Source organism: Aquipseudomonas alcaligenes (assembly GCF_003205495.1).
Classification (GTDB): domain Bacteria; phylum Pseudomonadota; class Gammaproteobacteria; order Pseudomonadales; family Pseudomonadaceae; genus Aquipseudomonas; species Aquipseudomonas alcaligenes_B.
Genome location: NZ_QJRX01000001.1, coordinates 166,761 through 224,431 on the forward strand (window position 1 = coordinate 166,761; position 57,671 = coordinate 224,431).

The window sequence follows — 57,671 nt, forward strand, 5'->3', positions numbered from 1 at the left end:
CCAGCAGGGCGAAGTGGATGCTGTTCTCCAGTTCGCGGGTGTTGCCGTACCAGGCATGGGCCTCCAGTGCCGCCTGGGCGGCCGGGCCGATCTGCGGGATGGCCAGGCCCAGGCGCTGGGCATGGATGCCGAGGAAGTACTCGGCCAGCGGCAGGATGTCGCCGGGGCGCTCGCGCAGCGCCGGCAGATCGAGGCGGCCCTCGTCGAGATAGTGGAACAGCCGCTCGTCGAAGGTGCCGGCGGCCACCGCCCGGGCCAGGTCGATGCTGCTGGCGGCGACCAGGCGCACGTCCACCGGGGTGGCCTGCTGGCTGCCGAGCCGCTGCACCTCGCGCGTCTCCAGGGCTTGCAGCAACTGGGCCTGCAGCGCCAGGGGCAGGTCGCCGATCTCGTCCAGGTAGAGGGTTCCGCCACTGGCCGAGCCGAACCAGCCGGCGCGGCTGCCGGGGCCACCGGCATAGGCCCCGGCGACATGGCCGAACAGCTCGGCCTGGCCCCAGCGCGGGCTGATGGCCGCGCAATTGACGGCGACGAACAGCCCGCCGCGTTCGCTCTCGCGGTGGATATGCCGGGCCAATAGCTCCTTGCCGGTGCCGGTTTCGCCTCGTATGAGCACGGCCAGACCGCTGCTGGCCAGGCGGTTGGCCTGGTCGCGCAGCTGGCGCGAGCGCGGGTCGACGAACACCAGCGCCTTGGCGCGGATGCTCAGCGGGCTTTTTTCGCTTTCGGTGAAGGTCAGCAGGGCGTGCTGCGGGTATTCGGGGCGACTCATGGGGCAGTCTCTGCTCGCGGTGAGCCGCGCGCAGCGCCGGCTCAGGTGGGAAAAGGGAAAACGTGGCAGCGCGGCGTGCGCATTCGCCGGCTCATGCGCGCAGGCGCTCCAGCTGTTCGATCTGCCGCTGCAGGCGGTACAGGTAGGCGAAGCCCTGCTCCCAGCGCTGGTGGCCGGACTTCACGTTGATATGCCCGGCACCCGGCAGGATGGCGGCCTGGCTGCCCCAGTCGCGGGCCATCTGCAGGGCACGCTGGGCACTGGCGGCGTGGTCGTTGTCCGAGCCCACCAGCAGGCTGGGGAAGGGCAACAGCTCGCGGGAGATCGGCACAAAACCACGCAGGGCTTCGGGGCAGTTGGCGCGCTCGACATCGGCCGGCGCCACCAGCAGGGCGCCGCGCACCTTGCGCAGCGAGGCCAGCGGCGCCTGCGCGGCCCAGCGCGCCAGGGTCACGCAGCCGAGGCTGTGCGCCACCAGGATCAGCGGGCCGCGGGCGGCCGCCACTTCGCGCTCCAGGGCGGCGACCCAGCGCTGCGGGTCGGGGTGGTCCCAGTCCGCCTGCTCGACCCGGCTGGCGCTCGGCAGGCTGCGCTGCCAGTGGCTCTGCCAATGCTCGGCGGGCGAACCCTGCCAGCCCGGCAGGATCAGGTAGTGGATGCTCTGGCTGGCCATGGACTGCCTCCTCGGGTGCATTTCGGGCCAGTCTAGGCAGGGATAATCCGCATGTTAAGGAATAAGAATTTATTTGCTTATTCCATTTAACTCATCCGAGCACGATGCAGTCCTTGCCCTGGCGCTTGGCCTGGTACATGGCCAGGTCCGCGCGGGCATAGAGGTCGTCCAGCTGGTCGCCCACGCGCAGCTCGGTGAGCCCCTGGCTGACGGTCACCCCGAAACTGCTCTCGCCCGTCGGGAACTGCAGGCGCTGCACTTCACGCTGCAGGCGCTCGGCCACCAGGCGTGCCTGCTGGCTGTCGCAGCCGGGGAACAGGGCGGCGAACTCCTCGCCGCCGATGCGCCCGAACAGGTCGTCGCGGCGCAGCACATAGGCGCCGCAATGGGCCACGCGCTGCAGCACGCGGTCGCCCATCTGGTGGCCGTGGCTGTCGTTGATCTGCTTGAAGTTGTCGATGTCGAGCAGCAGGAAGGCCAGCGGGCGGCCGTTGGCGCGGGCTTCGCCGAACAGCTCGGCGGCGCGCTCGAAGAAGTGCCGGCGGTTGCTCGCGCCGGTCAGCACGTCGCTGGTGGCCAGGCGCTGCAACTCGCTCTGCAGGGCCTTCTTCTCGGTGATGTCCTCGGCGATACCGACGATCAGCGACTGGCCGCCGAACAGGTTGGGCGGGCTGATGAAGCACTTGTCGCTGAGCCAGCGCACCTCGCCGTCACCACGGATGATGCGGTACTCGCGCTGCTCCACCGCGCCCAGCTGGTGCACCGACTGCAGGCTCTGCGCGGCGTATTCCATGTCGTCGGGGTAGATGCTGTTGAGCCACTCGCCGTAGTCGGCCAGCAGCAGCGCGGCGCTGCGGCCGAAGATCTGCTCGTAGGCCGGGCTGACGTAGATCACCCGGCGCTGCTCCCAGTCGAAGGCCCAGAGCACCGCGTTGACGCTGGCCAGCAGGCTGCTCACCAGCTGCTCGCGTTCGCGCAGACGCTCGACCTCGCCACGACTGTGCAGCAGGGCCAGGGTCAGGGTTTCCACTTCGCTGGGAGCTTGATCGTCGGTCATCCCGGACCACCTCTCGACTGCCATGGCTACAGCCTATGCGCCCGCGGCGAGGCTGGCGATGGGCGGATGCGGGGCTTGTGACGGGCGGCAGAAAATCCATCCATGCAGTCAGGAAGCGGGAACCTCGGCGCGTGCTGGTGGTATCGCCGGGGAGCCTGCGTAGAGGTGAACGCGCCCGAATCGACCATATATTCGATTAAAGAATATATAAATCGTTAAACATTCTTTTTAAGTCTAAACGATCTCCCCCTAGTATCCGCTCCACGCCCACGCCGGGCCCCATCCCAAGGAGCAGATCATGAGCGTCACGCTGAGAAGCCTCGAAGGTCAGGACGAAGCCAGCATCCTGCGTGAAATCCAGGCCGCCCTGCACAACCTGCGTTTTGGCGCGGTGGAAATCACCGTGCACAACGGCCAGGTGGTGCAGATCGAGCGCAAGGAAAAATTCCGCCTGCAACCCCAGGCCAACAAGCCCACCTGATTCCAGGACCACCCGACCGGACCACCGGAGGGCGTATCGCCACTTTCTTCCGGCCGCGAGCACACCCCTGCAGCGCCCACCCCCAATAAAGCCAAGCCCATACGCCTTCTCAGGAGCAGTTCCATGTCCATCCGCCGTTTCGCCCTGGCCAGCCTGGCCGCCGCCCTGTTCTCCAGCCAGGCCCTCGCGGCCAGCGAGATCCTCAACGTCTCCTACGACCCGACCCGCGAGCTCTATCAGGAGTTCAACGCCGCCTTCAACAAGCACTGGACCGCCCAGGGCAAGGAAGCGGTGAAGATCCAGCAGTCCCACGGTGGCTCGGGCAAGCAGGCCCGCGCGGTGATCGACGGCCTGCGCGCCGACGTGGTGACCCTGGCCCTGGCCGGCGACATCGACGAGCTGCACAAGCTGGGCAAGCTGATCCCGGAAAACTGGCAGGAGCGTCTGCCGCAATCCAGCACCCCCTACACCTCGACCATCGTGTTCCTGGTGCGCAAGGGCAACCCGGAAGGCATCAAGGACTGGGATGACCTGGTCAAGCCGGGCGTGGAAGTGATCACCCCCAACCCGAAGACCTCCGGCGGCGCGCGCTGGAACTTCCTCGCCGCCTGGGCCTACGCCCAGCAGAAGTACGGCAGCGAGGCCAAGGCCCAGGAGTTCGTCGAGAGGCTGTACAAGAACGTCCCGGTACTGGACACCGGCGCCCGTGGCTCGACCATCACCTTCGTCAACAACCAGATCGGCGACGTGCTGCTGGCCTGGGAGAACGAGGCCTTCCTGGCCCTGAAGGAACAGGGCGGCGACCAGTTCGAAATCGTCGCGCCGAGCCTGTCCATCCTCGCCGAGCCGCCGGTGGCCGTGGTCGACAAGAACGTCGACCGGAAGGGCACCCGCGAAGTCGCCACCGCCTACCTGCAGTACCTGTACAGCGAGGAAGGCCAGCGCATCGCCGCGAAGAACTTCTACCGCCCGCGTGATGCCAAGGTGGCCGCGGAGTTCGCCCAGCAGTTCCCGCAGCTGAAGCTGGTGACCATCGACCAGGACTTCGGCGGCTGGAAATCCGCCCAGCCCAAGTTCTTCAACGATGGCGGCATCTTCGACCAGATCTACCAGGCCCAGTAAGGACCACCCCGCAGGGCGGGCTCACCCGCGCGGCAGCCCGCCCCGCCCACCCCAAGTACAAGGGACATCGCAATGTCACGCCGCATTTCCCCCGTCATACCCGGCTTCGGGCTGACGCTGGGCTACACCCTGGTGTACCTCAGCCTGTTGGTGCTGATTCCCCTGGGTGCCATGTTCGTGCACGCCGCCCAACTCAGTTGGGCCGAATTCTGGGCCATCATCAGCGCACCGCGGGTGCTGGCCGCCCTCAAGCTGAGCTTCGCCACCGCCTGCGCCGCCGCCCTCATCAACGGTGTGATCGGTACCCTGCTGGCCTGGGTGCTGGTGCGCTACAGCTTCCCCGGGCGCAAGATCATCGACGCGATGATCGACCTGCCCTTCGCCCTGCCCACCGCCGTCGCCGGCATCGCCCTCACCGCGCTGTACGCCCCGGCCGGCCTGGTCGGCCAGTTCGCCACCGAGCTGGGCTTCAAGATCGCCTACACCCCGCTGGGCATCACCCTGGCGCTGACCTTCGTCACCCTGCCCTTCGTGGTGCGCACCCTGCAACCGGTGCTGGCGGACATTCCGCGCGAGGTCGAGGAGGCCGCCGCCTGCCTCGGCGCTCGGCCCTTCCAGGTGTTCCGCCACGTGCTGCTGCCGGCCCTACTGCCGGCCTGGCTGACCGGCTTCGCCCTGGCTTTCGCCCGGGGCGTCGGCGAGTACGGATCCGTCATTTTTATAGCCGGCAATATGCCGATGAAGACCGAGATCCTGCCGCTGCTGATCATGGTCAAGCTCGACCAGTACGACTACACCGGCGCTACCGCGATCGGCGTGCTGATGCTGGTGGTGTCCTTCATCCTGCTGCTGCTGATCAACCTGCTGCAGCGCCGCATCGAACGCCCGTAAGGAGGCCGCCATGAGTAGCACCGTTCTGTCGTCCTCCACCCTGGCCAACGACCGGCGCCGCGGCAGCCCGCTCGGTCGCCGCGCGCTGATCGCCGGCGCCTGGCTGGTCTTCGCCCTGTTCCTCCTGCTGCCGCTGTTCGTGGTGCTCAGCGAAGCGCTCAAGCTCGGCTTCGGCACCTTCTTTAGCGCCCTGCTGGAGCCGGACGCGATTGCCGCGCTGCAGCTGACCCTGCTCGCCGTGGGCATCGCCGTGCCGCTCAACCTGGTGTTCGGCGTGGCCGCCGCCTGGTGCGTGAGCAAGTACGAATTCCGCGGCAAGAGCCTGCTGGTGACCCTGATCGACCTGCCGTTCTCCGTGTCGCCGGTGATCGCCGGCCTGATCTACGTGCTGCTGTTCGGCGCCCAGGGCTTCTTCGGGGAGTGGCTGCAGGAGCGCGACATCCAGATCATCTTCGCCCTGCCCGGCATCGTCCTGGCGACCATCTTCGTCACCGTGCCCTTCGTCGCCCGCGAGCTGATTCCGCTGATGCAGGAACAGGGCACCCAGGAGGAGGAAGCCGCGCGCCTGCTCGGCGCCAGCGGCTGGCAGATGTTCTGGCACGTGACCCTGCCCAACATCAAATGGGGCCTGATCTACGGCGTGGTGCTGTGCGCCGCGCGGGCCATGGGCGAATTCGGTGCGGTGTCGGTGGTGTCCGGGCATATTCGCGGCTACACCAACACCCTGCCGCTGCACGTCGAGATTCTCTACAACGAATACAACCATGTCGCCGCCTTCAGCGTCGCCAGCCTGCTGCTGGCCCTGGCGCTGATCATCCTGCTGCTCAAGCAGTGGAGCGAATCCCGTCTGTCCCGCCTACGTCACAGCGACGCGGAGGAATAAGCCATGTCCATCGAAATCCGTAACGTCAGCAAGACCTTCGGCGCCTTCCGCGCGCTCAACGACATCAACCTGGATATCCACAGCGGCGAGCTGGTGGCCCTGCTCGGCCCCTCCGGCTGCGGCAAGACCAGCCTGCTACGCATCATCGCCGGCCTGGAGACGCCGGATGCCGGCAGCATCCAGTTCCACGGCGAGGACGTGTCCAACCATGACGTGCGTGATCGCAACGTCGGCTTCGTGTTCCAGCACTACGCCCTGTTCCGCCACATGACGGTGTTCGACAACGTCGCCTTCGGCCTGCGCATGAAGCCCAAGGGCGAGCGCCCGAGCGAGGCGGAAATCGCCGAACGGGTGCACGAGCTGCTCGGCATGGTCCAGCTCGACTGGCTGGCCGACCGCTACCCGGAGCAGCTGTCCGGCGGCCAGCGCCAGCGCATCGCCCTGGCCCGCGCCCTGGCGGTGAAACCCAAGGTGCTGCTGCTCGACGAACCCTTCGGTGCCCTCGACGCCAAGGTGCGCAAGGAGCTGCGCCGCTGGCTGGCGCGCCTGCACGAGGAAGTGCACCTGACCAGCGTGTTCGTCACCCACGACCAGGAAGAAGCCATGGAAGTGGCCGACCGCATCGTGGTGATGAACAAGGGCACTATCGAGCAGATCGGCTCGCCAGCCGAGGTCTACGAGCAGCCGGCCAGCGACTTCGTCTACCACTTCCTCGGCGACTCCAACCGCCTGCACCTGGGCGACGACCAGCACCTGCTGTTCCGCCCGCACGAGGTGTCGCTGTCGCGCCTGGCCATCGACGAGCACCGTGCGGCGCAGGTGCGCGACATCCGCCCGCTCGGCGCCATCACCCGGGTGACGCTCAAGGTCGAGGGCCAGGACGAGCTGATCGAGGCCGAGGTGGTCAAGGACCACGCCAGCCTGAGCGGGCTGACCCGTGGCGAGACGCTCTATTTCCGGCCCAAGGTCTGGCAGCGCCAGCCTGCCTTCTGAGGCCGGTAGCACAGGCGGAGCCGCGACGGCTCCGCGGCGCCAGAATTGCGATGCAAATCACTCTTTTGGCTCATCCTTTGCTATGACAAGCGCAGTAGGCTGTTGCCACTGCGCTGACAGCCAGCAGGCTCACGCTGACAAGAATAATAAGGAGCGACCGGGGATGAATCGTAGTCCTTTGATTCGACTGTACTTTTCCATCGTGTTTGGGGTTCTGGCGAGTTTCTCCGCCGTCGCCCAGGCCGCCGCCATGACGGCCGCCGAACAGGTCCAGGTCTATGCCAGCCGAGCCACCAGCAGCCTGCTGCTGCTGCGCGGCGAAGGCTTCCAGGAAGAGCACCAGCAGCGCCTGGACAAGGATATCGCCGATCTGGAGAGCGCCGCCCAGAATGCCATGAGCGCCAGCTCGGAAATTCCCGGATTGACCACCAAGCTTGTTACCCAGTTACGCCTGGGTGTTTCCTTTGGCCCCAACGAAGACAACATGCCCTGGGAATATCCCCAGGACCTGGCCAAGGCCCTGCGCGAACTGCTGACCGTGGCGCGGGCCGTGCCTGATGCCGACCCGGCTGGCGAACTGCCGGCCAAGGTCGAATACCTCGGCGTGCAGTACCTCAGCCGCTCCTACGTCGGCACCTTCGAGATCGCCCGCGAGCAGACCGACAACTACATCGGCCAGGACGAACGCCAGCTGGTGCCGCAGATCGACGAGGAGCTGGCCAAGCTGGACGGCAAGGCCAACGGCGCCGTGGCCAAGCTGAAGACCCGCTGGAAGTTCCTGCGCGCCGCGCTGCAGGACATGAACAGCGGCAGCAATGCCCTGGCCAGCGCCTCCGGCCGTGCCTTCGCACCGACTACCGTGGATCGCCATACCCGCAACCTGACCGACCAGTGGATGGCCCTCGGCCAGATGGCCGGCTCGCCATAAGCCACGCCAGTGCTACCCAGAAGCCGGGCCCTGCCCGGCTTTTTTCTGCCCGCCCTCAGGCCGGCGCGCCGCGGTACTCGCGCGCCGCCTGCAGCAGCCAGTCGCGAAAGGCGCGCAGGGCGGCGGACTCGGCCTTGCGCTCGGGAATCATCAGGTAATAGGCCCTGTCGCTGCTGTGCAGCGCCGCCGGGTGCGCCGGTACCAGGCGGCCGTCGGCCAGCTCGCGCTGGATCAGGAAGGGCGGGATCAGCGCCACGCCCATGCCGTGGGCGGCGGCCTGGGCCAGCATGGAAAACAGTTCGTAGCGCGGCCCGCCAAGGTCGTGCGGCACGCTCAGGCCCTGGGCGGCGAACCACTGGCGCCAGGCATAGGGCCGGGTGCTCTGCTGCAGCAATGGCAGGCCGGCCAGCTCGGCGGCGGCGAACTGGGCGCGCTCGCCCAGCAGCTCGGGGCTGCACACCGGCAGCGGCTCCTCGGCCATCAGGTAGTGCGCCTCGGTGCCGGACCACTCGCCATCGCCGAAGTAGATGGCGGCGTCGAAGCTGGTGTCGGCGAACAGGAAGGGCCGGGTGCGGTTGGTCAGGTGCACCGTCACTTCCGGGTGCAGCTGCTGGAACGCCTTGAGCCGGGGCACCAGCCACTGGGTGGCGAAAGTCGGCACCACCGCCAGCTCGATCGCCACCGCGCCCTGGCGGCCCATGGCGGCCAGGGTGTCGCGCTCCACCGCATCCAGCTGCGCCGCCACCTTGCGGCTGTAGGCCAGGCCGGCCTCAGTCAGCTTGACGCCGCGGCGCGAGCGGCGGAACAACTCGATGCCGAGGAACTCCTCCAGCCCGGCGATCTGCCGGCACACCGCGCTCTGGGTCAGCGCCAGCTCGTCGGCAGCCTTGGTGAAGCTCTGGTGGCGGGCGGCCGACTCGAAGGCCACCAGGGCCGCGGTGCTGGGGATCTTGCGACGCATCTATGCCACGACCTCACTCAGCAGGGAGAAAAATGCCCATTCAGGCTATCTCGGAGTGAGTTATTCGCACAACAGCGTGCGAAATCCTCGTTTGCTCAGGGCCGCATGCAGGCCTAGTCTCTGTCCATCGCCCGGCCCGCGCCGGACTGCCCTGCCACCGTTTCGAGGATCAATCATGGCCACCAAGGCAAGCTTCAACTGGATCGACCCGCTGCTGCTGGACCAGCAGCTGACCGAGGAAGAGCGCATGGTGCGCGACAGCGCCCAGCAGTTCGCCGCCGACAAGCTGGCCCCGCGCGTGCTGGAAGCCTTCCGCCATGAAAAGACCGACCCGGCGATCTTCCGCGAGATGGGCGAGACCGGCCTGCTCGGCGCCACCATCCCCGAGGCCTACGGCGGCAGCGGCCTGAACTACGTGTGCTACGGCCTGATCGCCCGCGAAGTGGAGCGCGTGGACTCCGGCTACCGCTCGATGATGAGCGTGCAGTCCTCGCTGGTGATGGTGCCGATCTTCGAGTTCGGCAACGAAGCCACCAAGCAGAAGTACCTGCCCAAGCTGGCCAGCGGCGAATACATCGGCTGCTTCGGCCTGACCGAGCCGAACCACGGCTCCGACCCGGGCAGCATGGTCACCCGCGCCAAGAAGGTCGAGGGTGGCTACCGCCTGACCGGCAGCAAGATGTGGATCACCAACAGCCCGATCGCCGACGTGTTCGTGGTCTGGGCCAAGGACGACGCCGGCGAGATCCGCGGCTTCGTCCTGGAGAAGGGCTGGCAGGGCCTGTCCGCGCCGGCGATCCACGGCAAGGTCGGCCTGCGCGCCTCGATCACCGGCGAGATCGTCATGGACAACGTGTTCTGCCCCGAGGAGAACGCCTTCCCCGACGTGCGCGGCCTGAAAGGCCCGTTCACCTGCCTCAACTCTGCCCGCTACGGCATCAGCTGGGGCGCCCTGGGCGCCGCCGAGTTCTGCTGGCATACCGCGCGCCAGTACTGCCTCGACCGCACCCAGTTCGGCCGCCCGCTGGCGCAGACCCAGCTGATCCAGAAGAAGCTGGCCGACATGCAGACCGAGATCACCCTGGCCCTGCAGGGCTGCCTGCGCCTGGGCCGGATGAAGGACGAGGGCACCGCGGCGGTGGAAATCACCTCGATCATGAAGCGCAACAGCTGCGGCAAGGCGCTGGATATCGCGCGCATGGCCCGCGACATGATGGGCGGCAACGGCATCAGCGACGAGTTCGGCGTGGCCCGCCACCTGGTCAACCTCGAGGTGGTCAACACCTACGAGGGCACTCACGACGTCCACGCGCTGATCCTCGGCCGCGCCCAGACCGGCCTGCAGGCGTTCTTCTAAACGCTGCGCAGGCGCTCTTTTCCCTCTCCCACCGGGAGAGGGAACTTGTCCATGAGGTTCCCATGTCCGGTGCACTTTCCCATATCCGCGTTCTCGACCTGTCCCGCGTGCTCGCCGGCCCCTGGGCCGGGCAGATCCTCGCCGACCTCGGCGCCGAGGTGATCAAGGTCGAGCGGCCGGGCACGGGCGACGACACCCGCCACTGGGGCCCGCCCTACATCAAGGACGCCGCAGGCAACGACAGCCGCGAGGCGGCCTACTTCCAGTGCGCCAACCGCAACAAGCAGTCGCTGACCCTGGACTTCACCCAGGCCGAGGGCCAGCGCCTGGTGCGCGAACTGGCGGCGCAGTGCGACGTGCTGCTGGAGAACTTCAAGGTCGGCGGCCTGGCGGCCTACGGCCTCGACTACGAAACGCTGAAAGCGGTCAACCCGCGACTGATCTACTGCTCCATCACCGGCTTCGGGCAGAACGGGCCCTATGCCAAGCGGGCAGGCTATGACTTCATGATCCAGGGGCTCGGCGGGCTGATGAGCCTGACCGGCAAGCCCGATGGCGAGGAAGGCGCCGGCCCCATGAAGGTCGGCGTCGCCCTCACCGACATCCTCACCGGACTGTACGCCACGGTCGGCGTGCTGGCCGCGCTGAACGCCCGCGAACAAACCGGGCAGGGCCAGTGCATCGACGTTGCCCTGCTCGACGTGCAGGTGGCCTGCCTGGCCAATCAGGCGATGAACTACCTGGCCACCGGCGCCGCACCCAAGCGCCTGGGCAACGCCCACCCGAACATCGTGCCCTACCAGGACTTCCCCAGCGCCGACGGCGACTTCATCCTCGCCGTGGGCAACGACGGGCAGTTCCGCAAGTTTTGCGAGGTCGCCGGCCTTCCGGCTTTGGCCGACGACCCGCGCTTTTCCACCAACAAGGCACGGGTCGCCCACCGCGCCGAGCTGATTCCCCTGCTGCGCCAGGCCACGGTGTTCAAGAGCACCGCCGAATGGGTCACGCTGCTGGAGGCGGCCGGCGTGCCCTGCGGGCCGATCAACGACCTGGCCCAGGTGTTCGCCGACCCGCAGGTGCAGGCCCGCGGCCTGCGCCTGGACCTGGCCAACGGCCTGGGCAGCACCACACCCCAGGTGGCCAGCCCGCTGCGCCTGTCCGCCACCCCGGTGGACTACCGCCTGGCACCGCCGCTGCTGGGCGAGCATTCGGACGCCATCCTGCAGCGCCTGCTCGGCCTCGACGCCGCGCAGATCACCAGCCTGCGCGCCGCCGGCGTGGTCTGAGGCGAGCGCCGCCGCTGCCCGCGATACCGGCCAAGCTTGCGCGCGGCGCGCCGGCCGGGTAGCTTGAGGCCATCCTTCAGGAGTCAGCATGTCCCGTTCCCCGTCCCAGCAGCCCACCGTCTCCCGCAGCGCTCCGCGCCTCGCGGTGCGCGCGGCTGCCGGCGACTATTGCTATGGGTACTGGTTTAGCCACGGGCGCGCCTGATTACCCCCACAGGCGCCCCAACTTCCGGGTCGCCACCACACAGAGTTCGCAGAACCCCCGGTCGGCCACCCGACCGGGGGTTTTGTTTTTCCACGAGGAGCACAGCATGAACCCGTATTACCGCACTTCCCACTGGCGATTTACCCGCTTCCTGCAACAGCACCCAGAACGCTCCCGAACACATCGCTAGGGCCGTGGCGGCAACGCCGCCCGGCCGAGGAAAGACCAGCCATGAACGCACCGCTCCCCCTCGCTTCGCTCCCCGCTTCCGCTCGCCACGCCGAGCCCCTGCCCAGCCCGGCGCACCTGCGTCAGCAATGGCCACTCAGCGCCCACCTCGCCCGGCGCGTGCAGCAGCAGCGCCAGCATATCCGCGCCTGCCTCGACGGCAGCGACCCGCGCCTGCTGGTGGTGATCGGCCCCTGCTCGCTGCACGACCCCGAGTCCGCCCTCGACTACGGCCGGCGCCTGGCCGCGCTGCAGGCCGAAGTCGACGACCAGCTGCTGCTGGTGATGCGCGCCTACGTCGAGAAGCCGCGCACCACGGTGGGCTGGAAGGGCCTGCTGTACGACCCGCACCTGGACGGCAGCGGCGACCTGGCGGCGGGCCTGGCGCTAGCGCGCGGCCTGCTGCTGCAACTGCTCGAACTCGGCCTGCCGCTGGCCAGCGAACTGCTGCAGCCGCTGGCGGCCGGCTACCTCGACGACCTGCTGGGCTGGGCGGCGATCGGCGCGCGCACCAGCGAGTCGCAGGTCCACCGCGAACTGGTCAGCGGCCTGGATCTGCCGGTGGGCTTCAAGAACGGCACCGACGGCAGCCTGGCCATCGCCTGCGACGCCATGCAGGCGGCGGCGCGCGCCCATCGCCACTTCGGCATGGACGAGCAGGGCCGCCCCGCGCTGCTGCAGACCCGCGGCAACCCGCACAGCCACCTGGTGCTGCGCGGCGGCAACGGCGGGCCGAACTACCAGAGCGATGCCGTGGCCGCGGCCCGCGCCACCCTGCAGCGGCGCGGCCTGGACGCGCGGATCATGGTCGACTGCAGCCACGCCAACAGCGGCAAGGACCCGGCCCGCCAGCCCCAGGTGCTGGAGGCGGTGCTCGACCAGCGCCTGGCCGGCGACCTCAGCCTGCGCGCCGTGATGCTGGAAAGCCACCTGCAGGACGGCTGCCAGCCGCTGCAGCAACCGCTGCGCTATGGCCAGTCGATCACCGACGCCTGCCTGGGCTGGGAAGCCAGCGCGGCGCTGCTGCGCCACGCCGCCGAACGCCTGCGCCAGGGCCGCTGAGGAGGTGCCGGGGCGCCCGCCCCGGCCATCAGCCAGCGGGCATCACCCTGATTCACCCGGCTGATAACACTTCCAGGCGATATTAAGCGGCCGCCCCCCGGGACTACTCTGACCTGCGCACCCCTGAGGTCGAGGAGCCTTGCCGATGTCCAACAACAATAATGGCTATCCCTCCAGTCTTTCCGCCTGGACCACCGTGACCATCCTGATGGTCGCCTACGTGCTGTCGTTCATCGATCGGCAGATTCTCAACCTGCTGGTGGGGCCGATCCGCCGCGACCTGGTCATCAGCGACACGCAGATGAGCCTGCTGATGGGGCTGTCCTTCGCCCTGTTCTACACGGTATGCGGCATTCCCCTCGGGCGCCTGGCCGACACCCGCAGCCGGCGCGGCCTGATCGCCCTCGGCGTGCTGTTCTGGAGCGCGGCCACCGCCGCCTGCGGCATGGCCAAGCTGTACTGGCAGTTCCTCATCTGCCGGGTCGGCGTCGGCGTCGGCGAGGCGGCGCTGTCGCCGGCGGCCTATTCGCTGATCGCCGACAGCTTCCCGCCGCAGCGCCGCGCCACCGCCATGGCGGTGTACGGCATGGGCGTATACCTGGGCTCGGGCATCGCCTTCCTGCTCGGCGGCCTGGTCATCCAGTTCGCCTCGGCCCAGGGCGACCTGCAGCTGCCGCTGCTGGGCGAGGTGCGGCCGTGGCAGCTGATCTTCCTCATCCTCGGCGGCGCCGGGGTGCTGTTCAGCCTGGTCATGCTGGCGGTGCGCGAGCCGGCCCGGCGCGGCGTGGGCGCCGGGGTGGCGGTGCCGCTGGCGGACGTCGGCCGCTACATCCGCAGCAACCGCCGCACCGTGCTGTGCCACAACCTGGGCTTCGCCGGGCTGTCGCTGGCCGGCTACGGCAGCGCCGCCTGGATCCCCACCTTCTTCATCCGTACCTACGGCTGGGATGCCGGCCAGGTCGGCATCGTCTACGGCGGCATCGTCGCCGTGTTCGGCTGCCTCGGCATCGTCTTCGGCGGGCGCCTGGCTGACTGGTTGGCCAAGCACGGCCGCGACGACGCCAACATGCGCGTCGGTCTCTACGCCGCCGTGGGCGCCCTGCCCTTCGTCGTGGCCTTCCCGCTGATGGGCGATGCCCTCTGGGCCTGCGTGCTGCTGGCGCCGGCGGTGTTCTTCCTGAGCATGCCGTTCGGCGTGGCGCCGGCGGCGATCCAGGAGATCATGCCCAACTCGATGCGCGGCCAGGCCTCGGCCATCTACCTGTTCGTCATCACCCTGATCGGCCTGGGCCTGGGCCCGACCGCCGTGGCCCTGGTGACCGACTTCGTGTTCGCCGACGACAACGCCCTGCGCTACTCCCTGCTGATCGTCACCGCCCTGGCCGTGTGCTGCTCCATCGTCCTGCTGTGGAAGGGCCTGCACCCCTACCGCGAGAGCCTGCAGCGCCTGCAGCAGTGGGCCATGAACCCGGCCTGAGGCGCGCACCAGCGCCTCCAAGTCTGCGCCGGCGACAGAGCGCTGAGCTAGATGGAACCCAGGGCGGGGCAGGCAGCTCCACTCCCGGGTTCCATTCAGGCTACGGCTGACAGCCGTGCCAAATATAAAGGCCACCCGGAGGTGGCCTTTGTCATTTCGACACGGTAATCAAGGCTAGTGCGAAAGTCCTAAAGCCTTTGCCACCTGTACCTCATAGCTGCTTTCTGGATTTGCCCGACACTGCGCGACAATTCTGGGCAGCGCCTCCTCGAACTTCCGGGGATACCCTAGAACATGCTCAGTATTGGCTGACCGGGAAAGCACGGACATGAACAGCAGAGCCGAGGTGTACTTGAAGGTCGGCACCTCCCGCAATTGGGCTTGCGGGTGTGCAGCTTGAAACCGATCGGCCTCGGCCACGACAGCGCTGCAGGGTTGCGAGAGCAGACTATCCAAGGGCGGAACTCCATCACTGGCCGAGCCGAAGGCAAAACGCTTCTCCACTCGCTGTTGTCGCGCGGTCCCATCTTGCACGGCCCACGGTTCGTAGCGCCAAGTCGAGAGACTATCGATGACCGCCTGCTGCAACTCCACCGGAGCCTGCGAAGTGGCGATATCGCTGACATGGCCATCCGCATGCACCGTAAAAGTCGCACTTACCTGAGCATCAGGCGGCAGCTTCAGGCCTGCGGGCAACTGCGGTTGCGGGGTGTATAGCGGCTTGAGCAGTGGCACGCTGAAAATCGCCGCATCCTTCTGCAGGCGAGCCACGAACTCATCGACGATGAGGCGCACATTCTCGTTGGCGCCATTGGCATGGGCGAACAACCCCATGTAGTGGCGGGTCTGGTTGGCGATGTCATAACGAGCCAACAGTTGCTCGCCACGGCTCAGCTCGAAGCTCATACGCCCATCCCAGGAGACCGGCACAGGCACAGTGAACAGCGTGAACGCACTGAGCAGGAGCTTGGGGATATGACGCGCAGTCGAGTAGTCGCCGAGAGACACCACTCTCAGGTTGTATCCGCTTGGATCGCGCCCCTCGGCAACCTGCTCGAACACACCAACCTGGCGCAGCTCATTGCGTACCCAATGGCCGGGCACCGGCCCGGCTATCTGTACATGGATCTCCGGCAGCTGAGGTTCACGCGCAAGCTGGGGCTCCGGCAGGCTGTGTGTGACCTGGCAGCCACTCAGCGCCAGTAGCATCAACAGCGACAGGAAGAGCCTCATTTCAGTCGCTCCGACAGGAAGGCCTTGTAGATCGAACTCTGCGGACCGTCCTCTTCGATCACGAGCGGATAGGCCGACTCTAGATGCTCCAGCGCCAGAGGCGTCAACTCGGGCAGTTCAGGGTGCTTGGTCCAGAGCAATGCCTGGTCGCGCTGCAGGTTACTGCTATGGAGGAAGATGCAACTGTTGCGCGAGATCATGCAGGCCGCACGGAAGTCACCGATGTAGTAGGCCTTGCCCGCCTCCAGCGGCAGAGGGATGGAGAAATCTTCCTTTGCCCAGCGCGACGAGCTGCGCCAGCGAAACAGCACGTTATGGAGTTCGTACATGCCTGGCTTGAGCGGCATGACAAACAATGTGCCTATGCCCCTGTTGGTTTCGCGCAGGTCTCGCTTGGTACGTGCATACACCTTGTTGAGCAAACGCGCCGAGGCCAGCGCATCGCCGCCACGCCGACGGATGAAGATGTTCTGCTCGTGGGCCGAGTAGGCAGCATCCGGCCAGACGCCAACCACACCCACCAGATAGCTGACCGGCTCACCAGGGCCGGCCTGCAGTTCCGGGTCGATCGATGTCTCCGACAGGCTGTAGCAGCCACTTAGCAGCAACATGAAAAGCAGCGGCACAACACGGACCAGGTACTCCATGGTCAGACAACTCCTTGCGATAAATCGGCAGCCCTGGCCTCGCAAAGAGGACCGGGCTTGATAGCAAACGGACTGAGCCAGCAGAACGGCAGACGCCCTGATTGGCTGGCCGCTGTAAGGCAGTGGCGGGCCTCAATCAGCCGGCCAAACTACTTCACGTCTGTAAGACGACGATCATCGAAGTAGAAGGGGTTCTTATCGGTCCTCACTGAGAGGAAGTAGCCGTAGTCGACTAGGTAGATATGGCGAAACACCCGCTCGTACTTGTCGCCATCCATCCGACAACTCAGCTCCCTGGCTTGACCGCTCAAACGAGCATGCAGCTCGCTGGCCGGCAAGCTTCGCTCTACCGTGCAACGGGTCACCTCGCGCTCGCCACCGTATTCGCCCGCAGCACTGTTCATATTCAACTGCACCTTGCTGTAGCTCAGCTGAGCCCCCACCGGCATGGCCTGCCAATCTCCGGCAAAGTCCAACTCCTTGAGCCAACCGGTATCAGTCATCCGGGTGAACTTGGAACTGCTCGCCAACTCGATCAGGCCCCGCCAAGTCACTTCGCTGGCTTCGTAGTCATCCCCGCGAAGGTCCACCTTCACCTGACCGCTTTGTGCATCCGCGGACAGGAACTTTTCTTCCAGCAGGGGGGATGTCTTGCCCTTGTAGGTGGAGGTGCCTTCGATTTTCAGGTAGCTCAGCTTCTTCGGCGGCGGAGCTAGCTTCAATCCGGCAATCGCTGCCAGCACTTCTGGGCGCACAGACGGCATGTCGAGGGACAAGGGGGCTTTGACCCGTGGCTCGAACGAGGCCAGTTGCCCAAGCCGCTCAGGCGCGGTACAGACCTGTGCAAAAAGCAGCGCATAGTCCCCGGTGCTTGCGGCAATAGGCCGAGCAACAGGATTGTCGAAAACTTTACCGTCGGTCACCTGATTGCCCGCATCGAGATCGTAGCCGGCCAGAAGCTTGTAGGTCTGCCCAGCGCAGTCGACAGCGTAGTGCTCGCGCTTCTGCGCATAAGGGGCGTTGTAGGGCAAGTCCAGACGGATATCCGGATAATCGAAACCACCCCAGAACGTGATGATGCTGGACTGGCTCCTGATACTGTTGGCGTCCAGCAAAATCCAGGTCTTCGATTCACCGCCGCGCACCACCCGCCAGTCCGGCTGCTGTGTATCGGCGCACGCCTGCTGGAAGCTCGCATTCTCGCGCAGTGCCTGGCCGAGTTTTCCTGTCACCGGCTGTGGACGCTGATATTCGACACCTCCTACATAGCGGCGGCCCTGAGGACCATCCAGATACATCAGGCGCACTTCATTGCTTGAGCAGGAGGCCTCGAGCTGCGCCGATTGCGGCATGCCACCCTCGGGGCTGCGGTCCTCACTGATCTCGAAGTTAAGTTTATCGCCTTCGCGAAATACGCTGCCCTCGTGCAAAGGCCCACTGAGTATCCGTTCAAGCATGGCATCAGGCTGTTGCGCGATACCGGCGCAGCCCACCATCGCCAGCGATGCTGCAATAGGCAGAGAAAAAGCAAAACCTTTCACGGTGTCCTTTGTGCCTCCATACATATGACTGCTCCCTTTAGTGTCCATGCTGATAGCAGGCTGGCTTCCGATAGAAGGCAAAAGCCAGTCAAGTCGTTTCTTTAGGAAGAAAACGTGATCGGCCCCCGTTACCAATGGGCCGACTCAGAAAACCCCGTCGCCCACACCACGCGGGACGAACAGTGGCAACGGTGCCCGCTTGGCCTCAGGCAGCTCAGCCGCAGGGGTATCGGCGCTAGCAACTCCACCAGACAATGCCGATGCGACGCCCTCGGCGGCCAGCAGACGGGTCAGGATGGACTTGCCCGTGACCGTGTAATCGCTGACACCCTCGGAGCCGGAAATGGGCGACGACGCCAGGCGCTTGCCCGCCTCGTCATACACATCGACAGCAAGAACATAGGTCAGCACCGTGCCCATAAAGGCCTCGCTCTTCCACTCCTTGACCCGCACCGCCAGAAGCTGCCGACCAGCGCCGGAGGCTTGAGTGCTCCCTGGCTTTGCAGGCTCGGCCTCACCACCCGATTGCTTGATCCTACCGATGATGGACTACTGCAGGTCATGCGCCAGCGGTTCACCACTACGGGTATTGACGTCATAGGGGATGTAGTAGCTGCCGCGAATCAGCCCAACATAATCCGCCGTCTTGCTGCCGCTGAGAATATAAGCCCGCTCATCCACGACCATCACTTCAACAAGTTTAGCCGGCGTAGAGCCTACTTGCGGATAGACCTGGGATTAATCGATTTTGCTCCCGAAAGTACAGCCGGCCAGATAGACAGAGACCAGCGCAATAAAAATAAATCTGAACAACATACAAGCCCTCGAAAATTACCGAGATAAGAGACAGACCAGTGTGAATGATCATCAATGAAAATCGCCCGCCGCTATAAAATCCCTCAGCAGGATACATGACTGCAGACTCCCTCTGACTCTAATTCCCTCCAACAATCTTAAGATCTAAAGGCAGCCCGCCCTCACGTATAGAAACATCCAGCACCCACCCCAACTCTTGATCATGGCGCACACCGAGCCCCTCCCGATCAGAATAATATGGAGGCACATGGTACCACTGCCCACTGTAAGGCCCCGTTATACTAAATTTTTCAACAAGAACGTTTCCATCGCGCGACAGCTTCTGCACTCTAATATCCGGCCTGACACCCGACTTCAACTGCAGCTCAAATAATCTCTTCTCCAACTCAACGAACTGCACCCGGGATATTTTACGAAGAGACTCACTACCCATTGCCACGCCGATTAACTTGCCACCCGGCTTGAAGATATCCCCCCAGTCTCCCACGCCCACGGCGTCAGGGGTTTCGTAACCACACTCACGCAAATAGCGAATACTTCGCCGACGGTCTGGATCATCAGCCAGTTTTACCGCCGACTTCTCGTCATAACTCTTCTTCAAGGTCGCACAGAACTCTGTCCGATAACCTGCCCACAGAGCCAAACGCTCTGGGGGAACTGGGTTGATCTGCAAGCTGGATAAAACCGGCTCGACTAGCTCCTTATCCAAGTTGGTCGGGGGGTGCCCCGGCGGCAGTTTCTCAGAGGCCCCAATATGAATAGGAAAGTCCGAGCCACTGACAGGCTCCCAGCAGAAATAGTCGACGACCCTGAGCAGATAAAGTTTGGTGTCGTTATCCGAGTAAAAGCGTGCACAGCGCCCGCCCGACCATTCCACCCAACTCGCCGTCACCAGCCGGGAAGTCGCCGAGCGTTTGCTGAGGTACTCCTGATAATCGATAAAGAATACTTCGGGAGAAAGGTAATACTCTTTGCGCCCAGGGCCGGCATGAAAGGACATTGAGTAGACGCCACCAATAGACATCTGCGACTCATTGGCGATGACGCCTGGGATTCCTACATTCACCCTATCGGTCTTGGAGTTGTAGCCATAGTCAGGCCAGTTCCGACAAGGCGCCTGTTTGAACAGCGGTGGCAATTCAAAGCTGATGCGCTGCATATCCGTGACTCGCTGCTTGGCCTTTTCACACAAGGGATAATTGACATGGCCGCTCTTACTGGCCACCCCATAAGTCATTTTGTACCCACCACAACCCGAAACGAGCGCCAACGACAGATGCAACAGAAAGAGCCACCTGGTCATTCCAGCCTCCTGGTATTGCCCTGGTTATCAATAAGCGCTGGATCTATCACTATATTTCTGATCTGCGTCTCCACGCTGCCGGGAGCAGAGGTGGGGCAGGTAACACAAGAGTAATTGCTGTGCGGACTTCCCGCACCAAACAGGCTGGTCACGGTGAACAGCGCGCCCAGCGTGCGTGCTATGGGGTCATCCGAATACTGTGCATTACCACCTAATAGCAGCGGTAGGTCCGAGACCGTATCGGTCTTGGGCAGAAGACCAAAGAACACTGTCTCATCGGGGCGATTGACTTGGAATATGTGCTGGTCTTCGCCCTCAAAACCAACGGCCTGCGCATCATCGTGGAACTTTGTAGCATCCACTGGTGCCCCTGAAAGCTGGATACTATTCATCTCAACTACAGGACTCTTGCCCTGAGAAAAATCCAGCCCCTTAATCGCCACCCAGGTCAGCAAACCGCCCTGGCTATGACCGTAGATATGCAGGCTGTCCGGCCCAGCATCTATCGCCTGCTTGAATAGTCCATTCAGGTTCCTAGCCGTGCCAGACAGAACCGCACCCTGAAGGTTCTTGTCGGTGGCCGACTCGATCAGATCCCCGATCAAACCATGCGTCGGGTTGTAAGCCAGCACAAAGCTGGCCTCACCGTCGCTACTACCACTCTGCATCAGTCCGTTGGCAACGGCCTCCATCATGCTGTTCATGATGCCATTGGTGAAGATCTTGTCTTCTTCCTGGTTGAAACTTTTGAACTGCTCTACCTGCAGGTTATCTTCATCGAGGATAGGTTTATCACCGTCCTGCAGAGGCTTGCCATCCCTGCCAACCAGCTGACCGTTCTCATCAGTTTTGAAAGTTCCGGTCACTCGAACCGGCTGCAGATCCCCAGTAACCAAAACTGGCAGTTGGCTAAACAGCCCCCCATGGTTTCCCGGCCCGGGGACTATCCCCAAGCTTGGAACGTTCATGGAGTCCATGGCATCGACCAGTAGCGCTGGGGCCCAAGCCAAAGCAGCAACCAGACTATTTTGCTCAGCCGCCGAGCGCGCCTGATCTTTCAAGGCCCCCAGATTCGTGAACGCCTCTACAGAATGGCGCCCATAGTTCTCCGCATTCGCCACCCATCCCTGCACCGTCTCCTGGGGATGAGTCACAGCCTCCAAGGACGAACTGCTGACATAGAGATTGGTATTCTCTTCGTCATCCTTGGTCACCTCGTAGGACTTGCTGACATCACGGTTCAGACCAGCTGTTGAGTCCTGGCCAGTTGCCGCATCATTGCGGACGATGATCTCACCCTGGCCCACCGTGGCGCGCACGGTCTGCTCGCGCTCCTTGCGATAGTCGTAACCACTCAGGTTCCAATTGTTCTCGCCTGAATTGTTCTCCTGGCTCGGATCCACCACTGCAGCCGTTGCGGTGGCATTGCCATCCATCGAATTGTTACCGCTCGATCCGCTATCACTGCCCCAGGTGTAGGTACCCCCCGCATTGGCATACCAGGAGTGCTCCTTATCGTGCCCCTTGATATCGCGGAAGCCCAAGGTGCCGGTATCCAGTTTGAGGTTGTCGGTGCCAGAAGCCAGCAGAGCACCATCCAACTGCGTATGCTCTTCCGTACGAATGTCGAGTCTATCGCGAGCGACAATACCAGTCTGGCGCTCTACCCAGTCGGTGGAACCCGTGGTCCTGCCAACCCCCACCGAGCCGCTGGCGCTTACACTGCCATAGATGCCCACACTGACAGTCAGGCTGGCGTCTAACTCATCACCACTTACCTTACCGGTGTTGGGAGCGGACGAGACCAGCAGGTCGCGGCCAACCTTACCCGTAACATCTTGCCCCTCCACCCAAGCACCGGCGACCGTGGTGTCCCGCCCACTCTCGAAGCGCAGTTGGTTGCCAGCATAGAGATAGGCATCCTGCTGGCGCCCGGCGTCACGGTCCAGTTGGCCTTTTCCAATGTCGACGCTGGCATAGACGGAAATAAAGTCCTGCCCACCCAGGGCCAGCCCCACTTCTCCGCCACCACTCCTCCGATTCATGTCATAGGTGGAGTCGTTCTGTGCAGCACGGATTTCCAAGTCGTTGCCAGCCTTGAGCCCTATGTCTCGCTCGGCCAGGACTTGAGTTCCTATCAGGCTAAGATTTCGATCTGCATCCAGATTAACGTCGCGACCAGCCTGCAGCTGCGCAGTCAGTAAGGTGCCTTGATGCCCCTCCAGAGTCTGTGTGCCATGACTGCCCCCCACACCAGCCCTGGCACTATTGAAGGTGGAGCCACCATTGATGCCACTCTGGCTAATGGTCTGTTCAGAACTGCTCGTTTGCTGACCATGGGCAACATCCAGAGTGATGTCGCGGCCGGTCATGTTGATATCGCGTCCGGCCTGAATCTGGCTACCTCGACCATTGATATCATTTCCAGCCTGCAGATTGACGTCACGCCCCGCCGTCAAAGTGGATGGGCGATTGCCCACAACGCCCTCAGCGGAGAGGGTTTCCTGACTGGTCGTACCAAGATGCACAGCGGTCGAAGGACCAGAAACAAACTGCGTTATTGCATCTGCCGTCTTTAGCACGCTGGAAACTTGACTGATGGCATTTTCGCCCTGACCGACACCTTTGATGGCGTCCATCGTATTGCCGAAATTATGGCTCATGTTGACAGTCAATCCGTTGCGCTGATGAGTCTCTTCTTGCTCCCGCATAGACTGCTCAGTGGCTGCGTCGAGGTTAATATCACGTACGGCACTCAGATTGATGTCTCGCCCAGCTTGCAGGTCAGAACCGGTTTGGTTGATGTCACGCCCTGCACGGACATCGAGATCAGCGCCAGCATTGAGCTGGCTAGCTGAGGCTGTCAGATCGGTCACCCGTGTTTTGTCTGCCTGCAGGTCATTGCCCACAAATGCAGTAAACCCGTTGCGGTCGCTTTCCAGCCCGATACCAGTGCGCCGCTCATGCTCCCAAACTGCATCGGAGTTCTGGCTCTTTGCGGCAGCAACCTTGACGTCGCGTCCGGCATCTAACAACACGTTACGCCCGGCACTGACACCACTACCAATAACGTTGATGTCGCGCTCGGCTTGCAGAATCGCATCGCGATCCGCCGTAACTTGGCTACCTACGCTGGTACTGCTTTGTGCCTCTCGGCCGGCTTCCTTGGCGGAAGACACCGACAACATGCCGTCCGAAAGGGAAAACCCGGTTTTCTTTCTATAGCTCTCTGTCAAGCTATAAGCCGTATCGTTGGCCGCCACCAGATTGATATCCCCGGTCTCGGTCACCAACCCCGAACGCAACTCCACATCATTGCCGGCTGAGGCGGTACTGGCCCGCAGGCGTACATCGTTGCCCGCCGCGATGACCACATCGTTGCCTGCATCCAGCTCGCTGGAGACCTGGGTGGCCGTGGTTTTCATCTTGCTCTTGCCACTGCTGGAAAGGCCGAGGAAACCGGATTTGGTTTTCTTGCTGTATGAGCCGTGCTCTTCGACGCCGGACAACACGGCGATATCGCGCGTGGCGCCGACCATCAAGTCGCCACCCGCCTTGAGCTGGCTCCCGATAATGGTGACGTCACGACCACCGTCGATATTCAGACCACCATCGCTGGATTTGCTGGTGTTCAGCGTCAGGTCGCGACCGGCCTCCACCACAGAGGCGACATTGGTGCTGTCGTAGCTTTCCTTCTGCTCGCTCTTGCTGCGACCGAAGGAGCCCTTGCTCTTCTTGAAGTAGAAGGATGCTTTTTCGTCCTTGGCAGACAGCACATTGAGATCGCGCCCAGCATCCAGATCGACGTCCTGGCCGCCCTTCACTTTGCTGGCGAGCAGGGTCAGGTCCTGGCCGGCACGAACGGACACATCACGCCCGGCTTCTAGGCTTGAGCCCACCTGGGTGATCCGGTCGGTGCTCTTGGTGACCTTCTTGCTCTTGGAGTAGAAGTGATCCTCGTTGGCTGCGGAAACGATGGATACATCGCGCACCGCCAGCAGATCCAGATCCCGTCCTGCCGAGAGCTTGCTGGCCGTGGCGGTGATGTCTCGGCCAGCGCTGGCATAGATGTCATTGCCGGCAACCACCTCGCCGCCGATCTGGCGCAGGTGCTCGTCGTTGTATTTCTTGCCCTTGGTGACCTGATGCAGCTCGGTGGCGGCTGCCAGGTTGATATCGCGGCCGGCATCGAGCTCGATGTCACCCCGGCTCTGCAGAGACGAGCCCACGTTGGAGATATCGCGCCCCGCAGACAGGCTCAGCAGGCTGCCGGCTTCGATGCGTGCTGCGCTATCGACATAGTCATTGGTCAAGACCTTGCCGGAGTGGCTGGCGACATGCCGCGATACCGTGCGCTCGTTGCTGATATCGCCGCTCTCGGCAATCAGGCTCACATCCCGGCCGGCGATGATGCCGCCCTGAGCATTGCGAATGCTGTCTGCAGCCAACAGATCGAGGCGCTTGCCAGCCTCCATCAGGCCCCCGACATTGGTGATGTTGCGCCCTTTAACCTCAAGGTTTTCACTTGCGCGCAGAGTGCCCTGATTACTCAGATCTGTACCGCTGATCAGGCTGACTTCTTTGCCCTGGATCAGCGCACCGTTGGCGGCCAAGCGGCCTTCGGCCTGGGCCAGGTAGAGCACTGGAACCAGCACTTTCTGGCCCAGAACCTCATGCTCCTCTAGCCACACGATGTCGTGGGTCAGGGCTGCAACCTGCTCGGCAGTCAGGCTGACGCCCAGCGAGAGCTTCAGAGCGCTCTTGCTGGCAACGGCGTTGTCCATCAGGTACTTGAACATGGCCTCGTCGCTGGTCAGGCCGGCGAGGAAACGCTGGCCGGTACGCGCGACTATGGCCTCGCGCATCAGACGCTGTTCGAACAGGCCGTCACCAAGGCGCCGACTGACTTTGTCCAGGTCGTAACCGAGCAGCCCCAGGAGGTAATCGGAACCCATGAAGGACTTGAGATTGGTCAGTTCCGGATTGGTCTCGATCAGGTAGCGATGAGCGCCAGGCTGGCGACCGCTACCCGGCGCAATTTCGGCGCCATCCACCGTCTGGCCCTGCGCACTACCGGCGCCACTCAGGCGGAACAGGCCATTTTCACCCTGGGGAATACTGAAGCCCGGCAGCGTCAGCGGGTTCATCTGTTTTTGTTGTAGATCTGGCGGCAGCTGAGCATTCAGCACTACGACAAAGTTCTTACCGGTACCGCTAGCAGCAGTGCTGGCAACCTTGTTCGCGCCCAGTACAACATTGCTATTGCTGGTCAGCACACTGTTGTTGAACGAGTCGCTGGCCTTGATCGAGAGGCTACCCCCGGCCTGTATCACTGCATTGGAGGCAGTGCCGGTCGGCGTTACGGTCTCAGTGGAAGACACCAAGCTGTAGCCAAGAATGCGACTGGGTACAGGTTGCTGGCGCGAGGGGTCGTAATAGGGGTTCAGCTCGTTGGTTTTCTGCTGCCCGCGCGAGACGGTAGCCTTGTACTGCATCTGACCCTTGTCCATGCGCTGGTACTCCCAGTACTCATAGACATAGCGGGAGTTGTACCTGGCATATTCGGAAAGGGCCCCGCCTGGCTCCACCATGTCCCAGAAGCGGTCGGCGCTCTCAGAGTCCACTGGGTTGCGGAACATTCGGCTACGCACCACTGTCGAGGAGGCCGCACCCTCGTTGCTGAAGCTGCTCACGTCGATGGAGATATTGCCAGCAGCTGATACCCGGCTATGGCTGTTGGAGAAGGAGCTGCCGCGCATCAGCAGGTTCGCCCCGGTGACGATGCTGGCAGCGGGCGAGTCGGAGAGTACGGTGCGCTCAAGTACCTCGTCCACGTAGTACATGATGTCGTAGTGGCTGCCCTGACAGTCGCCACTATGCTCCTTGCACTCGTATGAGATGTCGCCGGACACCAATCGCTCGGCAAGCTCGAATTTCTCTTTGCGGTTCCGCAGGGTTGCAGCCCGCAGCTGCATGTCACCCCGGCTCTCGATGGAGCCGGAGACGTTGTCCATTAATGTCGACCAGTTGTTTGAAACATCCTTCGCCACCAACAGAGAGCCGAGGCTGAATACATCGGCGTACCAGTTGGTGAAACGATCCACCCGCAGCGACATGTCTTCGCCACTGAAGATCAGACCACGATCGTTGAGCAGGTTGGTTGCGCTCAGGCGCAGGTTCTCGCCGCTGCCCAGGGTGCCGTAGTTGTTCAGGGTGGCCGCCGCAACCTTCAGGTCCTTGGCGGAAGTGAGCTTGCCGCTGTTGGCCAGGATGCCGTCGATATCGATGTCGGCCAGGCCGCCACCGCTGACGCGCCCGGCGCTGCTCAGGTTGAGGCTGGCCGCCTTGAGGGTCAGGTCGCCCAGGCTGGTCAGCTTGCCGCTACCACCATAGGCGCCGCTCAGGGTGAGACTGAGGTCGCCGTCGCTGGCGATCAGACCATTGTTGGTCCAACTGCCGCCGGTGGCGATCAGCGATTCGCCGGCCAGCAACTGACCACTGGTGGTCTGGTTGAATTGATTGACGTTGAGCAGCAGGCGCCCGGCCTGGAGGATGCCGCTGTTGGTCCAGCTCTGCGCACTGATATTCAGCTCGCCGCTGGTGGCCAGGGTGCCACCGGCAGCGATGGCCCGCGCCGAGGCCAAGGCGAGGTTGCCGCTGCCGGCATGGCGGATCTCGCCGCCGGTGTTTTTAAGGTCATCGAGCTGCAAGCGCAGTACAGCGTTGCCGACCTCAACCAGGCCGGAGCGGTTATCCAGCAGGCCGACGTCGATCAGCGACTCGCCCGCGCTGCCGAGGGCACGCAGCTTGCCCTGGCTGTTGCTCAGGCTGGCAGCCTCAATGCGCAGAGTGCTGCCGCTCTCGATCAGGCCGTAGTGGTTGTTCAAGGCGCCACTCAGGCTGAAGTCGATCTGCTGCGCGGCCACCTTGCCGCGCTGCTGGTCCGAAGTACCGCTGCCCTGGTTGCCGAAGCTGTCGGCTATTACTTCGAGTAAGCCGTTCTCTGCGTAGAAACCGCCCGTACCGTTTTCTATAGCCGCTGCAGTGATTTTGGCACCGCCAGCAGTGGCGGCGATATGCCCCCCATCATTGCGCAGATCGCCACTGGAGATTTCCAACTGCGCACCCTGAGTGGTACCGCCGCGGTTGTCGAGCAGACCATCCAGCTGCACACGTATCCAGCCCAACAGACTGCTGAGAGTTCCTTCATCGCGGTTGTCCAGGCTGCCAGCCTCTACCAACAGGTCGTCTTCCGCGCTCTGCAGGGTGCCTTGCTGGTTGTTCAGCGCGCCAGCCACCGCCAGGCTGAGCTGGCCTTTGCCTATGATGGTGCCGGTCCTGTTGTCGAAGCTGTTGGCAGCGATTGCGACATCGCCCTGCTCGCTGGAGATCAGGCCGCCCTGGCCGTTGTTCAGCTGTCCGCCGGCCTTGATCTGCAGCTTGCCGTTGGCTGCCAAGTTGCCGCCCGCGGAGTTGTCCAGATCGCCAGTCAGCAGCTCCAGCAACCCCTGGCTGAAGAGCTTGCCGCCGCGATTGTCCAGGTTGCCGCTGCTCAGCAGCAGGTTGCCGGAACTGGCCAACTGGCCGTTGGCGTTGTTCAGCAGGCCGAGCAGCTCCAGGGTGAAACTGCCCTCACTAACCAACTCACCGGCCGAGTTATTCAGGCTGTCACCACGCAACAACAGGTTGCCATCACTGCCGATTTCGCCGCCGCGGTTGTCGACCTCAGTTGCCTCGATCTGCAGGTCGCCCTGGCTGCTGACCAAACCAGCCTGGTTATCCAGCTTGCCATCCAGTGCCAGCTCGATCTTGGCCTGGCTGGAGATGACGCCGGCGGAACTGTTATCCAGGCTGGCCGCCTGAACCTTGAGATCCCCCTTGCTGACCAGCGCCCCCTGGCCGCTGTTGTTCAGCCCGCCCTGCAGCTCGACCGCCAGCGCGCCATTCTTGCTCGACAGGGTGCCGCTGGCCGAGTTGTCCAGCGTGCCACCCTCGACCTCAAGGCCCTGCCAGCCGGAGACCAGACCGCCACGGTTATCCAGGCTCTGCGCCTCGACGGCCATGGAGCCTTCGCTGACCAGGCTGCCCTGGCGGTTGTCCAGGCTGGTCACCTTGATCTCAGCCTGGCCTTTGCTGGAAACCTGGCCGCTGCGGTTATCCAGGGTGTCGGCCTGCACCGCCACGCTCTGCTTGCCGTACACCAAGCCTTCCCCGCTGTTGTCCAGTGCGTCGGCCGTGACCGTCAGCGCACCCTGCGACAGCACCCGGCCGCCGTGATTGTTCAGGCTGGCGCTATCCACCGAGCCCTGACTGCCGGCGCTCAGGGTGCCACCCTGATTGTTCAGGGTCTGTGTCACCTTGATCTGCAGCTGGCGGCTGGCGGCAAGGGTCGCATCGTGGTTGTTCAACTCACGCGCCGTGGCGCTCAGGTTGCCGCTGGTGTTGCGGCTGCCGTCGGCATTGACGCCGGCCTCGACCACGCCGCGGTTGACCAGCTTGTCCGCACTCAGCGCGATGGCGTCGCGCGCCGCCAGACTCTGCTGATTGCTCAGCTCGCCATCGACCTGCGCCGAAATGTTGTTGCCGGCGTAGACCGGGCCATTGGCTTCCAGACTCTCGGCGGCGATGCGCACGCTGCCGCTGGCGGCAGTCTGCGCCAGGCTCAGCTTGCCGCTGGCATCGATCTGGATATCGCCCGCGCTGGCCGCCATGTCGCCGGCCAACTTCACGCCCACGCCCTGTTCGGTGCCCACCAGGCGAATGGCGCCGGCATACATGCCGCCCAGCGCCGAGCTGTCGATGGCCAACTGCGGCTCGTCTGCCTTGCTGGCCGCACGCTTACTGACGGCCAGCTCGGCGAGCTCGACGTCGTTGACGCCGGTAATGATGTTGAGCTTGTTGGCGTGCAGCTCGGCGTTGAGCTTGGCGCTGCGGGTGATCAGGTCGAACTGGTCGACGTTGCTGGCATTGAGACCCTGACCCTCGATGCTGATGGCCCCGCCGTCGACCTGTAGACGGTCCAGGCGACCGCCCTCGATGATCGGCTTGCCGGTGGTGAGGGTGGCGCGTGGCGTGTTGATGAAGCCGCAGCCGTTGCAGGTGATGCCGTTAGGGTTGGCCACCACCACATGGGCCTGCTGGCCAGCCACCTCGGTGTAGCCGCGCAGTTGGCTGGGGCTGCCACCGGTGACCTCGTTGAGGATCAGCTTGGCGGCCTGGCCCTTGAGATTGGCGTTGCCGAGGATGATGCCGCCGAGCTGGGTGCTCTGAGTCTTGGCCGTGGCGTTGTTGAGGATCAGCCCCTGCTGGCCGACGTTGTAGTCGGTGAACTTGTTGTGCGACAGACCGTTGCCGTTCGGCGTGGCGATATTCACCACCGGCACGCCGTTACCCGCCTGGGTCACCCCGGTATTGCCGTTGGCCGCAGCCAGCGTAGCCTCGGCGGCAGCCACCATGATCGGGTTGAGGAACAGGATGCCGGCCAGGGCCGCGGCGATGTTCTGGAAGAATGGGCTACGGACGTCCATGTAAGAAGCTCCTGCCAACAACAAGAAAAATCAGAAGAAAAGATCGACGCGGAAGTACAGTGGGTGCTCGCGGTTCTCGATCACCGCAGGCCGCTCCAGCGAGCGCGCCAGAGTGACGCTCGCTGCCAGGTGCTGGCCGCGCGCGCTGAACTCGAAGGCATTGCCGGAGAGCCGGCCCTTGAGCTCGGGGTTGTAGCGCTCGCCATGGATGACGCCGAGGTCGTAGGCGAAGGCGACGCCGTATTGCTGCAAGTAGGGCTGCAGCGGGGCCCAAGTCACCGGGCGTGTCCAGCGCAGCTGGTTGCGCCAGTAGCCGCCGCTGTCGCCGGACAGCGACTGCTCCTTGAACCCACGCACCGAGGCCAGGCCGCCGATGCTGATGCGCTGCGGGCTATACAGCACATCCTCGCTCCACTGGCCGTTGGCCAGGCTGTCGAAACTGAACGACTCGCCCCACAACTGGAAGGGCTGCAGGTAGCTGAGGGTCAGGCTGTATTTGTTGTAGCGGGCCACCGGCTCGCCCGGCAGCGGGTCGCCTTCGCTCTGCGCATCCAGGGCACCGACGCCCTGCTGCCAGCCGATGTCGGCGTTGACAAAGGCGCTGCCGATGCGGCGGCCGTGGTTGAAGCCAAGCTGGGTCTCCGACAGACGCTGGCTGGAGACGTCGATCAGCGCGCTGTCGATGTAGTTGCGCGTGCGCAGGTGGCTGAGGCCGAAGTTGACGCTGGTCTTGCTCAGCGAGTCGCGGTGCAACAGGCGCTCGGCGCGCAGCGCATGGGTACGACTCTCGCCGTCCATCTCGAAGACGAAGCCGGAGCCTTCAGTCTGGTTGCGGTAGTAGCTCTGGCTGTAGCTGTAGCTGAAGGTCCACCAGCCGTAGGGCAGGCTGTAGTAGAGGCTCTGATTATCGGAGTGGCGGAACTCGTCGCTGACCGCATCCAGGCCGCCACGTAGGCTCAGTTGGTCGGCCAGGCCCAGCGGGCTGTCCCAGTCCAGGCCGATACCCCATTGCTGCTCGCCGGTACTGACATCGCCGTCGTTATGCCGGCTGACGGAGGCATGCCAGGGCTTGCTCGGCTCACCCTTGAGCTGTACCCGGCTGCCGCCGACCTCGGTGCCGGGCACCAGCTCCAGCTGTGCGGGGCGCGAGGGCAGGCGGTTGAGCTGGTCGACCAGTTGCTCCAGCTCGCGCAGATTCAGCGGCTCGCCGAGTTTGCCGGGGAAACTCATGGCCAGTTCGCGCTCGCTGGCGATGGCCGAACTGTCCAGCCCCTCCAGACGGCCCTCGATTACCAACACGTCCAACTCGCCGTCGCTCAGATCCTGCTGCGGCAGGTAGGCGCGCGAGGTGACGTAGCCACGGTCGACGTAGCGCTGGGTTACGGCCTTAAGCAATTCGTTGAGCTGGCCCGTACCCAAGCAACGGTTGACGAAGGGCTTGAGCAGGTCGTGCTTCTCGGTCTCGGACAGCAGGCTGGCACCCTGCAGGCGGATGCCCTTGATCTCAAAGCAGCGCTCATCCTCGGCGGGAGCCTGCGACTGCTCCTCCTGCTGGCCGGGCAGTTGCTGTAGTTCCTCTAGGCGTTTGCGCTGCTCGTCGAGCAGGCGCTGCTGGCGGTCGCGAATGAGGTCGCGCTCGCCAGGCAAGAGCTCTTGGGCAAAGGATGGGGAGCAGAAAATAGATAGGCAGACAAAAACAGAGGCGAACAGCTGCTGGCGCATCGCAACCAATCCTTGGCTATTACTGGCGTTCCGACATCAGGAGGTGCGCATTTTTTATACAACACATCATGCAGGCAAGAGGCTTTCTCAGCTCACCCAGAAAAAAGTGACCCTCATCACGTTTTTTGACCAAGAAAAAGGCCACCCGCAGGTGGCCTTTTTCTTTACCGCTGTGGAATCAGGCCGCCTGGGCCGGCTTCCAGTTGTTGCTGGTGACTTCCTCGGCCATCGACTCCATGGCCTGCTGGATGGCGCGCTTGCGGCGCTCCTCGGCACGGCGGGCGAAGTACCAGGCGAAGAAGGTGAAGATCGACACGGTCAGCAGGATCAGGCTGGCCACCGCGTTGATCTCCGGCTTCACGCCCAGGCGCACGGCGGAGAACACTTCCATCGGCAGGGTGGTCGAGCCCGGGCCGGAGACGAAGCTGGCCAGCACCAGGTCATCCAGCGACAGGGCGAAGGACATCATGCCGCCGGCCGCCAGGGACGGCGCGATCATCGGGATGGTGATCAGGAAGAACACCTTCCACGGCCTGGCGCCGAGGTCCATGGCCGCTTCCTCGATCGACAGGTCGAGCTCGCGCAGGCGCGCCGACACCACCACCGCCACGTAGGCCGAGCAGAAGGTGGTGTGGGCGATCCAGATGGTCAGGATGCCACGCTCGGCCGGCCAGCCGATCAGCTGGGCCATGGCCACGAACAGCAGCAGCAGCGACAGACCGGTGATCACTTCCGGCATCACCAGCGGCGCGGTGACCAGGCCACCGAAGAGGGTACGGCCCTTGAAGCGGGTCACCCGGGTCAGCACGAAGGCGGCCAGGGTGCCCAGCGCCACCGCGGCGACCGCCGTGTACAGGGCGATCTCCAGGGAGCGCATCACCGAACCCATCAGCTGGCTGTTGTCGAGCAGGCCGGCGTACCACTTGAGCGACCAGCCGCCCCACACCGTGACCAGCTTGGAGGCGTTGAAGGAGTAGATGACCATGATCAGCATGGGCAGGTAGATGAACAGCAGTCCGACCCACAGCATCACTGTGGAGAAGCTCCAGCGTTTCATGCGCGGCCCTCCATTTCCTTAGCCTGGTTACGGTTGAACAGGATGATCGGCACGATCAGGATCGCCAGCATCACCACCGCCAGGGCAGACGCCACCGGCCAGTCGCGGTTGTTGAAGAACTCCTGCCACAGCACCTTGCCGATCATCAGGGTCTCCGGACCGCCGAGCAGCTCGGGAATCACGAACTCGCCGACCACCGGGATGAACACCAGCATGGAGCCGGCGATGATGCCGTTCTTCGACAGCGGCACGGTGATCTTCCAGAAGTTGTTGAAGTTGCTCGAACCCAGGTCGGAAGCGGCTTCCAGCAGGCTGGGATCGTGCTTCACCAGGTTGGCGTAGAGCGGCAGGATCATGAACGGCAGGTACGAGTAGACGATGCCGATGTAGACGGCCAGGTTGGTGTTGAGGATCTGCAGCGGCTCGTCGATCACCCCGATCATCTGCAGGAAGCCGTTGAGCAGGCCGTTGTTGCTGAGGATGCCCATCCAGGCATAGACGCGGATCAGGATCGCGGTCCAGGTCGGCATCATGATCAGCAGCAGCAGCGCGGTCTGCGCTTCCTTGCTGGCACGGGCGATGGCATAGGCCATCGGATAGCCGATCAGCAGGCAGAGGACGGTGCTGACGAAGGCCATCTTCAGCGAGCCGAGGTAGGCGGCCAGGTACAGCTCGTCTTCCAGAAGGAAGAGGTAGTTGCCCAGGTTGAGCACGATCTGCAGCTGGTTGTCGGCCCAGCTGTAGATGTCGGTGTAGGGCGGAATGGCCACGTCGGCTTCGGCGAAGCTGATCTTCAGGACGATGAAGAACGGCAGCAGGAAGAACAGGAACAGCCAGAAGAAGGGCACACCGATCACGGCATGCCGCCCGGTGGGCAGGTAGCGCTTCAGTTTGCCGATTCTCATGATTGCAGTACCACGCCGCTGTCGTCTTCCCAGTACACCACCACGGCGTCGTCCCAGGTCGGGCGCTTGCCGCGGCGCTCGGCGTTGGCGATGAAGCACTGCACGATCTGCCCGGAACTCAGCTTGACGTAGTACACCGAGTGGCCGCCGAGGTAGGCGATGTCGTGCACGGTGCCGTTGCACCAGTTGTAGTTGGGGTGCTCATGGTCCGCCGGCAGGGCGGTGGCCATCAGCAGCTTCTCCGGGCGCAGGGCGTAGCTGACCGACTTGTTCTCGGCGCGGGTGGTGACGCCGTGGCCGATGTAGATCGGCTTGTCCAGCTGCGGGCAGCTGATGATGGCGTGGTCGGCCTCGTCGGTGGTGATCTGGCCATCGAACAGGTTGACGCTGCCGATGAACTCGCAGACCAGGCGGCTGGCCGGGGTCTCGTAGATGTCGATCGGGCTGCCGGTCTGGGCGATCCAGCCGAGGTGCATGATGGCGATGCGCTGGGCCATGGTCATGGCCTCTTCCTGGTCGTGGGTCACCATCACGCAGGTCACGCCGACCCGCTCGATGATCTCGACAAGCTCAAGCTGCATCTGCGAACGCAGCTTCTTGTCCAGAGCACCCATGGGTTCGTCGAGCAGCAGCAGCTTGGGGCGCTTGGCCAGGGAGCGGGCCAGGGCCACGCGCTGGCGCTGGCCACCGGACAGCTGGTGCGGCTTGCGCTTGGCGTACTGGGTCATGTGCACCAGCTTGAGCATCTCGGCCACGCGCTCGTCGATCTCGGCCTGCGGCAGCTTGTCCTGCTTGAGGCCGAAGGCGATGTTCTGCGCCACGGTCATGTGCGGGAACAGCGCGTAGGACTGGAACATCATGTTGATCGGCCGCTCGTAGGGCGGCATGTCGGTGATGTCCACGCCGTCGAGCAGGATGCGCCCGGAGGTGGGGCGCTCGAAGCCGGCGAGCATGCGCAGCAGGGTCGACTTGCCGGAGCCGGAGCCGCCGAGCAGGGCGAAGATCTCGCCCTTGTTGATGGTCAGCGAGACGTCATCGACGGCGATGGTTTCGTCGAACTTCTTGGTCACGCGGTCGATCTTGACCAGCACCTCTTTGGGTTGCTGGTTGCCCTCTAGGGCTTTCTTGTAGGCGCTGGAGGCAACAGCCATTTCAAAACTCCCGGAACATAAGGCGCCCGGCCGCAGGGGCCGGGCAATAGACTCACTTACCCGACTTGATCTTGGTCCAACTGCGGGTCATCTGGCGCTGCACTTTCGGCGGCAATTCGGCGGAGATGAACAGATTATCCAGCACCGCCTGCGGGGGGTAAACGGACTCGTCGTTGCGCACTTCCGGGTCCATCAGCTCGCCGGCCTTGGGGTTGGGGTTGGCGTAGCCGACGTAGTCGCTGACCTTGGCGATCACCGCCGGCTCGAGCAGGTAGTTGATGAAGGCGTGGGCTTCCTTGACGTTCTTCGCGTCGGCCGGGATGGCCATCATGTCGAACCACAGGTTGGCGCCTTCCTTGGGAATCGCGTAGGCGATCTGCACGCCCTTGCCGGCCTCGTCGGCGCGGTCGGCAGCCTGGATGATGTCGCCGGAGAAGCCGACCGCGACGCAGATGTCGCCATTGGCCAGGTCGCCGATGTACTTGGAGGAGTGGAAGTAGGTCACGTACGGACGCACGGCCATCAGCTTGTCTTCCGCCAGCTTGTAGTCGTCCGGGCTGGTGCTGTTGGGGTTCTTGCCCAGGTACTTGAGCACGGCCGGGATCATCTCGTCGGCCGAGTCGAGGAAGGCCACGCCGCAGGCGCTGAGCTTCTTCATGTTGTCCGGCTCGAAGACGGTGGCCCAGGAGTCGATTGTGTCGACGCCCAGCACAGCCTTGATCTTCTCGACGTTGTAGCCGATGCCGTTGGTGCCCCACAGGTAGGGGACGGAATACTGGTTGCCCGGGTCGTTGGTTTCCAGCTGCTTGAGCAGCACCGGGTCGAGGTTCTGCCAGTTGGGCAGCAGGGTACGGTCAAGCTTCTGGAAGGCACCGGCCTTGATCTGCTTGCCGAGGAAGTGGTTGGACGGCACCACCAGGTCGTAGCCGGAGCGGCCCGCCAGCAGTTTGCCTTCCAGGGTCTCGTTGGAGTCGAACACGTCGTAGACCGGCTTGATGCCGCTGGCCTGCTCGAAGTCGTCGAGGGTGGTCTCGCCGATGTAGTCGCTCCAGTTGTAGATGTGCACGGTGGGAGCTGCCTGAACGGCGCCGGCCATGCCCAGGGTCACCGCCACGGCGGTCAGGGTCTTGCGGAAGGAAGTTCGCACACGTCAGTCCTCTTTCTTGTTGATCTTGCAGGCCATCTACGCGACCTGGGGTTGCTGGTGAATCTGTCTGCCTATCCCTGACGCCCATGCCGATCGCCCAGCCGCCCGCGCACGGAGCTGTGTGGGGCTCGTGTGTAACGGTAGTCGAAGAGAGTCATGGGGCCTCCTGGCGGGGCTCCGGCGGGAGCACCCGCCGGAGGGTGTCGCTGTTGTCGGTTACTTGCCGGACTTGATGGTGGTCCAGCTGCGAGTCATGGTGCGCTGCACCTTGGCCGGCAGATCCGGGAAGGTGTAGATCTTGGCCATGGTGGCGGCGTCCGGGTAGATGCCCGGGTCGTTGCGGATGGCCTCGTCAACCAGCGGGGTGGCCGCCGCGTTGCCGTTGGGGAACTGCACGAAGTTGGTGATCTCGGCCATGATTTCCGGCTGCATCAGGAAGTTCAGGAAGGCATGGGCGCCCTCGACGTTCTTCGCATCGGCCGGTACGGCAAGCATGTCGAAGAAGCTGCCGGCACCTTCTTTCGGGATGCTGTAGAGGATGTTCACGCCGTTCTTGGCTTCTTCGGCGCGCGACTTGGACTGGTACAGGTCGCCCGAGTAGCCGATGGCCACGCAGATGTTGCCGTTGGCCAGGTCGCCGATGTACTTCGAGCTGTGGAAGTAGGCGGTATCCTTGCGGATGGAGAGGAACAGTTCCTCGGCCTTCTTCAGCTCATCCGGCTTCTCGCTGGTGGGGCTGAAGCCCAGGTAGTTGAGGGCGGCCGGCAGGATCTCGGTCGGCGAGTCGAGGAAGGACACGCCGCATTCCTTCAGCTTGGCCATGTTCTCCGGCTTGAACACCAGATCCCAGGAGTCGACCGGAGCGTTCTCGCCCAGCACGGCCTTGACCTTGTCGACGTTGTAGCCGATGCCGATGGTGCCCCACATGTAGGGGATGGAATACTGGTTGCCCGGATCGCTCGGCTCCAGGGCCTTGAGCAGGTTGGTGTCGAGGTTCTTCCAGTTCGGCAGCTTGGCGCGGTCCAGCTTCTGGAATACGCCGGCCTTGATCTGCTTGGCCAGGAAGGGGTTGGACGGCACGACGATGTCGTAACCGGAGCTGCCCGCGAGCAGTTTGGCTTCCAGCACTTCGTTGCTGTCGAAGACGTCGTAGATGACCTTGATGCCGGTTTCCTTGGTGAACTTGTCCAGGGTTTCCGGGGCGATGTAGTCCGACCAGTTGTAAACGTGCAGTACCTTTTCGTCGGCCTGCGCTACGCCGGCCACGGCGCCTGCCAGGGTCACGGCAAGCAGGGTTTTACCGAAGGTCTTGATCATGCGGGTTAGCTCCATTGTCATTTGAAGTATCCGGGGCTGCGTCGCCTTAGCGACGCACCCTCCGGTGAGCCTGGCCAACGCTCGTGCAGTCTGGCAAGGTCGAGCCCAAGGCTCAAGCCTTACACCAGCACCGCGCGGGCGGTCAGATCGAGGCACTTGCGCGCCTTGTCCACCAGTTCGTCGATCTCGGTTTTGCTGATCACCAGCGGCGGCGCGATGATCATGGTGTCGCCCACGGCGCGCATGATCAGTCCGTTCGCGAAGCAGTGGCCGCGGCAGATCATGCCCACGCCCAGCTCGCTCGGGAAACGTTCGCGGGTCTGCTTGTTCTTCGCCAGTTCGATGGCGCCGAGCATGCCCACGCCGCGGACTTCGCCCACCAGCGGATGATCCGCCAGCTCTCGCAGACGCTTCTGCAAATACGGTGCCGTTTCCTCGCGGACCTTCTCGAGAATCTTCTCGTCCTTGAGGATGCGCAGGTTGGCCAGGCCGACGGCGGCCGCCACCGGGTGCCCGGAGTAGGTGAAGCCGTGGTTGAAGTCGCCACCGGCGTTGATCACCTGAAACACCTTGTCACTGACGATCAGGCCGCCCATGGGCACGTAGCCGCTGGTCAGGCCCTTGGCGATGGTCATCAGGTCCGGCTTGTTACCGTAGAAGTCGCTACCGAACCACTCGCCGGTACGGCCGAAGCCACAGATGACTTCGTCGGCCACGAACAGAATGTCGTACTTGGCGAGGATCTCGCGGATGCGCGGCCAGTAGCTGTCCGGCGGGATGATCACGCCACCGGCGCCCTGGATCGGCTCGGCGATGAAGGCGGCGACCTTGTCCTCGCCCACTTCAAGAATCTTCTTCTCCAGCTGGTCGGCGGCCCACACGCCGAATTCCTCGGGGCTCATGTCGCCGCCCTCGCCGAACCAGTACGGCTGCGGAATGTGCACGATGCCCGGGATCGGCAGGTCGCCCTGCTCGTGCATGTACTTCATGCCGCCCAGGCTGGCGCCGGCCACGGTGGAGCCGTGGTAGCCGTTGTGGCGGCTGATGATCACCTTCTTGTTCGGCTGGCCCTTGCACGCCCAGTAGTGGCGGACCATGCGCAGCATGGTGTCGTTGCCTTCCGAGCCGGAGCCGGTGAAGAACACGTGGTTCATGCCCTGCGGCGCCACTTCGGCGATCGCCTTGGCCAGCTCCAGGGCCGGCGGGTGGACGGTCTGGAAGAAGGTGTTGTAGAACGGCAGCTCACGCATCTGCGCGGCGGCCGCCTCGACCAGCTCCTCGCGGCCGTAGCCGACGGCCACGCACCACAGGCCGGCCATGCCGTCGAGGATCTTGTGGCCTTCGCTGTCCCACAGGTAGACACCGTCCGCCTTGGTGATGATGCGCGGCCCCTTCTCGTGCAGCTGCTGGTAGTCGCTGAACGGCGCGAGATGGTGCTCACGGCTCATGGCCTGCCATTCGCGGGTTTTCGGGTTGGTCACATTGGTCATAACAACACCTTTTATTACGCGGGTCGCCGGCGGCGCCCCGATGAAATCCGTGGCAGCGGGCGCGGCTGGCCGCGCCCGCTCCAGTCACACCGACAGCAGCAGGAACTCGCGCTCCCAGGAGCTGATCACCCGCTTGAAGTTCTCGTGCTCGGCGCGCTTGACCGCGACATAGCCACGCACGAACTTCTCGCCCAGGTACTTCTCCGCGTCCTTGCAGGCTTCCATGCGCTCCAGCGCGCTCTCGATGGTCACCGGCAGGCGCAGGTTGCGCCGCTCGTAGCCGCGGCCCTTGACCGGCGCGCTGGGCTTGAGGCCCTCGACCATACCGATGTAGCCGCACAGCAGCGAGGCGGCCAGCACCAGGTAGGGGTTGGCATCGGCACCGGCCAGGCGGTTTTCCACGCGGCGGTTCTGCGGGCTGGCTTCCGGCACGCGCAGGCCGACGGTGCGGTTCTCCTCGCCCCACTCGACGTTCACCGGCGCCGAGGTATCCGGCAGGAAGCGGCGGAACGAGTTGACGTTCGGCGCGAACAGCGGCAGCACCTCGGGGATGTACTTCTGCAGGCCGCCGATGTGGTGCATGAACAGTTCGCTCATGGTGCCGTCGGCGTTGGAGAACAGGTTCTTGCCGGTCTTGATGTCCACCACGCTCTGGTGGATGTGCATGGCGCTGCCCGGCTGGTCGGTGATCGGCTTGGCCATGAAGGTGGCCGCCACGTCATGCTTGAGCGCGGCCTCGCGCATGGTGCGCTTGAACACGGTGATCTGGTCGGCCAGGTGCAGCGCGTCGCCATGACGGAAGTTGATTTCCATCTGTGCCGGGCCGTCCTCGTGGATCAGCGTGTCGAGGTCCAGGTCCTGCAGCTCGCACCAGTCGTAGACGTCCTCGAACAGCGGGTCGAATTCGTTGGCCGCGTCGATGGAGAACGACTGGCGACCGACTTCCGGGCGGCCGGAGCGACCCATCGGCGCCACCAGCGGGAAGTCCGGGTCGCTGTTGCGCTTGGTCAGGTAGAACTCCATCTCCGGCGCGACGATCGGCTTCCAGCCCTTGTCGGCGTAGAGTTTGAGCACCTTCTTGAGCACGTTGCGCGGCGACAGCTCGATCGGGTTGCCCTGCTTGTCGAAGGTGTCGTGGATCACCATCGCGGTCGGCTCGATGGCCCAGGGCACGAGGAACACGGCGTTCTCGTCCGGGCGGCAGAACATGTCGATGTCCGCCTCGTCGAGCAGCTCGTAATAGATGTCGTCCTCGACGTAGTCGCCGGTCACGGTCTGCAGCAGCACACTCTCGGGGAGGCGCATGCCCTTCTCGTCGAGGAACTTGTTGGTCGGCGAAATCTTGCCACGGGCAATGCCGGTAAGATCGCTGATCAGGCATTCAACTTCGGTGATTTTGCGTTCTTTCAGCCAGCTGGTGAGCTGGTCGAGCTTGCTAGTCATAAAGACCTCAGGGTTGTAGAGCGGCTACTGCGGACCGGTAAAAGCCTAGCGAAACTTCCTAGTTGCGCCGACCGGTTGCTCACCTACTCAGCGTTGCCCCGCCCTCTTCCTGCATGCCTCACCAAAGGCCTGGAAGATGGCGAGATAATTCGGGTTGGATCGCACCTGCCACTCCGGGTGCCACTGCACCCCGAGGGCAAAGCTTGGCGCACCTTCGACGGAGAAGGCTTCGATCAACCCGTCAGGCGCCAGTGCTTCTACGCGAAGGCCCGGCGCCAGACGCTGAACGCCCTGGCCATGAATGGAATTGACTGAAAACTCGTCCGGCAAGCCGAGACCGGCGAGCACCCCGCCCGCTTGCACACGCACGGTGTGACGGGGGGCATATTGCACTTCGACCGGCTGATCGGCCGGCTCGCGGTGGTCCATCATCCCGGCCACTTCCTGCACGCGCTGGTGCAGGCTGCCGCCGAAGGCCACGTTGATTTCCTGGAAGCCGCGGCAGATGCCCAGCACAGGCACGCCGGCGTCTATCGCCTGGCGGATCAGCGGCAGCGTGGTGGCATCGCGGGCGGCATCGTGCTGAGTGCCGGGCGCACTGGCCGGGCCACTATAATGATGAGGCTCGACGTTGGACGGCGAGCCGGTGAACAGCAGGCCGTCGAGACTGGCCAGCAGGGTGGGTTGATCGATCAGCTCGCCCAGGGCGGGAATCACCAGAGGCAGGCCTTGTGCCCCTACCGCGACGGCGCGGACATACTTGTCGCCGACGATATGGTTGGGATGCAGGCCCACCTGCTTGGTGCAGGCGGTGACGCCGATCAACGGCAGGCGCGACATGGGACACCTGTTTTATTGCTGTTGTTAGGTGAGGCCGAGATTAGCCTTGTTCAATTTTTTACACAATAGGGCTGTAAAAAATTGAACACAGCCCGCTGAGCGCCAGGCCACACAGGGCTGACCAGCGGGTCGAAAAACCCTGGAATGCCCCAAAACTGGCCATCAGGCCCCGTTTCAGGGCAGAATGGGCCGCTATTGACAGCCCTGGGTGTTTGAGATTGACTCACAGCTGTGCAATTGCATGATTGAAATTTTTAACAATAAAGGTGTTGCATCATGTCGGTACCCCCGCGTGCCGTTCAGCTCAACGAAGCGAACGCGTTCCTTAAGGAACATCCTGAGGTCCAGTTCGTTGACCTTCTTATTGCAGATATGAATGGGGTGGTGCGCGGCAAGCGCATCGAAAGAAACAGCCTGCACAAGGTGTATGAAAAGGGCATCAACCTGCCCGCTTCGCTGTTCGCCCTCGACATCAACGGCTCCACCGTCGAAAGCACCGGCCTCGGCCTGGACATCGGTGACGCCGACCGCATCTGCTTCCCGATTCCCAATACCCTGTGCAACGAGCCGTGGCAGAAGCGCCCGACCGCGCAGCTGCTGATGACCATGCACGAGCTCGACGGCACGCCGTTCTTCGCCGACCCGCGCGAGGTGCTGCGGCAGATCGTGGCCAAGTTCGACGAGATGAACCTGCGCATCTGCGCCGCCTTCGAACTGGAGTTCTACCTGATCGACCAGGAGAACGTGAACGGCCGTCCGCAGCCGCCGCGCTCGCCGATGTCGGGCAAGCGCCCGCAGTCGACCCAGGTGTACCTGATCGACGACCTCGACGAGTACGTCGACTGCCTGCAGGACATGCTGGAAGCCGCCAAGGAGCAGGGCATCCCCGCCGATGCCATCGTCAAGGAAAGCGCCCCGGCGCAGTTCGAGGTGAACCTGCACCACGTCGAGGACGCCATCAAGGCCTGTGACCACGCGCTGCTGCTCAAGCGCCTGATCAAGAACATCGCCTACGACCATGAGATGGACACCACCTTCATGGCCAAGCCCTACCCGGGCCAGGCGGGCAACGGCCTGCACGTGCACATCTCGCTGCTCGACAAGACCACCGGCAAGAACATCTTCACCTCCGATGATCCCCTGGAGAACGCCGCTCTGCGCCACGCGATCGGCGGTGTCCTGGAGACCATGCCGGCGTCGATGGCCTTCCTCTGCCCCAACGTCAACTCCTACCGCCGCTTCGGCGCCCAGTTCTACGTGCCCAACGCGCCGAGCTGGGGCCTGGACAACCGCACCGTGGCCGTCCGCGTGCCGACCGGCAGCCCCGATGCCGTGCGCATCGAGCACCGCGTGGCCGGCGCCGACGCCAACCCCTACCTGATGATGTCGGCCATCCTCGCCGGCATCCATCACGGCCTGACCAACCAGGTCGAGCCGGGTGAGCCGATCGAGGGCAACTCCTACGAGCAGCTGGAGCAGAGCCTGCCGAACAACCTGCGCGACGCCCTGCGCGAGCTGGACGACAGCGAGGTGCTGAACAAGTACATCAGCCCGGACTACATCGACATCTTCGTCGCCTGCAAGGAAGCCGAGCTGGAGGAGTTCGAGACCACCATCTCCGACCTCGAGTACAACTGGTACCTGCATACCGTTTGACGCAAGACCCGACGCCGGCCCCAGTGCCGGCGTTGTTTTATCTGCCGCCCACGCTCTGCCAGGCCGCCACCGCCGGTGCGCGCGATGGCGTAGCCATGCCCATGATTCGCCAAGGAGGTCGTCATGTTTCGCGTTCTTGCTCCGCTGCTACTGGCCCTCGGCCCGGGACTGGCGGCCGCCGCCGACAGCATCCGGGTCTACAACTGGAACGACTACATCGCCCCGCAGGTGCTGGAGGACTTCACCAAGGCCACCGGCATCGCCGTCGAATACCACACCTTCAGCACCGACGAGGAACTCGACCAGGCCCTGGCCAGCGGCGAGAGCATCGACGTCGCGGTGCCCTCGCATGACGAGCTGCCGGCACTGATCGCCGCCGGCAAGCTGCAGCCGCTGGACCTGGCCCGCCTGCCCGGACGCAAGCACCTGGACAAGCAACTGCTGAGCAAGCTGGCCGCGGTCGATCCGCAGAACCGCTACGCCGTGCCCTACCTGTGGGGTGCGGTCGGCCTGGCGATCAACACCCCGCAGGCCGAGGCCGCCTTCGGCGGGCCGCTGCCGCACAGCTGGAGCCTGCTGTTCGACCCCGCACAGAGCGCCAAGCTGGCCGCCTGCGGCATCAGCGTGCTGGATGCCCCGGACGAGATGCTCTACGGCCTGCTCAACTACCAGGGCCGCAGCTTCGCCAACAGCTCGCCCGGGCGCATTCGCAAGGCTGGCGAGCTGCTCCAGGGCCTGCGCCCGAACCTGCGCTATGTGGACAGCGAGCGCTACATAGACGACCTCAACCAAGGCCAGCTGTGCCTGGCCATGGCCTGGGTCGGCGACGCCCTGGGCGCCATCGACGCCGGCCAGCCGGTGCAGTTCGTGGTGCCGGAAGAGGGCTCGACCCTGTTCATCGACAACCTGGTGATTCCGGCCAGCGCCCGCCGCGCCGACCTGGCGCACCGCTTCATCGACTACCTACTGCAGCCCGAGGTGGCGGCCAGGATCACCAGCGAGGTGCTTTATCCCAGCGCCAACGCCGATGCCCGCGAGTTCCTCGACCCGGCCCTGCGCGACCAGCCCGGCCTCTATCCGGACCGTGACACCAAGCGCCGCCTGTTCGCCACGGTGCCGCTGCCGGACAAGCTCAAGGCCACCCGCGACGAGGTGTGGGGCCGCTTCCGCGACGGCGGCTGATCCCCCTGGCAAGCTTGCGCCGGCGTGCCACACTGCAGGGTGCATCCCCGTTCGAGAGCCGCCATGGAAACGAGGCGCATCCGTCGCGTTGCCTGCCTGCTGCTCATCGCGCTGTGCCCGGCACTGCCGCAGAGCAGCGCGGCAGCAGCAGTCGACCTGCCGCTGGACGTGGCCTTCTACGAGGCCGGCTTCCTCTATTCGCAGGGCGCCGGCATCGACCGCGACGTGGTCGATGAGCTCGCACGCCGCGGCGGCTACCGCTTCACCTACGTGGAACGGCCACGGGCGCGCATCTGGAAGGACCTCGCCCGGGGCAGCCTGGCGATGACCGTGTCCGGGATGGAAACCGCCGAGCGCCGGCAATTCGCCTACTTCATCCCCTATATCGCGCAAAAGAACATGGCGCTGGTGATCAACCCGCGCATCCGCGATGCGCAGCAGCTGCTGCAGATGCAGGACGCCCAGCTGGCGGTGGTGCGCGGATTCCGCCACGGCCCGACCTACGATCCGATCGTCGCGCAGCTGATGCGCAGCGGCCGGGTGACCGAGGTGGCGACCGCCCACAACCTCTTCCTCATGCTGCAGGCGGGCAACCGCGTCGACGTGATCTTTTCCCAGCAGCTCTTCTACGAGAAGGAACTGGCCGAGCTGGCCCTGCAATCGCGTGTCACGGTCCGGGACTGGGCGCTGGACGAAGCGCCGCAGCCGCTCTGCCTGGTGCTGAGCAAGGCGCATTTTTCCGAGCAGGACTATCGCCGGATGGCCGGCATCGTGGCGGAGATGCGCGCCGACGGCAGCCTGCGCCGCATCGTCGCACGCTACGTCTCGGGCCCCACGCTGGACAACGCCCTGAGCTACTGAGCGCGCCCCACGCCGCCTTCCAGCTTGCGCCAGAGCAGGCGCACCGCCGCCTTGCGCGACAGCACGCAGCGGTACAGGCGGATCTCCAGCGGCACCTGCCAGTGCTCGCCGCCGCACACCGCCAGCTCGCCACGGGCCAGTTCCATGGTCACCGACAGGCGCGGCACCCAGGCCACCCCCAGGCCCTGCAGGGCCATGGTCTTGAGGCTGTCGGCCATGGCCGTCTCGTACACCGTGGTCGAGCGCAGCGCGCGCTGGCGCAGCAGCTGGTTCACCGAGCGACCGAGGAAGGCGCCGGCGCTGTAGGCCAGCAGCGGCACGCTGTGGCCGCCGTCGAGGTCGAACAGCGGCGAGCCGTCCTCGCCCACCGCGCACACCGGCAGCATGGCCGTGGTGCCCAGGTGCAGCGAGGGGAAGATGTCCGGGGCCAGCTGCATGGCCGCGTCCGGGTCGTAGTAGGCGAGGATCAGGTCGCAGCTGCCCTCGCGCAGCGAGTGCACCGCCTCGCCGACGTTGGTCGCCACCAGGCGGGTGGACAGCGGCAGGCCCTCGCGGCGCAGGCGGGCGATCCACTCCGGGAAGAAGCCCAGGGTCAGCGAGTGCGCGGCGGCGATCTGCAGCACCTCGCCCTGCTGGCCCTCCAGGTGGTGCAGGTGGCGCACCACTTCGCCGAGCTGCTCGACCATGCTGCGCGCGGTGACCAGGAACAGCTGGCCGGACTCGGTCAGCTCCACCGGCGTGCGGGTACGGTTGACCAGGGTCAGCCCCAGCGCCGCCTCCAGGCTGCGGATGCGCCGGCTGAAGGCCGGCTGGGTGACGAAACGCTTCTCCGCGGCCTGGGAAAAGCTGCGGGTGGCGGCCAGGGCGACGAAGTCCTCCAGCCATTTGGTTTCCAGATTCATCGCCTATTTCTTGAGCAAATCACGTTTGAAATTATGCACGCGCGACATCGACCCCGAGTCACCGCGACATTATGCCGATTCTGCATACCATAGCGTTTAACAGCATTGGCCGACAGACGGGTTGAAGCCTAGCCTATTGGGCATCGCGGCGCTAAGCCGTATTCCCAGAGATAAAACCCATCATGTCCGCTGCTGCATCCACCCGCATCGAAAAAGACCTGCTCGGCACCCTGGAAGTCCCCGCCGACGCCTACTACGGCATCCAGACCCTGCGCGCCGTGCAGAATTTTCGACTGTCCGGTGTTCCGCTGTCGCACTACCCGAAACTGGTGATCGCCCTGGCCATGGTCAAGCAGGCCGCCGCCGACGCCAACCGCGAGCTGGGCCACCTGTCCGCCGCCAAGCACACGGCGATCAGCACCGCCTGCGCGCGCATCATCCAGGGCGAGTTCCACGACCAGTTCGTGGTCGACATGATCCAGGGCGGCGCCGGCACCTCGACCAATATGAACGCGAATGAAGTCATCGCGAATATTGCGCTGGAGGCCATGGGCTTTGAGAAAGGCGAGTACAAGCACCTGCACCCGAACAACGACGTGAACATGGCGCAGTCGACCAACGACGCCTACCCGACCGCCATCCGCGTCGGCCTGCTGCTCGGCCACGACAGCCTGCTCAACGCGCTGGACAAGCTGATCCAGTCCCTGGCCGCCAAGGGCCTGGAGTTCGGCCACGTGCTGAAGATGGGCCGCACCCAGCTGCAGGACGCCGTACCCATGACCCTGGGCCAGGAATTCCGCGCCTTCGCCACCACCCTGGGCGAGGACCTGCAGCACCTCAAGCGCCTGGCCCCGGCCCTGCTCACCGAAGTGAACCTGGGCGGCACCGCCATCGGCACCGGCATCAACGCCGACCCGAAGTACCAGAAGCTCGCCGTCGAGCGCCTGGCCATCGTCAGCGGCCACCCGGTGGTGCCGGCGGCCGACCTGATCGAGGCCACCTCGGACATGGGCGCCTTCGTCCTGTTCTCCGGCATGCTCAAGCGCACCGCGGTCAAGCTGTCGAAGATCTGCAACGACCTGCGCCTGCTCTCCAGCGGCCCGCGCACCGGCATCAACGAGATCAACCTGCCGCCGCGCCAACCGGGCAGCTCGATCATGCCGGGCAAGGTCAACCCGGTGATCCCGGAAGCGGTCAACCAGGTGGCCTTCGAGGTGATCGGCAACGACCTGGCCCTGACCCTCGCCGCCGAGGGTGGCCAGCTGCAGCTGAACGTCATGGAGCCGCTGATCGCCTACAAGATCTTCGACTCGATCCGCCTGCTGACCCGCGCCATGGACATGCTGCGCGAGCTGTGCATCGACGGCATCAGCGCCAACGAGCAGCGCTGCCGCGAACTGATGGAGAACTCCATCGGCCTGGTCACCGCGCTCAACCCCTACATCGGCTACGAGAACGCCACCCGCATCGCCAAGACCGCGCTCGACACCGGCCGCGGCGTGCTGGAGCTGGTGCGCGAGGAGCAGCTGCTGGACGAGGCCACCCTGGCCGACATCCTGCGCCCGGAGAACATGATCGCGCCGCGCCTGGTGCCGCTGCAGGGCTGATTCATCGACCGAGAGGCACCCCGCGCCTCTCTGCCCTTGGGGACGACCCCGGTCGCCCCCTGTTTTATCGCTGTTCCCGGGCCACGCTCTGCCGCCCGGGGCGACATCGAAACGCCTGAGGCTCACCAGGCCAGGCGTCTTCCTCTCGACCCGCCCTCCGGCGGGTCTTTTTTTGCCCGCTATTCCAGTTCGAACAGGCCGCTGCCCGGCGCCGGGTCGGCCAGCCGCGCGCGGATGTCGGGGTCGATGCGCGGATCATCCGGGCGGTACAGCGCCACCTGGCGGAAGGCATTGACCCGGTTGATCTCCGGCCCCAGGTATTCCCACACCACGCGGGTGCAGGCTGGGGTGCGCCGGTCGCCGCTGGAGACTCCGGTCTTCAGGCCGTTGAGGCGGGTGATGCGGCTCTTGAAGCTGGGGATGAGGATGGTCTGGCTCATCTCGTTGAGGGTCAGCGACTCGTAGTCGAGCAGGAACAGGCGGTCCTGCAGGTAGAAGGCGGCGCCCAGGTAGCGACAGCGTACCCAGTCCTCGGCCTCGCCGGCGCGCGTGCGCTCCTGGCGCTCCTGGCGCTCGAACAGGAAGTCGCCGTCCTCTTCCCACAGCTGCACCAGCGACAGCAGCACATAGCCCGGCACCGACATGCAGTTGGAATATTCGAAGTAGTAGCCGCAGTAGCGGCGCAGGTCGCTGGCGTGCTCGCGCAGCGGATTGAACAGCGCCAGCAGCGGGTCCCTGGCCGCCGCGCGGCCGGGCTCGGCGCCGCGCGCACCGATCAGGCGAGCGAACTGCTCGGGCGGCAGGCCCAGCTCGTAGTCCTCGACGCCGAAGAAGTCGCAGATGCGCTTGAGGTTGTAGGCCGTCGGGCGGCTCTGGCCACCGAGGTACTTGTTGAACTGGGCGCGATTGATCGCCAGCTTGCGGCAAACCTCGGCGATCGAGCGGTAGTGGCTGCACAGCAGCTTGAGGTTGGCACCGAGGTGTTCGGACATGGCGGCGGACCTGATGATGCGAGCGGCGCGATTCTAGCATCAACTCGCGCCATCTCGCCGCAACCCGCGAAATTGCCTACGCGCGCTCTGCGGAAGACCATGCGCCGGCCGCGGACTGTCCCGGCGTGCGCACGCATAACTACAAGAGAGACAACCCATCATGCTCGATCTCCTGAACGACCTGCTCTGGAGCAAGGTCCTCATCGTCGCCCTGGTCGGTCTCGGCCTTTACTTCACCATCGCCTCGCGTTTCGTTCAGCTGCGTTACTTCGGCAGCATGTTCCGTATCTTCGGCCAGGCCTTCCAGCGTAAGCCCGGCCAGCTCAGCTCGTTCCAGGCCCTGATGCTGTCGGTGGCCGGCCGTGTCGGTGCCGGCAACATCGCCGGCGTGGCCGTGGCCATCACCCTGGGCGGCCCGGGTGCGGTGTTCTGGATGTGGCTGGTCGCCCTGCTGGGCATGTCCACCAGCTTCTTCGAATGCTCGCTGGCCCAGCTGTTCAAGCGTCGCGAAGCCGATGGCGGCTACCGCGGCGGCCCGGCCTTCTACATCCAGCATGGCCTCGGTCTGCGCTGGCTGGCGATCGTGTTCTCGATCCTGCTGCTGGTGACCTTTGGCTTCGGCTTCAACGCCCTGCAGGCCTACACCGTGGCCAGCTCGCTGCACGACACCTTCGGCCTGCCCACCCACGTCAGCGGCCTCGCCCTGGTGGTGGTGATCGGCCTGATCATCTTCGGCGGCATCAAGCGCATCGCCAGCACCGCCGACGTATTGGTACCGATCATGGCGACCTCCTACATCGTCATGGCGCTGGTAGTGATCGGCCTCAACATCGAAGCCGTTCCGGCCACCCTGATGCTGATCGTCAAGAGCGCCTTCGGCCTGGAGCCGGCCTTCGCCGGCGGCATCGGCGCGGCCATCGTCATGGGCGTCAAGCGCGGCCTGTTCTCCAACGAGGCGGGCCTGGGTAGCGCACCGAACGTCGCCGCCGTGGCCGAGGTCAAGCACCCCGCCGCCCAGGGCATCGTGCAGTCGCTCAGCGTGTTCATCGACACCCTGCTGATCTGCACCAGCACCGCGCTGATCATCCTGCTGTCCGGCGTGTACCAGCCGGGCGCCGAGGTGGGCGGGGTGATCCTCACCCAGACCGCCATGGCCGCCGTCGTCGGCGAGTGGGGCCGTATCTTCGTCAGCCTGGCGTTGCTGCTCTTCGTCTTCACCACCCTGGTGTACAACTACTACCTGGGCGAGAACGCCCTGGGCTTCTTCAGCAGCAAGCGCCCGCTGCTGATCGCCTACCGCGTGCTGGTGATCGCCCTGGTGCTGTGGGGTTCGATGCAGGACCTGTCCACCGTGTTCGCCTTCGCCGACGTGACCATGGGTCTGCTGGCGCTGGTCAACCTGGTGGCCCTGGCGCTGCTGTTCAAGGTCGGCCTGCGCCTGATGCGTGACTACGACGCGCAGATCGAGGCCGGCGTCGAAGAGCCGGTGCTCAGCGCCAAGGCCTTCGCCGACCTGGACCTCGATCCGAGCGTCTGGAATGCCGCGAGCCAGGCCGAACGCGGCACCAGCGAGCGCGCCGAGATCGGCCACAGCGTGCACCAGCGCTGATCCACAGCCGTACAGGGAAGGGGGCCACGGCCCCCTTTTTCTTGCCCAGCCGGCGCCGTTTCGCCGTTACACTCGGGCGAAAAACGCGCGCAAGGAGCCGCAGATGACCGTGCAGATCCGCCCCGTCGGCGCCGCCGACCAGGCCGCCTGGCTACCGCTGTGGCAGGCCTACCAGCGCTTCTACCAGGCCGAGATCCCAGCCGCGACCAGCGCCGTCACCTGGCAGCGCTTCCTCGACCCGGCCGAGCCGATGCACGCCGCGCTGGCCTGGCGCGACGGCGAGGCGATCGGCCTGGTGCACTGGATCTTCCACCGCTCCTGCTGGACGGTCGGCGACTACTGCTACCTGCAGGACCTGTTCGTCGCCGAAGGCGTGCGTGGCGGCGGCCTCGGCCGCGCGCTGATCGAGCATGTCTACGCGCAGGCCCGCCAGGCCGGCGCCAGCCGCGTGCACTGGCTGACCCAGGAGCACAACGCCCAGGCGCGCCTGCTCTACGAGCGCATCGCCAGCCGTTCCGGCTTCATCCAGTACCGTCAGTTGTTGGATTGATCATGACTTCTTCGCAGAACCTGCTGGTGCTCTACACCGGCGGCACCATCGGCATGCAGATGAGCGAGTCCGGCCTGGCGCCGGCCTCCGGCTTCGAGGCGCGCCTGCGCGCCGAGCAGGCCGCCCACCCTGAGCGGCCGGCACCGGCCTGGCGCTTCGCCGAGCTCAGCCCGCCGATCGACAGCGCCAACATGCGCCAGCAGCACTGGCTGGCGATGCGCGACGCCATCGTCCGCGCGGTGGACGAGGACGGCGTCGATGCCGTGCTGCTGCTGCACGGCACCGACACCCTGGCCTACAGCGCCGCGGCGCTGAGCTTCCTGCTGCTGGGCATCGAGGTACCGGTGCTGCTGACCGGCTCCATGCAGCCGGCGGGCGTGCCCGGCGGCGATGCCTGGCCCAACCTGTTCGGCGCCCTGGGCCTGCTCGCCAGCGGCATGGCGCCGGGGGTGCACCTGTACTTCGCCGGCCAGCTGCTGCACGGCGCGCGCGCCAGCAAGTGCAAGAGCGAGGCCTTCGACGCCTTCGCCGACCACGGCCGGCCGCGGCATGCCGAGCACCTGCCCAGCCTGCCCGCCGCCCTGCACTACCGCCAGCCGCGCCGCGCGGTGGCCCTGGCCGTGCAGCCGCTGTTCCCCGGCCTCGGCGCCGCGCAGCTGCGCGCCGTGCTCGACAGCGGCGTCGAGGCCCTGCTGCTGGAGTGCTACGGCAGCGGCACCGGACCGGCGGACGATGCGCAGATCCTCGCCACCCTGCGCGAGGCACGCGCCCGCGGCGTGGTGCTGGCGGCGATCAGCCAGTGCCCGCAGGGGCATGTCGAGTTCGGCGTGTATGCCGCCGGCAGCGCCCTGGCCGGCGTCGGCCTGGTCAGCGGCGGCGGCATGGGCCGCGAGGCGGCCCTGGGCAAGCTGTTCGGCCTGCTCGGCGCCGGCCTGCCGGCGGCCGAGGTGGAGCGCCTGTTCACCCTCGACCTGTGCGGCGAGATGGCCGGCTAGCCCGCCAGCGGCGAGAACACCGACCAGCCGATGCGCTCGCTGAGCAGCTCCAGCGCCGCCATGCCGGCCAGCGAGTTGCCGGCGGCGTTCAGCTCCGGCGACCACACGCAGACAGTGAAGCGCCCCGGCACCACCGCGACTATGCCGCCACCGACGCCGCTCTTGCCCGGCAGGCCGACCCGATAAGCGAAGTTGCCGGCCTCGTCGTACAGCCCGCTGGTGGCCATGATGGCGTTGACCTGCTGGGTCTGGCGCGGCGTCAGCACCTGGCCACCGCCGTGCCGGCAGAAGCCCTGGTTGGCCAGGAAACCGAAGGCGCGCGCCAGGTCCACGCAGCTCATGGCCAGGGCACAGTGGTGGAAGTAGCTGCGCAGCACCTCCTCGACCTCGTTGTGGAAGTTGCCGAAGGCCTGCATCAGGTAGGCCGCGGCGGCGTTGCGCGCGCGGTGCTGGTACTCCGACTCGGCGACCTTGGCATCCGACACCACCAGCGGGTTGCCCGACAGGCGCCGCACCAGGTCGCGCAGCGACAGCGCCGGGGCGGCGAAGCGCGACTGGTTGATGTCGCAGATCACCAGGGCACCGGCGTTGATGAAGGGGTTGCGCGGCCGGCCGCGCTCGAACTCCAGCTGCACCAGCGAGTTGAACGGCTGGCCCGAGGGCTCGTGGCCGAGGCGCTGCCAGATGTCCTCGCCGGAGTGCTGGATGGCCTGCACCAGGCTGAACACCTTGGAGATGCTCTGGATCGAGAAGGGCTCGACGGCATCGCCGGCGGTGTACAGGCTGCCGTCCACGCCGTAGACGGCGATGCCCAGGCGCGCGGCCGGCACCTCGGCCAGGGCCGGGATGTAGTCGGCCACCTTGCCGCGGCCCAGCAGGGGACGGACCTGGTCCAGAATCTCGTTCAACAGCGCCTGCATGCTCCACCTCTTGCGTTCGCGGGTGCCGAACTAGACGTCCGCGGCGGGCTCGCCATCACAGCGCGGGCGGCCCGCCCGGCGCCTGCCACTGGCGATAATGGCCGCAATTATCCCTTTGTTGGCCGGCGTTATCGTTCTCCGGGCCCGCGCGGGGTGCCAACAATGCGTGCAGCCCATCGCGGAGAACAACCAGATGCTGACCTTCTACAGCGACGACCACCGCCTGCACCATGCCAGTGGCGAGATGGTCGGCGGCGAGTACAGGCCCTGCTTCGAGATGCCAGCGCGCGCCGACCACGTGCTGGCCCGGGTGCGCGAGCGCAGGCTCGGCGAAGTGCTGGCGCCGCAGGACTTCGGCCTGGCGCCGATCGCGCGCATCCACAGCGCCGACTACCTGGAGTTCCTGCAGAAGGCCTGGGCCGGCTGGGCCGCCCAGGGCAACACGGCGGACTTCCTGCCCGGCGTGTTCCCGGCCCGCCACCTACGGGCCAGGCGCCCGGACGACCTGTACGGCCAGTACGGCTTCCACAGCTTCGATTGCTTCGCGCCGATCACCGCCGGCACCTGGCAGGCGGCCTACAGCTCCGCCCAGGTCGCCCTGAGCGCGCAGCGCGAGATCGCCGCCGGCGCCCATGGCGTCTTCGCCCTGTGCCGGCCGCCGGGCCACCACGCCAGCGCCGACGTGATGGGCGGCTACTGCTACCTGAACAACGTGGCCATCGCCGCCCAGGCCTGCCTCGACCAGGGCGCCGCGCGGGTGGCCATCCTCGACGTCGACTACCATCACGGCAACGGCACCCAGTCGATCTTCTACGAGCGCGACGACGTGCTGGTGGCCAATATCCACGGCAGCCCGAGCTTCGAGTACCCGCACTTCCTCGGCTACGCCGACGAGACCGGCGCCGGCCGTGGCGAGGGCTGCAACCTCAATTTGCCACTGGCCGCCGGCAGCGCCTGGGATACCTGGGGCGCCGCCCTGGAGACGGCCTGCAAGCGCATCGCCGCCCATGACCCGGACGTGCTGCTGGTGTCCCTCGGCGTCGACACCTACCAGGCCGACCCGATCTCCAGCTTCAAGCTCGACAGCCCGGACTACCTGCGCATGGGCGAACGCATCGCCGCGCTGGGCAAGCCGACCCTGTTCGTCATGGAGGGCGGCTACGCGGTCGCCGAAATCGGCATCAACGCCGTCAACGTACTCGAAGGCTTCCAGGGCGCCTGAGCCCGACACAACCAGGGGAGACAACCACCATGCACAAGACCATCCCGCTGCTGCTCGGCGCCTCGCTGTGCGCCGCCACCCTGCACGCCAGCGCCGCCGAAGCGCCGGTGCGCGAGCTGCGCGTGTACAACTGGGCCGACTACATGCTGCCGTCGGTGCCCAAGGACTTCGCCAAGAGCAGCGGCATCAAGCTGACCTGGGACGTGTTCGACACCAACGAGGCGCTGGAGGCCAAGCTGCTCGCCGGCAATTCCGGCTACGACCTGGTGGTGCCGTCCAACACCTTCCTCGACGTGCAGATCAAGGCCGGCGTGTTCCAGAAGCTGGACAAGTCCAAGCTGCCCAACTGGCAGCACCTGGACCCCAACCTGCTGCAGCTGATGGCCACCAACGACCCGGGCAACCAGTACGCCGTGCCCTACATGTACGGCACCGTGCTGCTCGGCTACAACCCGGACAAGGTGCGTGCGGCACTCGGCGAGAATGCCCCGCTGGACAGCTGGGACCTGGTGTTCAAGCCGGAGAACATGGAGAAGCTCAAGGCCTGCGGCGTGGCCATGCTCGACACGCCGACCGACATCCTGCCGATCGCCCTCGACTACCTGGGCCTGGACCCCAACAGCACCAACCCGGCCGACTACGACAAGGCCGCCGAGCTGATGATGCAGATCCGCCCCTACGTCACCTACTTCCACTCGGCCAAGTACATGACCGACATCGCCAACGGCGACATCTGCGTGGCCATCGGCTACTCCGGCAGCTTCTACCAGTTCGCCAACCGGGCCAAGGAAGCCGGCAACGGCGTGGTGGTGAAATGGAAGCTGCCGAAGGAAGGCGCGCCGCTGTGGTACGACTCCTTCGCCATCCCGGCCAGCGCCCAGAACGTCGAGGAGGCCCACGCCTTCCTCAACCACCTGCTGGAGCCGAAGGTGGTGGCGCCGATCAGCGACTTCCTCGGCTACCCGAACCCGAACAAGGACGCCATGCCACTGGTGAGCGCGGCCATCCGCGACGATGCCGACCTGACCCCGCCGCCCGCGGTGCAGCAGAACCTCTACGTGCTCAAGCCGCTGCCGCAGAAGATCGAGCGGGTGCGCACGCGCGTCTGGAGCAAGATCAAGACCGGCAGCTAAGTGCAGCCCAAGCGCGGCACCTGGGGCAGCCCAAACGAAGAAGCCGGTCATGCGACCGGCTTCTTCGTTTCTGGGTGAAGGATCAATCCTTCTTGTAGCCGCTCTCGGTGCAGCCCAGGCAACGCACGAAGGCGGCCATGCCCGGCTCCACCACCAGCGCCTGGCCGGCTTCCTTGACGTTGCCACCGGCGGCGGTGAACGGCAGGCTGACTACGAACAGGCCGGCGCCGATGATGGTGCCGGCGATCAGCAGCGGGCGGGCGATCAGCAGGTCGCCGACCATGGCATAGCCCTTGGGCGCTTCCAGGGTATAGGTGGGATCGCCGCTGGTGTTCTGCTGAACCACCTCCGCCTGCGCCGGCAGTGCCAGCAGGCCAGTGGTCAGAGCCAAGACAGCGGCGGTGGTGCGAAACAGGTTCATGGCGCGGTCCTTCATTTGTGTAGTTATGGCAGAGCGTTGCAGCTAACTATAACAGCGCTCTGGCAATTGTCAGCGTGAACGCCGTCAATCGCCGTGGAAGGCATTCTCCGGCTTCTTCGGCACATAGGGGCGGAAGAACGCCAGCAGCGCCTTGAGATCGGCCTCGGCATCGCCGCTCGGTTGGAACGGCGCCCCGATCACCACGCGGCGGTTGGCGAAGTCCAGTGCCCCCGGCACGATCGGCACGCCGGCGCCCAGGGCGATGTGGTAGAAGCCCATCTTCCAGCGCTCGACCTTCTTGCGCGTGCCCTCCGGCGACAGCACCAGGATGAACTCGCGGTTGTCGCGAAAGCTCTGGATCGCCTGTTCCACCATGTTCAGGCTGAGGTGGCGCTGGATCGGGATGCCGCCCCAGCTGCGCAGCAGGCCGCCGAAGGGCCAGCGGAAGATGCTGTGCTTGCCGAACCAGCGCGCGTTCAGGCGCAGCACGAACTTCAGGGCGATGAAGATCACGAAGTCCCAGTTGGAGGTGTGATGGGCGCCGATGGCGACGAACTTGTCGAGCCGTGGCAGCTCGCCCTCGATGCGCCAGCCCATGAGCTTCAGCGCGGTGCGCCCGATCCACTCGGCGAGCGGGTTGGGCGGCAGGTAATTGCCGTACATCCTGGTTCCTACTGCTTGTTCTTATTCTGGGTGAAGCGTTAGCGCTGGCATTTCGGGCAGTACACGCTGGCGCGCTGGCCCAGTTTCACCTCGCGCAGGGTCGTGCCGCAAACCTTGCAGAACTCCCCGCCACGGCCATAGGCGAACAGCTCCTGCTGGAAGTAGCCGGGCTGGCCGTCGCCGCCGATGAAGTCGCGCAGGGTGGTGCCGCCGCGCTCGATGGCATGGGCGAGGATGCGCTTGATCTCCTCGGCCAGCCGCGCATAGCGCGCCCGCGAGATGGAGCCGGCCTCGCGGCGCGGGTCGATGCCGGCGGCGAACAGGGCCTCGGTCGCGTAGATGTTGCCGACGCCGACCACCACCGCGTTGTCCATGATGAAGGGCTTGACCGCCATGCTGCGCCCGCGCGACTGCTGGAACAGGCGCTCGCCGTCGAAGGCGGCGGTCAGCGGCTCCGGCCCCAACTTGGCCAGCAGCTCATGGTGCAGCGGGTCGCTGCTCCACAGCAGCGCACCGAAGCGCCGCGGGTCGGTGTAGCGCAGCGCCAGCCCCGACTCCAGCTCGATATCGACATGCTCGTGCTTGCCCGCCGGGGTGCCCACCGGCACCAGGCGCAGGTTGCCGGACATGCCCAGGTGGCCGATCAGGGTGCCGCTTTCGGCCTGGATCAGCAGGTACTTGGCGCGCCGCTCGACGCACTCGATGCGCTGGCCGGACAGGCGCACGTCGAGGTCCTCGGGGATCGGCCAGCGCAGGCGGCGCTCGCGCACCACCACGCGGGTGACGCGCTGCCCCTCAAGATGGGGGGCGATGCCGCGGCGGGTGGTTTCGACTTCGGGTAGTTCGGGCATGACGGGCTCGGGTACTGCGGGGCAGCCGCCATCCTAGCGGGAAGGCGACGAACGGGGAATCAGCCCGGGCCCAGCTCGCGGATCGACTCCTTGAGGTTCTCGAAGTCGTATTCGGACAGCCCCACGTACTCCAGCACCAGGGTCTGGATGCAGTCCCACTCGTGGTCGCGCTCCTGGTTGCCCAGCACCTTGTAGCTGGAGCAGATGTGCTCGGCCATCTTGAGGATGGCCATCAGCGTCTTCAGCTGGGCGTCGCGGGCGACATCCTCCTCGAAGAAGGACAGCGCGTTGTGGTGGTTGGCGATGGCCTCGCACAGGTGCAGCGGCAGGTTCCACGACTTGGCGGTGAAGTAGCCGACCACCGCGTGGTTGGTGTTGAGCAGGCGGTTCTCGGTATCCACCACGCGGCGCTCGCTGCCGGCGTTGTAGTAGGCCTCCTCGAGCACCGTCATGTAGTTGGGGAAGCGCTTGAGCATCAGCGGGATGCCGCAGTTGTGGAACAGCCCCAGGGTGTAGGCCTCGTCCGGCGACTGGTAGCCGATGCGCTTGGCCAGGGTCAGGCAGGTCATGGCCACGTCCTGGGCGGTGTCCCAGAAACGGTTGAGGGTGACGATGGCCTCGTCGGTCAGCTCGCCCTTGATCGACTGGGCGTTGATCAGGTTGATCACCGTGTTGCAGCCGAGCAGGTTGACCGCCTGCTGGATCGAGGCGATGCGGTTGGACAGGCCGAAGTGCGGCGAGTTGACGATCTTCAGCAACGCGCCGGACAGGCCCGGGTCCTGGCTGATCAGCTTGGCGATGGTCTTCAGGTCCGGGTTGGGCAGGAACTGCTCCATCTGCAGATCCACCATGATCTGCGGCTGCGGCGGCACGCTGATGCCCTGCAGCACCTGCTGGATCTGTTCGGCGGAGAGTTCGTGGGCCATGGCGAGGAACTGAAGTGAGAAATTCGCCACAGTTTAGCCAAAGCTTTCCCGACGCCACAGCCAAGTTTTGTAAACGCCGTGAGCCGGGCGAAACGGCTATAATTCCGCTCTTTTTTCGCGGAGTAGCCCCATGTCCCTGCCCAGTCTGCGCCTCAAAGCCAATGCCGATCGCCGCCTGCGCGCGGGCCACCTGTGGGTCTACAGCAACGAGATCGATGTGGCCGCCACGCCCCTGAACCTGTTCCAGCCCGGCGACCAGGCCGTGCTCGAAGCCGCCGGCGGCAAGGCCCTGGGCATCGTCGCGATGAGCCCGAACAACCTGATCTGCGCCCGCCTGCTGTCGCGCGACGTCAAGCATGTGCTGGACAAGTCGCTGCTGGTGCACCGCATGAACGTGGCCCTGAGCCTGCGCGAGCGCCTGTTCGACACCCCGCACTACCGCCTGGTCTACGGCGACTCCGACCTGCTGCCAGGCCTGGTGGTGGACCGCTTCGGCGACCACCTGGTGGTGCAGCTGGCCTCGGCCGCCATGGAGCGCGCCAAGGACGCGGTGATCGAGGCCCTGGTGCAGGTCCTCAGGCCGCGCGGCATCCTGTTCAAGAACGACTCCGCCGCGCGCGATGCCGAGGGTCTCACCCGCTACGTCGAGACCGCCTTCGGCCTGGT

Annotated in this window: 46 protein-coding genes (2 of these 46 cut by a window edge); 20 read left to right on the forward strand and 26 right to left on the reverse strand. The window is 64.9% G+C overall.

The genetic code is table 11. From position 1 onward, the window contains the following. The 3 genes from DMO17_RS00785 to DMO17_RS00795 all read right to left on the reverse strand — a co-directional run. Positions 1–772 carry the 5' portion of a sigma-54-dependent transcriptional regulator gene (locus tag DMO17_RS00785; RefSeq protein ID WP_110680414.1) on the reverse strand. Its footprint begins 134 nt before the window's first position, so the window shows 772 of its 906 coding nt (coding positions 1–772); its start codon is at positions 770–772; its stop codon lies beyond the left edge, outside the window. Between the two features lie 91 nt (positions 773–863). Then, entirely contained in the window at positions 864–1,445 is a 582-nt protein-coding gene (locus DMO17_RS00790; protein WP_110680415.1) for an RBBP9/YdeN family alpha/beta hydrolase, read from the reverse strand. Between the two features lie 91 nt (positions 1,446–1,536). After that, positions 1,537–2,502 (reverse strand): sensor domain-containing diguanylate cyclase, encoded by a 966-nt coding sequence (locus tag DMO17_RS00795; RefSeq protein WP_110680416.1) that lies wholly within the window; start codon positions 2,500–2,502, stop codon positions 1,537–1,539. A 298-nt stretch (positions 2,503–2,800) separates the two neighbouring features. Here DMO17_RS00795 and oscA point away from each other — a divergent pair, with 298 nt between their 5' ends. The 6 genes from oscA (at position 2,801) to DMO17_RS00825 (ending at position 7,800) form a co-directional block, all read left to right on the forward strand. Further along, entirely contained in the window at positions 2,801–2,983 is a 183-nt protein-coding gene (oscA, locus tag DMO17_RS00800) for a sulfur starvation response protein OscA (protein ID WP_110680417.1), read from the forward strand. 123 nt (positions 2,984–3,106) lie between these two features. Further along, a complete protein-coding gene (locus tag DMO17_RS00805; protein WP_110680418.1) occupies positions 3,107–4,105 on the forward strand; it encodes a sulfate ABC transporter substrate-binding protein in 999 nt (332 codons plus the stop codon). Positions 4,106–4,177: 72 nt separating this feature from the next. Continuing rightward, a complete protein-coding gene (cysT, locus tag DMO17_RS00810) occupies positions 4,178–4,996 on the forward strand; it encodes a sulfate ABC transporter permease subunit CysT (RefSeq protein WP_110680419.1) in 819 nt (272 codons plus the stop codon). A 10-nt stretch (positions 4,997–5,006) separates the two neighbouring features. Then, complete coding sequence (gene cysW / locus DMO17_RS00815; protein ID WP_110680420.1) at positions 5,007–5,879, forward strand: sulfate ABC transporter permease subunit CysW; 873 nt, start codon at positions 5,007–5,009, stop codon at positions 5,877–5,879. Between the two features lie 3 nt (positions 5,880–5,882). Further along, positions 5,883–6,872 carry a sulfate/molybdate ABC transporter ATP-binding protein gene (locus DMO17_RS00820; protein ID WP_110680421.1) on the forward strand — a complete coding sequence of 330 codons (990 nt, stop codon included), beginning with the start codon at positions 5,883–5,885 and terminating at the stop codon, positions 6,870–6,872. A 163-nt stretch (positions 6,873–7,035) separates the two neighbouring features. Further along, a complete protein-coding gene (locus tag DMO17_RS00825) occupies positions 7,036–7,800 on the forward strand; it encodes a hypothetical protein (RefSeq protein WP_110680422.1) in 765 nt (254 codons plus the stop codon). Positions 7,801–7,855: 55 nt separating this feature from the next. Here the strand turns inward: DMO17_RS00825 and DMO17_RS00830 are convergent, their stop codons facing one another. Further along, positions 7,856–8,761, reverse strand: a complete 906-nt coding sequence (locus DMO17_RS00830) for a LysR family transcriptional regulator (RefSeq protein WP_110680423.1) — start codon at positions 8,759–8,761, stop codon at positions 7,856–7,858. A gap of 175 nt (positions 8,762–8,936) precedes the next feature. Between DMO17_RS00830 and DMO17_RS00835 the strand changes: the two genes are divergently transcribed. From DMO17_RS00835 to DMO17_RS00855, 4 genes are all read left to right on the forward strand, one after another. Next, positions 8,937–10,118, forward strand: a complete 1,182-nt coding sequence (locus DMO17_RS00835) for an acyl-CoA dehydrogenase (protein WP_110680424.1) — start codon at positions 8,937–8,939, stop codon at positions 10,116–10,118. A gap of 62 nt (positions 10,119–10,180) precedes the next feature. Beyond that, positions 10,181–11,404, forward strand: coding sequence for a CaiB/BaiF CoA transferase family protein (locus DMO17_RS00840; protein WP_110680425.1), 1,224 nt, complete (start codon positions 10,181–10,183; stop codon positions 11,402–11,404). A 436-nt stretch (positions 11,405–11,840) separates the two neighbouring features. Further along, entirely contained in the window at positions 11,841–12,899 is a 1,059-nt protein-coding gene (locus DMO17_RS00850; protein ID WP_110680426.1) for a 3-deoxy-7-phosphoheptulonate synthase, read from the forward strand. Positions 12,900–13,044: 145 nt separating this feature from the next. Further along, entirely contained in the window at positions 13,045–14,376 is a 1,332-nt protein-coding gene (locus DMO17_RS00855) for a spinster family MFS transporter (RefSeq protein WP_110680427.1), read from the forward strand. 174 nt (positions 14,377–14,550) lie between these two features. Here DMO17_RS00855 and DMO17_RS00860 read toward each other — a convergent pair whose 3' ends face one another. The 15 genes from DMO17_RS00860 to DMO17_RS00930 all read right to left on the reverse strand — a co-directional run bounded on the left by DMO17_RS00860 (position 14,551) and on the right by DMO17_RS00930 (position 40,515). After that, a complete protein-coding gene (locus tag DMO17_RS00860; RefSeq protein ID WP_110680428.1) occupies positions 14,551–15,609 on the reverse strand; it encodes an energy transducer TonB in 1,059 nt (352 codons plus the stop codon). Then, positions 15,606–16,256, reverse strand: coding sequence for a hypothetical protein (locus tag DMO17_RS00865; RefSeq protein ID WP_258371044.1), 651 nt, complete (start codon positions 16,254–16,256; stop codon positions 15,606–15,608). The genes DMO17_RS00860 and DMO17_RS00865 overlap by 4 nt, the downstream gene beginning before the upstream one ends. A gap of 149 nt (positions 16,257–16,405) precedes the next feature. After that, positions 16,406–17,797: a hypothetical protein gene (locus DMO17_RS00870; RefSeq protein ID WP_146224888.1), complete on the reverse strand. Its 1,392-nt coding sequence runs from the start codon at positions 17,795–17,797 to the stop codon at positions 16,406–16,408. A gap of 144 nt (positions 17,798–17,941) precedes the next feature. Beyond that, positions 17,942–18,217: a hypothetical protein gene (locus DMO17_RS00875; RefSeq protein ID WP_110680430.1), complete on the reverse strand. Its 276-nt coding sequence runs from the start codon at positions 18,215–18,217 to the stop codon at positions 17,942–17,944. 514 nt (positions 18,218–18,731) lie between these two features. Further along, positions 18,732–19,916 (reverse strand): hypothetical protein, encoded by a 1,185-nt coding sequence (locus DMO17_RS00880; RefSeq protein ID WP_110680431.1) that lies wholly within the window; start codon positions 19,914–19,916, stop codon positions 18,732–18,734. After that, a complete protein-coding gene (locus tag DMO17_RS00885) occupies positions 19,913–29,443 on the reverse strand; it encodes a hemagglutinin repeat-containing protein (RefSeq protein WP_110680432.1) in 9,531 nt (3,176 codons plus the stop codon). The genes DMO17_RS00880 and DMO17_RS00885 overlap by 4 nt, the downstream gene beginning before the upstream one ends. 30 nt (positions 29,444–29,473) lie before the next feature. Beyond that, positions 29,474–31,165, reverse strand: coding sequence for a ShlB/FhaC/HecB family hemolysin secretion/activation protein (locus DMO17_RS00890; RefSeq protein WP_110680433.1), 1,692 nt, complete (start codon positions 31,163–31,165; stop codon positions 29,474–29,476). A 178-nt stretch (positions 31,166–31,343) separates the two neighbouring features. Further along, on the reverse strand, positions 31,344–32,222 hold the full coding sequence (locus DMO17_RS00895) for an ABC transporter permease subunit (RefSeq protein WP_110680434.1): 879 nt from the start codon (positions 32,220–32,222) through the stop codon (positions 31,344–31,346). Then, a complete protein-coding gene (locus tag DMO17_RS00900) occupies positions 32,219–33,127 on the reverse strand; it encodes an ABC transporter permease subunit (protein WP_110680435.1) in 909 nt (302 codons plus the stop codon). The genes DMO17_RS00895 and DMO17_RS00900 overlap by 4 nt, the downstream gene beginning before the upstream one ends. After that, positions 33,124–34,278 (reverse strand): polyamine ABC transporter ATP-binding protein, encoded by a 1,155-nt coding sequence (gene potA / locus DMO17_RS00905; RefSeq protein WP_110680436.1) that lies wholly within the window; start codon positions 34,276–34,278, stop codon positions 33,124–33,126. Before potA ends, DMO17_RS00900 begins: the two co-directional genes overlap by 4 nt. A gap of 52 nt (positions 34,279–34,330) precedes the next feature. Further along, entirely contained in the window at positions 34,331–35,374 is a 1,044-nt protein-coding gene (locus DMO17_RS00910) for a polyamine ABC transporter substrate-binding protein (protein ID WP_110680759.1), read from the reverse strand. Positions 35,375–35,641: 267 nt separating this feature from the next. Continuing rightward, positions 35,642–36,742: a polyamine ABC transporter substrate-binding protein gene (locus DMO17_RS00915; RefSeq protein ID WP_110680437.1), complete on the reverse strand. Its 1,101-nt coding sequence runs from the start codon at positions 36,740–36,742 to the stop codon at positions 35,642–35,644. A gap of 119 nt (positions 36,743–36,861) precedes the next feature. Continuing rightward, positions 36,862–38,232 carry an aspartate aminotransferase family protein gene (locus DMO17_RS00920; RefSeq protein WP_110680438.1) on the reverse strand — a complete coding sequence of 457 codons (1,371 nt, stop codon included), beginning with the start codon at positions 38,230–38,232 and terminating at the stop codon, positions 36,862–36,864. Positions 38,233–38,316: 84 nt separating this feature from the next. Continuing rightward, on the reverse strand, positions 38,317–39,675 hold the full coding sequence (locus DMO17_RS00925) for a glutamine synthetase family protein (RefSeq protein ID WP_110680439.1): 1,359 nt from the start codon (positions 39,673–39,675) through the stop codon (positions 38,317–38,319). Between the two features lie 87 nt (positions 39,676–39,762). Then, complete coding sequence (locus tag DMO17_RS00930) at positions 39,763–40,515, reverse strand: gamma-glutamyl-gamma-aminobutyrate hydrolase family protein (protein ID WP_110680440.1); 753 nt, start codon at positions 40,513–40,515, stop codon at positions 39,763–39,765. A gap of 276 nt (positions 40,516–40,791) precedes the next feature. On the opposite strand from DMO17_RS00930, the gene DMO17_RS00935 reads away from it, so the two are divergent. From DMO17_RS00935 to DMO17_RS00945, 3 genes are all read left to right on the forward strand, one after another. Further along, on the forward strand, positions 40,792–42,171 hold the full coding sequence (locus DMO17_RS00935; protein WP_110680441.1) for a glutamine synthetase family protein: 1,380 nt from the start codon (positions 40,792–40,794) through the stop codon (positions 42,169–42,171). Positions 42,172–42,294: 123 nt separating this feature from the next. Continuing rightward, positions 42,295–43,353, forward strand: coding sequence for a polyamine ABC transporter substrate-binding protein (locus DMO17_RS00940; RefSeq protein WP_110680442.1), 1,059 nt, complete (start codon positions 42,295–42,297; stop codon positions 43,351–43,353). 63 nt (positions 43,354–43,416) lie between these two features. Further along, positions 43,417–44,214 carry a substrate-binding periplasmic protein gene (locus DMO17_RS00945; protein WP_110680443.1) on the forward strand — a complete coding sequence of 266 codons (798 nt, stop codon included), beginning with the start codon at positions 43,417–43,419 and terminating at the stop codon, positions 44,212–44,214. On the opposite strand, the gene DMO17_RS00950 is transcribed toward DMO17_RS00945, so the two are convergent. Continuing rightward, positions 44,208–45,116, reverse strand: a complete 909-nt coding sequence (locus tag DMO17_RS00950) for a LysR substrate-binding domain-containing protein (RefSeq protein ID WP_110680444.1) — start codon at positions 45,114–45,116, stop codon at positions 44,208–44,210. The genes DMO17_RS00945 and DMO17_RS00950 overlap by 7 nt on opposite strands. 182 nt (positions 45,117–45,298) lie before the next feature. Here DMO17_RS00950 and aspA point away from each other — a divergent pair, with 182 nt between their 5' ends. Continuing rightward, on the forward strand, positions 45,299–46,723 hold the full coding sequence (aspA, locus tag DMO17_RS00955) for an aspartate ammonia-lyase (RefSeq protein ID WP_110680445.1): 1,425 nt from the start codon (positions 45,299–45,301) through the stop codon (positions 46,721–46,723). A gap of 179 nt (positions 46,724–46,902) precedes the next feature. On the opposite strand, the gene DMO17_RS00960 is transcribed toward aspA, so the two are convergent. After that, positions 46,903–47,715, reverse strand: a complete 813-nt coding sequence (locus DMO17_RS00960) for a helix-turn-helix domain-containing protein (RefSeq protein ID WP_110680446.1) — start codon at positions 47,713–47,715, stop codon at positions 46,903–46,905. 160 nt (positions 47,716–47,875) lie between these two features. Here DMO17_RS00960 and DMO17_RS00965 point away from each other — a divergent pair, with 160 nt between their 5' ends. The 3 genes from DMO17_RS00965 (at position 47,876) to DMO17_RS00975 (ending at position 50,869) form a co-directional block, all read left to right on the forward strand. Further along, positions 47,876–49,324, forward strand: coding sequence for an alanine/glycine:cation symporter family protein (locus tag DMO17_RS00965; protein ID WP_110680447.1), 1,449 nt, complete (start codon positions 47,876–47,878; stop codon positions 49,322–49,324). Between the two features lie 103 nt (positions 49,325–49,427). Further along, on the forward strand, positions 49,428–49,874 hold the full coding sequence (locus DMO17_RS00970; protein ID WP_110680448.1) for a GNAT family N-acetyltransferase: 447 nt from the start codon (positions 49,428–49,430) through the stop codon (positions 49,872–49,874). A gap of 2 nt (positions 49,875–49,876) precedes the next feature. Continuing rightward, entirely contained in the window at positions 49,877–50,869 is a 993-nt protein-coding gene (locus tag DMO17_RS00975; protein WP_110680449.1) for an asparaginase, read from the forward strand. On the opposite strand, the gene glsB is transcribed toward DMO17_RS00975, so the two are convergent. After that, positions 50,866–51,789 carry a glutaminase B gene (glsB, locus tag DMO17_RS00980; RefSeq protein WP_110680450.1) on the reverse strand — a complete coding sequence of 308 codons (924 nt, stop codon included), beginning with the start codon at positions 51,787–51,789 and terminating at the stop codon, positions 50,866–50,868. The two genes, DMO17_RS00975 and glsB, sit on opposite strands and share 4 nt — an antisense overlap. A gap of 193 nt (positions 51,790–51,982) precedes the next feature. Here glsB and DMO17_RS00985 point away from each other — a divergent pair, with 193 nt between their 5' ends. After that, the gene (locus tag DMO17_RS00985) at positions 51,983–53,011 is read left to right on the forward strand and encodes a histone deacetylase family protein (protein WP_110680760.1); all 1,029 of its coding nucleotides are present in this window, start codon (positions 51,983–51,985) and stop codon (positions 53,009–53,011) included. A 29-nt stretch (positions 53,012–53,040) separates the two neighbouring features. After that, the gene (locus tag DMO17_RS00990; protein ID WP_110680451.1) at positions 53,041–54,144 is read left to right on the forward strand and encodes a polyamine ABC transporter substrate-binding protein; all 1,104 of its coding nucleotides are present in this window, start codon (positions 53,041–53,043) and stop codon (positions 54,142–54,144) included. 82 nt (positions 54,145–54,226) lie between these two features. Here DMO17_RS00990 and DMO17_RS00995 read toward each other — a convergent pair whose 3' ends face one another. The 4 genes from DMO17_RS00995 to DMO17_RS01010 all read right to left on the reverse strand — a co-directional run bounded on the left by DMO17_RS00995 (position 54,227) and on the right by DMO17_RS01010 (position 57,005). Next, positions 54,227–54,565, reverse strand: coding sequence for a multidrug transporter (locus DMO17_RS00995; RefSeq protein WP_110680452.1), 339 nt, complete (start codon positions 54,563–54,565; stop codon positions 54,227–54,229). Positions 54,566–54,649: 84 nt separating this feature from the next. Next, positions 54,650–55,228 carry a lysophospholipid acyltransferase family protein gene (locus DMO17_RS01000; protein WP_110680453.1) on the reverse strand — a complete coding sequence of 193 codons (579 nt, stop codon included), beginning with the start codon at positions 55,226–55,228 and terminating at the stop codon, positions 54,650–54,652. 38 nt (positions 55,229–55,266) lie between these two features. Continuing rightward, entirely contained in the window at positions 55,267–56,079 is an 813-nt protein-coding gene (mutM, locus tag DMO17_RS01005) for a bifunctional DNA-formamidopyrimidine glycosylase/DNA-(apurinic or apyrimidinic site) lyase (RefSeq protein ID WP_110680454.1), read from the reverse strand. 59 nt (positions 56,080–56,138) lie between these two features. Beyond that, entirely contained in the window at positions 56,139–57,005 is an 867-nt protein-coding gene (locus tag DMO17_RS01010) for an HDOD domain-containing protein (RefSeq protein ID WP_110680455.1), read from the reverse strand. Between the two features lie 130 nt (positions 57,006–57,135). Between DMO17_RS01010 and DMO17_RS01015 the strand changes: the two genes are divergently transcribed. Further along, positions 57,136–57,671: the 5' end (the start) of a class I SAM-dependent rRNA methyltransferase gene (locus DMO17_RS01015; protein ID WP_110680456.1), read on the forward strand. It continues 661 nt past the right edge of the window; only the first 536 of its 1,197 coding nucleotides appear in the window; it begins with the start codon at positions 57,136–57,138; the stop codon falls past the right edge of the window.

Coding starts and splice junctions, on each gene's coding strand:
- DMO17_RS00850 (WP_110680426.1), top strand. CDS start 11,841: ATGAACGCACCGCTCCCCCTCGCTTCGCTCCCCGCTTCCGCTCGCCAC.
- DMO17_RS00910 (WP_110680759.1), bottom strand. CDS start 35,374: ATGGCCGGCGCCGTTCAGGCAGCTCCCACCGTGCACATCTACAACTGG.
- mutM (WP_110680454.1), bottom strand. CDS start 56,079: ATGCCCGAACTACCCGAAGTCGAAACCACCCGCCGCGGCATCGCCCCC.
- DMO17_RS01000 (WP_110680453.1), bottom strand. CDS start 55,228: ATGTACGGCAATTACCTGCCGCCCAACCCGCTCGCCGAGTGGATCGGG.
- DMO17_RS00865 (WP_258371044.1), bottom strand. CDS start 16,256: ATGGAGTACCTGGTCCGTGTTGTGCCGCTGCTTTTCATGTTGCTGCTA.
- DMO17_RS00840 (WP_110680425.1), top strand. CDS start 10,181: ATGTCCGGTGCACTTTCCCATATCCGCGTTCTCGACCTGTCCCGCGTG.
- DMO17_RS00990 (WP_110680451.1), top strand. CDS start 53,041: ATGCACAAGACCATCCCGCTGCTGCTCGGCGCCTCGCTGTGCGCCGCC.
- DMO17_RS00985 (WP_110680760.1), top strand. CDS start 51,983: ATGCTGACCTTCTACAGCGACGACCACCGCCTGCACCATGCCAGTGGC.
- DMO17_RS00885 (WP_110680432.1), bottom strand. CDS start 29,443: ATGGACGTCCGTAGCCCATTCTTCCAGAACATCGCCGCGGCCCTGGCC.
- aspA (WP_110680445.1), top strand. CDS start 45,299: ATGTCCGCTGCTGCATCCACCCGCATCGAAAAAGACCTGCTCGGCACC.
- DMO17_RS00825 (WP_110680422.1), top strand. CDS start 7,036: ATGAATCGTAGTCCTTTGATTCGACTGTACTTTTCCATCGTGTTTGGG.
- DMO17_RS00945 (WP_110680443.1), top strand. CDS start 43,417: ATGGAAACGAGGCGCATCCGTCGCGTTGCCTGCCTGCTGCTCATCGCG.
- DMO17_RS00795 (WP_110680416.1), bottom strand. CDS start 2,502: ATGACCGACGATCAAGCTCCCAGCGAAGTGGAAACCCTGACCCTGGCC.
- cysW (WP_110680420.1), top strand. CDS start 5,007: ATGAGTAGCACCGTTCTGTCGTCCTCCACCCTGGCCAACGACCGGCGC.
- DMO17_RS00830 (WP_110680423.1), bottom strand. CDS start 8,761: ATGCGTCGCAAGATCCCCAGCACCGCGGCCCTGGTGGCCTTCGAGTCG.
- DMO17_RS00940 (WP_110680442.1), top strand. CDS start 42,295: ATGTTTCGCGTTCTTGCTCCGCTGCTACTGGCCCTCGGCCCGGGACTG.
- DMO17_RS00790 (WP_110680415.1), bottom strand. CDS start 1,445: ATGGCCAGCCAGAGCATCCACTACCTGATCCTGCCGGGCTGGCAGGGT.
- DMO17_RS00935 (WP_110680441.1), top strand. CDS start 40,792: ATGTCGGTACCCCCGCGTGCCGTTCAGCTCAACGAAGCGAACGCGTTC.
- DMO17_RS00930 (WP_110680440.1), bottom strand. CDS start 40,515: ATGTCGCGCCTGCCGTTGATCGGCGTCACCGCCTGCACCAAGCAGGTG.
- DMO17_RS00915 (WP_110680437.1), bottom strand. CDS start 36,742: ATGATCAAGACCTTCGGTAAAACCCTGCTTGCCGTGACCCTGGCAGGC.
- DMO17_RS00805 (WP_110680418.1), top strand. CDS start 3,107: ATGTCCATCCGCCGTTTCGCCCTGGCCAGCCTGGCCGCCGCCCTGTTC.
- DMO17_RS00900 (WP_110680435.1), bottom strand. CDS start 33,127: ATGAGAATCGGCAAACTGAAGCGCTACCTGCCCACCGGGCGGCATGCC.
- DMO17_RS00925 (WP_110680439.1), bottom strand. CDS start 39,675: ATGACTAGCAAGCTCGACCAGCTCACCAGCTGGCTGAAAGAACGCAAA.
- DMO17_RS00860 (WP_110680428.1), bottom strand. CDS start 15,609: ATGAGGCTCTTCCTGTCGCTGTTGATGCTACTGGCGCTGAGTGGCTGC.
- DMO17_RS00890 (WP_110680433.1), bottom strand. CDS start 31,165: ATGCGCCAGCAGCTGTTCGCCTCTGTTTTTGTCTGCCTATCTATTTTC.
- DMO17_RS00950 (WP_110680444.1), bottom strand. CDS start 45,116: ATGAATCTGGAAACCAAATGGCTGGAGGACTTCGTCGCCCTGGCCGCC.
- DMO17_RS00880 (WP_110680431.1), bottom strand. CDS start 19,916: ATGACCAGGTGGCTCTTTCTGTTGCATCTGTCGTTGGCGCTCGTTTCG.
- DMO17_RS00875 (WP_110680430.1), bottom strand. CDS start 18,217: ATGGGCACGGTGCTGACCTATGTTCTTGCTGTCGATGTGTATGACGAG.
- oscA (WP_110680417.1), top strand. CDS start 2,801: ATGAGCGTCACGCTGAGAAGCCTCGAAGGTCAGGACGAAGCCAGCATC.
- DMO17_RS00995 (WP_110680452.1), bottom strand. CDS start 54,565: ATGAACCTGTTTCGCACCACCGCCGCTGTCTTGGCTCTGACCACTGGC.
- potA (WP_110680436.1), bottom strand. CDS start 34,278: ATGGCTGTTGCCTCCAGCGCCTACAAGAAAGCCCTAGAGGGCAACCAG.
- DMO17_RS00975 (WP_110680449.1), top strand. CDS start 49,877: ATGACTTCTTCGCAGAACCTGCTGGTGCTCTACACCGGCGGCACCATC.
- DMO17_RS01010 (WP_110680455.1), bottom strand. CDS start 57,005: ATGGCCCACGAACTCTCCGCCGAACAGATCCAGCAGGTGCTGCAGGGC.
- DMO17_RS00960 (WP_110680446.1), bottom strand. CDS start 47,715: ATGTCCGAACACCTCGGTGCCAACCTCAAGCTGCTGTGCAGCCACTAC.
- DMO17_RS00965 (WP_110680447.1), top strand. CDS start 47,876: ATGCTCGATCTCCTGAACGACCTGCTCTGGAGCAAGGTCCTCATCGTC.
- DMO17_RS00895 (WP_110680434.1), bottom strand. CDS start 32,222: ATGAAACGCTGGAGCTTCTCCACAGTGATGCTGTGGGTCGGACTGCTG.
- DMO17_RS00920 (WP_110680438.1), bottom strand. CDS start 38,232: ATGACCAATGTGACCAACCCGAAAACCCGCGAATGGCAGGCCATGAGC.
- DMO17_RS00835 (WP_110680424.1), top strand. CDS start 8,937: ATGGCCACCAAGGCAAGCTTCAACTGGATCGACCCGCTGCTGCTGGAC.
- DMO17_RS00820 (WP_110680421.1), top strand. CDS start 5,883: ATGTCCATCGAAATCCGTAACGTCAGCAAGACCTTCGGCGCCTTCCGC.
- cysT (WP_110680419.1), top strand. CDS start 4,178: ATGTCACGCCGCATTTCCCCCGTCATACCCGGCTTCGGGCTGACGCTG.
- DMO17_RS00855 (WP_110680427.1), top strand. CDS start 13,045: ATGTCCAACAACAATAATGGCTATCCCTCCAGTCTTTCCGCCTGGACC.
- glsB (WP_110680450.1), bottom strand. CDS start 51,789: ATGCAGGCGCTGTTGAACGAGATTCTGGACCAGGTCCGTCCCCTGCTG.
- DMO17_RS00970 (WP_110680448.1), top strand. CDS start 49,428: ATGACCGTGCAGATCCGCCCCGTCGGCGCCGCCGACCAGGCCGCCTGG.